General features: G+C 65.1%; 48 protein-coding genes and 2 pseudogenes (1 of these 50 only partly in view). 23 read left to right on the top strand and 27 right to left on the bottom strand.

Going from position 1 to position 57021, the window contains the following annotated elements:
• Positions 1-683: 683 nt before the first annotated feature.
• Positions 684-2057, bottom strand: coding sequence for a diguanylate cyclase (locus tag ACXHGZ_RS18620; protein ID WP_480460897.1), 1374 nt, complete (start codon positions 2055-2057; stop codon positions 684-686).
• A gap of 246 nt (positions 2058-2303) precedes the next feature.
• On the opposite strand from ACXHGZ_RS18620, the gene ACXHGZ_RS18615 reads away from it, so the two are divergent.
• The 4 genes from ACXHGZ_RS18615 to speA all read left to right on the top strand — a co-directional run bounded on the left by ACXHGZ_RS18615 (position 2304) and on the right by speA (position 6633).
• Entirely contained in the window at positions 2304-3371 is a 1068-nt protein-coding gene (locus ACXHGZ_RS18615) for a DUF2333 family protein (RefSeq protein ID WP_224457033.1), read from the top strand.
• Between the two features lie 2 nt (positions 3372-3373).
• Positions 3374-3910 carry an NUDIX hydrolase gene (locus ACXHGZ_RS18610; RefSeq protein WP_480460896.1) on the top strand — a complete coding sequence of 179 codons (537 nt, stop codon included), beginning with the start codon at positions 3374-3376 and terminating at the stop codon, positions 3908-3910.
• A 285-nt stretch (positions 3911-4195) separates the two neighbouring features.
• Positions 4196-4567 (top strand): translation initiation factor Sui1, encoded by a 372-nt coding sequence (locus ACXHGZ_RS18605; RefSeq protein ID WP_480460895.1) that lies wholly within the window; start codon positions 4196-4198, stop codon positions 4565-4567.
• A gap of 152 nt (positions 4568-4719) precedes the next feature.
• Positions 4720-6633: an arginine decarboxylase gene (gene speA, locus ACXHGZ_RS18600; RefSeq protein ID WP_480460893.1), complete on the top strand. Its 1914-nt coding sequence runs from the start codon at positions 4720-4722 to the stop codon at positions 6631-6633.
• 232 nt (positions 6634-6865) lie between these two features.
• On the opposite strand, the gene ACXHGZ_RS18595 is transcribed toward speA, so the two are convergent.
• Positions 6866-8203, bottom strand: a complete 1338-nt coding sequence (locus ACXHGZ_RS18595; RefSeq protein ID WP_480460892.1) for an MATE family efflux transporter — start codon at positions 8201-8203, stop codon at positions 6866-6868.
• 202 nt (positions 8204-8405) lie between these two features.
• Between ACXHGZ_RS18595 and ACXHGZ_RS18590 the strand changes: the two genes are divergently transcribed.
• Positions 8406-13307 (top strand): alpha-2-macroglobulin family protein, encoded by a 4902-nt coding sequence (locus ACXHGZ_RS18590; protein ID WP_480460890.1) that lies wholly within the window; start codon positions 8406-8408, stop codon positions 13305-13307.
• Between the two features lie 282 nt (positions 13308-13589).
• On the opposite strand, the gene ACXHGZ_RS18585 is transcribed toward ACXHGZ_RS18590, so the two are convergent.
• A complete protein-coding gene (locus tag ACXHGZ_RS18585; RefSeq protein ID WP_084858744.1) occupies positions 13590-13883 on the bottom strand; it encodes a hypothetical protein in 294 nt (97 codons plus the stop codon).
• Positions 13884-13966: 83 nt separating this feature from the next.
• On the opposite strand from ACXHGZ_RS18585, the gene pbpC reads away from it, so the two are divergent.
• Both pbpC and ACXHGZ_RS18575 read left to right on the top strand, forming a co-directional pair.
• Positions 13967-16315 (top strand): peptidoglycan glycosyltransferase PbpC, encoded by a 2349-nt coding sequence (pbpC, locus tag ACXHGZ_RS18580; RefSeq protein ID WP_480460888.1) that lies wholly within the window; start codon positions 13967-13969, stop codon positions 16313-16315.
• A 113-nt stretch (positions 16316-16428) separates the two neighbouring features.
• Positions 16429-18078 carry a ShlB/FhaC/HecB family hemolysin secretion/activation protein gene (locus tag ACXHGZ_RS18575; protein ID WP_480460886.1) on the top strand — a complete coding sequence of 550 codons (1650 nt, stop codon included), beginning with the start codon at positions 16429-16431 and terminating at the stop codon, positions 18076-18078.
• Between the two features lie 13 nt (positions 18079-18091).
• Here ACXHGZ_RS18575 and ACXHGZ_RS18570 read toward each other — a convergent pair whose 3' ends face one another.
• From ACXHGZ_RS18570 to ACXHGZ_RS18560, 3 genes are all read right to left on the bottom strand, one after another.
• A complete protein-coding gene (locus tag ACXHGZ_RS18570) occupies positions 18092-18478 on the bottom strand; it encodes a hypothetical protein (RefSeq protein WP_480460884.1) in 387 nt (128 codons plus the stop codon).
• A 101-nt stretch (positions 18479-18579) separates the two neighbouring features.
• Positions 18580-18987, bottom strand: a complete 408-nt coding sequence (locus tag ACXHGZ_RS18565; RefSeq protein ID WP_480460882.1) for a response regulator — start codon at positions 18985-18987, stop codon at positions 18580-18582.
• A gap of 34 nt (positions 18988-19021) precedes the next feature.
• Entirely contained in the window at positions 19022-19210 is a 189-nt protein-coding gene (locus ACXHGZ_RS18560; RefSeq protein WP_416765805.1) for a Flp family type IVb pilin, read from the bottom strand.
• 296 nt (positions 19211-19506) lie between these two features.
• Here ACXHGZ_RS18560 and cpaB point away from each other — a divergent pair, with 296 nt between their 5' ends.
• The 8 genes from cpaB (at position 19507) to ACXHGZ_RS18520 (ending at position 26876) form a co-directional block, all read left to right on the top strand.
• On the top strand, positions 19507-20445 hold the full coding sequence (gene cpaB, locus ACXHGZ_RS18555; RefSeq protein ID WP_480460881.1) for a Flp pilus assembly protein CpaB: 939 nt from the start codon (positions 19507-19509) through the stop codon (positions 20443-20445).
• Between the two features lie 69 nt (positions 20446-20514).
• Positions 20515-21705, top strand: coding sequence for a type II and III secretion system protein family protein (locus ACXHGZ_RS18550; protein ID WP_480464099.1), 1191 nt, complete (start codon positions 20515-20517; stop codon positions 21703-21705).
• Positions 21702-22889 (top strand): CpaE/TadZ family protein, encoded by a 1188-nt coding sequence (locus ACXHGZ_RS18545; protein WP_480460879.1) that lies wholly within the window; start codon positions 21702-21704, stop codon positions 22887-22889. Before ACXHGZ_RS18550 ends, ACXHGZ_RS18545 begins: the two co-directional genes overlap by 4 nt.
• A complete protein-coding gene (locus tag ACXHGZ_RS18540; RefSeq protein ID WP_480460877.1) occupies positions 22886-24142 on the top strand; it encodes a TadA family conjugal transfer-associated ATPase in 1257 nt (418 codons plus the stop codon). Before ACXHGZ_RS18545 ends, ACXHGZ_RS18540 begins: the two co-directional genes overlap by 4 nt.
• On the top strand, positions 24139-25020 hold the full coding sequence (locus tag ACXHGZ_RS18535) for a type II secretion system F family protein (RefSeq protein WP_480460876.1): 882 nt from the start codon (positions 24139-24141) through the stop codon (positions 25018-25020). The genes ACXHGZ_RS18540 and ACXHGZ_RS18535 overlap by 4 nt, the downstream gene beginning before the upstream one ends.
• 2 nt (positions 25021-25022) lie before the next feature.
• Positions 25023-25910 carry a type II secretion system F family protein gene (locus ACXHGZ_RS18530; protein WP_480460875.1) on the top strand — a complete coding sequence of 296 codons (888 nt, stop codon included), beginning with the start codon at positions 25023-25025 and terminating at the stop codon, positions 25908-25910.
• Between the two features lie 15 nt (positions 25911-25925).
• Entirely contained in the window at positions 25926-26597 is a 672-nt protein-coding gene (locus ACXHGZ_RS18525; protein WP_084858732.1) for a tetratricopeptide repeat protein, read from the top strand.
• 18 nt (positions 26598-26615) lie between these two features.
• Positions 26616-26876, top strand: coding sequence for a DUF3613 domain-containing protein (locus ACXHGZ_RS18520; protein WP_480460873.1), 261 nt, complete (start codon positions 26616-26618; stop codon positions 26874-26876).
• Between the two features lie 142 nt (positions 26877-27018).
• Here the strand turns inward: ACXHGZ_RS18520 and ACXHGZ_RS18515 are convergent, their stop codons facing one another.
• Positions 27019-27795, bottom strand: a complete 777-nt coding sequence (locus tag ACXHGZ_RS18515) for a response regulator (RefSeq protein WP_480460871.1) — start codon at positions 27793-27795, stop codon at positions 27019-27021.
• A gap of 113 nt (positions 27796-27908) precedes the next feature.
• The gene (locus tag ACXHGZ_RS18510; RefSeq protein ID WP_480460869.1) at positions 27909-28379 is read right to left on the bottom strand and encodes a prepilin peptidase; all 471 of its coding nucleotides are present in this window, start codon (positions 28377-28379) and stop codon (positions 27909-27911) included.
• 74 nt (positions 28380-28453) lie between these two features.
• Here ACXHGZ_RS18510 and ACXHGZ_RS18505 point away from each other — a divergent pair, with 74 nt between their 5' ends.
• Together ACXHGZ_RS18505 and ACXHGZ_RS18500 are read left to right on the top strand one after the other, a co-directional pair.
• A complete protein-coding gene (locus ACXHGZ_RS18505; RefSeq protein ID WP_084858728.1) occupies positions 28454-28888 on the top strand; it encodes a TadE/TadG family type IV pilus assembly protein in 435 nt (144 codons plus the stop codon).
• Positions 28885-31512 (top strand): PAS domain-containing sensor histidine kinase, encoded by a 2628-nt coding sequence (locus tag ACXHGZ_RS18500; protein ID WP_480460868.1) that lies wholly within the window; start codon positions 28885-28887, stop codon positions 31510-31512. The genes ACXHGZ_RS18505 and ACXHGZ_RS18500 overlap by 4 nt, the downstream gene beginning before the upstream one ends.
• Here ACXHGZ_RS18500 and ACXHGZ_RS18495 read toward each other — a convergent pair.
• The 7 genes from ACXHGZ_RS18495 to ACXHGZ_RS18465 form a co-directional block, all read right to left on the bottom strand.
• Positions 31497-33410, bottom strand: coding sequence for a pilus assembly protein TadG-related protein (locus ACXHGZ_RS18495; protein WP_480460866.1), 1914 nt, complete (start codon positions 33408-33410; stop codon positions 31497-31499). The genes ACXHGZ_RS18500 and ACXHGZ_RS18495 overlap by 16 nt on opposite strands.
• A gap of 216 nt (positions 33411-33626) precedes the next feature.
• Entirely contained in the window at positions 33627-34187 is a 561-nt protein-coding gene (locus tag ACXHGZ_RS18490; RefSeq protein ID WP_324816590.1) for a DUF4136 domain-containing protein, read from the bottom strand.
• 19 nt (positions 34188-34206) lie between these two features.
• Complete coding sequence (locus ACXHGZ_RS18485; RefSeq protein WP_084858725.1) at positions 34207-34842, bottom strand: DUF4136 domain-containing protein; 636 nt, start codon at positions 34840-34842, stop codon at positions 34207-34209.
• A gap of 22 nt (positions 34843-34864) precedes the next feature.
• The gene (locus tag ACXHGZ_RS18480; protein ID WP_084858724.1) at positions 34865-35614 is read right to left on the bottom strand and encodes a methyltransferase domain-containing protein; all 750 of its coding nucleotides are present in this window, start codon (positions 35612-35614) and stop codon (positions 34865-34867) included.
• Positions 35611-35916, bottom strand: coding sequence for a MazG-like family protein (locus tag ACXHGZ_RS18475; protein WP_084858723.1), 306 nt, complete (start codon positions 35914-35916; stop codon positions 35611-35613). The genes ACXHGZ_RS18480 and ACXHGZ_RS18475 overlap by 4 nt, the downstream gene beginning before the upstream one ends.
• Before the next feature lie 97 nt (positions 35917-36013).
• Positions 36014-36874: a MaoC family dehydratase gene (locus tag ACXHGZ_RS18470; protein WP_480460864.1), complete on the bottom strand. Its 861-nt coding sequence runs from the start codon at positions 36872-36874 to the stop codon at positions 36014-36016.
• A 2-nt stretch (positions 36875-36876) separates the two neighbouring features.
• Complete coding sequence (locus ACXHGZ_RS18465) at positions 36877-38229, bottom strand: 3-oxoacyl-ACP reductase (protein ID WP_480460862.1); 1353 nt, start codon at positions 38227-38229, stop codon at positions 36877-36879.
• Positions 38230-38339: 110 nt separating this feature from the next.
• Between ACXHGZ_RS18465 and ACXHGZ_RS18460 the strand changes: the two genes are divergently transcribed.
• Positions 38340-39617, top strand: a complete 1278-nt coding sequence (locus ACXHGZ_RS18460) for an acetyl-CoA C-acetyltransferase (protein WP_480460860.1) — start codon at positions 38340-38342, stop codon at positions 39615-39617.
• Between the two features lie 139 nt (positions 39618-39756).
• On the opposite strand, the pseudogene ACXHGZ_RS18455 reads toward ACXHGZ_RS18460, so the two are convergent.
• The 5 genes and pseudogenes from ACXHGZ_RS18455 to ACXHGZ_RS18435 form a co-directional block, all read right to left on the bottom strand.
• Positions 39757-40356 (bottom strand): annotated as a pseudogene (locus ACXHGZ_RS18455) (methyl-accepting chemotaxis protein); the annotation flags it as partial.
• Positions 40357-40662: 306 nt separating this feature from the next.
• Positions 40663-41544, bottom strand: a pseudogene (locus tag ACXHGZ_RS18450) (cache domain-containing protein); the annotation flags it as partial.
• Between the two features lie 654 nt (positions 41545-42198).
• On the bottom strand, positions 42199-42603 hold the full coding sequence (gene cueR, locus ACXHGZ_RS18445; protein WP_084858718.1) for a Cu(I)-responsive transcriptional regulator: 405 nt from the start codon (positions 42601-42603) through the stop codon (positions 42199-42201).
• Positions 42600-44999, bottom strand: a complete 2400-nt coding sequence (locus ACXHGZ_RS18440; RefSeq protein ID WP_480460859.1) for a heavy metal translocating P-type ATPase — start codon at positions 44997-44999, stop codon at positions 42600-42602. Before ACXHGZ_RS18440 ends, cueR begins: the two co-directional genes overlap by 4 nt.
• Before the next feature lie 53 nt (positions 45000-45052).
• Positions 45053-45439, bottom strand: coding sequence for a hypothetical protein (locus ACXHGZ_RS18435; protein ID WP_084858716.1), 387 nt, complete (start codon positions 45437-45439; stop codon positions 45053-45055).
• Between the two features lie 149 nt (positions 45440-45588).
• Here ACXHGZ_RS18435 and ACXHGZ_RS18430 point away from each other — a divergent pair, with 149 nt between their 5' ends.
• A complete protein-coding gene (locus tag ACXHGZ_RS18430; protein WP_084858715.1) occupies positions 45589-45786 on the top strand; it encodes a heavy-metal-associated domain-containing protein in 198 nt (65 codons plus the stop codon).
• A gap of 129 nt (positions 45787-45915) precedes the next feature.
• Positions 45916-47097, top strand: coding sequence for a multidrug effflux MFS transporter (locus tag ACXHGZ_RS18425; protein WP_480460857.1), 1182 nt, complete (start codon positions 45916-45918; stop codon positions 47095-47097).
• Here the strand turns inward: ACXHGZ_RS18425 and ACXHGZ_RS18420 are convergent.
• The gene (locus ACXHGZ_RS18420; RefSeq protein ID WP_480460855.1) at positions 47048-47245 is read right to left on the bottom strand and encodes a hypothetical protein; all 198 of its coding nucleotides are present in this window, start codon (positions 47243-47245) and stop codon (positions 47048-47050) included. The genes ACXHGZ_RS18425 and ACXHGZ_RS18420 overlap by 50 nt on opposite strands.
• A 577-nt stretch (positions 47246-47822) precedes the next feature.
• Between ACXHGZ_RS18420 and ACXHGZ_RS18415 the strand changes: the two genes are divergently transcribed.
• Positions 47823-48536 carry an ArsR/SmtB family transcription factor gene (locus tag ACXHGZ_RS18415; RefSeq protein WP_084858712.1) on the top strand — a complete coding sequence of 238 codons (714 nt, stop codon included), beginning with the start codon at positions 47823-47825 and terminating at the stop codon, positions 48534-48536.
• Between the two features lie 24 nt (positions 48537-48560).
• Here the strand turns inward: ACXHGZ_RS18415 and ACXHGZ_RS18410 are convergent, their stop codons facing one another.
• The 6 genes from ACXHGZ_RS18410 to ACXHGZ_RS18385 form a co-directional block, all read right to left on the bottom strand.
• Complete coding sequence (locus ACXHGZ_RS18410; protein WP_084858711.1) at positions 48561-49511, bottom strand: adenosine deaminase; 951 nt, start codon at positions 49509-49511, stop codon at positions 48561-48563.
• A 95-nt stretch (positions 49512-49606) separates the two neighbouring features.
• Positions 49607-50962 (bottom strand): 8-oxoguanine deaminase, encoded by a 1356-nt coding sequence (locus tag ACXHGZ_RS18405; RefSeq protein WP_480460853.1) that lies wholly within the window; start codon positions 50960-50962, stop codon positions 49607-49609.
• 121 nt (positions 50963-51083) lie between these two features.
• Positions 51084-51770, bottom strand: a complete 687-nt coding sequence (locus ACXHGZ_RS18400; RefSeq protein ID WP_480460851.1) for an SDR family oxidoreductase — start codon at positions 51768-51770, stop codon at positions 51084-51086.
• A gap of 385 nt (positions 51771-52155) precedes the next feature.
• Positions 52156-52746 (bottom strand): IMPACT family protein, encoded by a 591-nt coding sequence (locus ACXHGZ_RS18395; protein ID WP_084858708.1) that lies wholly within the window; start codon positions 52744-52746, stop codon positions 52156-52158.
• A gap of 9 nt (positions 52747-52755) precedes the next feature.
• Positions 52756-53418, bottom strand: coding sequence for a TetR/AcrR family transcriptional regulator (locus tag ACXHGZ_RS18390; RefSeq protein ID WP_084858707.1), 663 nt, complete (start codon positions 53416-53418; stop codon positions 52756-52758).
• 90 nt (positions 53419-53508) lie between these two features.
• A complete protein-coding gene (locus ACXHGZ_RS18385; RefSeq protein WP_480464097.1) occupies positions 53509-54426 on the bottom strand; it encodes a LysR family transcriptional regulator in 918 nt (305 codons plus the stop codon).
• A 264-nt stretch (positions 54427-54690) separates the two neighbouring features.
• On the opposite strand from ACXHGZ_RS18385, the gene aptA reads away from it, so the two are divergent.
• Both aptA and ACXHGZ_RS18375 read left to right on the top strand, forming a co-directional pair.
• Positions 54691-56037, top strand: coding sequence for an omega-aminotransferase AptA (gene aptA / locus ACXHGZ_RS18380; RefSeq protein WP_368829883.1), 1347 nt, complete (start codon positions 54691-54693; stop codon positions 56035-56037).
• Positions 56038-56106: 69 nt separating this feature from the next.
• Positions 56107-57021 carry the 5' portion of a CoA-acylating methylmalonate-semialdehyde dehydrogenase gene (locus ACXHGZ_RS18375; protein ID WP_224456995.1) on the top strand. Its footprint extends 579 nt past the window's final position, so 915 of the gene's 1494 nt are visible here — the first part of the coding sequence; its start codon is at positions 56107-56109; its stop codon lies beyond the right edge, outside the window.

Raw genomic sequence — 57021 nt, 5'->3', positions numbered from 1 at the left:
GGCCAGTCGGCAAGCGCCACTCGCAGCGCTTGGGTGGCCTCGGTGGCTGCAGCGTGCCGCAGGGCGTCGCCGCTGGCCAGGTAGGCCTGGATGTTGCGTACCGCATCGTTCTGGAACTGCTGGGAAAGGCCCAGGTAGCGTTCCATCAGTTGATAGGGGCGCTCCAGTGCGCGCTGCGACCACCACAGGGTCGCGCCCAGTGCGATGCAGACAGTTACCAGCAGCAGGGTGTTGAAATTGGTCAGCCACTTCAGGCGCATAGCCGTGAACTTCCAGCAATAGAGGTGGAACGGTAGGTGCCTGAAGTTATTTCGGTTTTGTGACCGGGTGATGACCGAGAGCGAAAAAGTGGCGTTTTGCCTGTATTGGCCCAATCGCCGGCAAGCCGGCTCCCACCTGTCCTGCGCTGTTTTCAAAGACACCGCCATACCGGTGGGAGATTACCCAGCCCTTCGGGCTGCGCTGTCGCGCAGAGAACAAGCGGCCGATGCTTGCCCCTGTGGGAGCGGCGGTGCGGCGGTCCGACTTGTCCCGCGAACAAGGGCGAAGCCCTTGCCAGGCGACGGTGATACCGGGCCCGGCCTAATCGCGGGACAAGCCCGCTCCCACAGGGTGCCGCAAATCAAATGGTCATGCGTTGTTCTGTGGGAGCCGGCTTGCCGGCGATTAAAGCTTCACGGAGCTCAGGGTTCTACACGCATCACGCAATTGCGCCCGGCATGCTTGGCCCGGTACAGCGCTTCGTCGGCGGCGCTGGCCATGGTCAGCGCATCGAGCCTGTGGTCCAGTTGCACCACCCCGGCGCTGAAGGTGCAGCGCAGGTCATGGGGTTGGGCCGGGTAGAGGATCTCGGCGAAGCGCTGGCGAATTTCGTCGAGGACCTTGTGCGCGGCCTCAAGCGGCGTGTCGGGCATCACGATGGCGAATTCCTCGCCGCCATAGCGCCCGATGAAGTCGGTCTTGCGCAGGCGCTGCTTGAGGAACAGCGCCAGGCTCTTGATCACCCGGTCGCCCATGGGGTGGCCATGGCGGTCGTTGATCTTCTTGAAGTGGTCGATATCGAGCATAGCGAAGCTCAACGGTTGCATTTCGCGGCGAGCGCGGAAGCTGCAGTCTTCAAGGAGCTGGAGGATATGGGTGTGGTTGTACAGCCCGGTGAGGCTGTCGCGCACCATGCGGGCCTTGAGATGGCGAGCGCGGGCGGCCCGGTTGCGCACCGTGGTGATCAGGTGTCGGGAGCGGATCGGTTTGGTCAGGAAGTCGTCGCCGCCCTCGCTCATGGCGTCCAGCTGCTTGTCCAGGTCATCTTCGGCAGAGAGATAGATGATCGGCACGCTGACGTAGCGGTCGTTGTGGCGGATCACCTTGGCCAGCTCGGTGCCGGTGCAGGCTGGCATGTACATGTCCAGAATCACCAGGTCGGGCTGGAAGTCGGCCAGTTCGGCCATGGTGCGGATCGGGTCGGTGAGGGTGCGGGTGATCATGCCAGCGCCGTTGAGCAGGCGCTCGGTGAACATGGCCTGGGCCCGCGAGTCGTCGACGATCAGCACGCGCAGCGGGTCGTACTCGGTGGCGTTGGTCAACAGTTCGACTTTCTCCAGCAGGCTCGAGGCATCCAGGGGGCCGGTGAGGAATTCCTGGCCGCCGGCGCGCACAGCGGCCAGACGGGTGGGGGTGTCGGCCTCGAGGTGGCTGAAAAACAGCAGCGCAACCTGCGGTTCGCTGCCGAGCAGGGCCTGGGTCGCCAGGTTCAGGCCCTGGCCTTTGCCGGTGAAGTCGACGTCCATGACGATGGCGCACGGCAGGCGGTCGTTCATCGCGGTAGCAAAGGCCTCGGCACTGAAAAGGGCTTGTGCGGGCAGGCCGAAGAATTCCAGTTGCTGGGCCAGCCGCTCGGCGCGGTCATGGTCCTGGAGCAGGATGTACACTGGTTTGCGTAAGGGCGGCAGGGCCATGTGGTCGAGCGGGTCGCCCTTGCGCAGGCCGGTGCGCAGGAGGCGTTGCATCAGGCGGTGCTGCTGGAGGCGCTCATGGCTCGACTCGGCTGGCTGGGTCATGTCCTGGCTGCTTGTTGGAGGGTTATGCAGGTGCGATGCTGGCTCTATGCTAGCACTGCTTCCCGGTGCCCGTGTGTCCTATATCAACAAAGTTCGTAAGGACGAATATTCAGTTGTCGACCCATTGGTCGCTTATGCGTAAGGCAGTGTCTGCTTTATAGTGCTGCCACGCGGGCTTGCCGTGGCACCCTGGCTGGGGCTGGTGGTCCAAGCCCCTGAACTGTCGTGACTGATAAGGACAACGCCATGCTGGACTGGAAAAACCGCGAGGCCAAAGCCGAGCCCCGCGAGCGTGTCGACGCCCGTGGTGCCGCTACCCGTAGCTACCTGGGCGGGCTGTGGAGCCGCGCATTGGGTACCCTGATCGGCCTGTACCTGCTGGTGTGCATCGGCCTGGGCTGGTACTGGAGCCAAGAGCCGGACCTGTTCCCGGTGCAGCAGAGCGCCCAGGCTGCCGCCGAGCAGAGCGGCCAGCAGATGGTGGTCGGCTACACCACCATCGAGACCCTCAAGAGCGTCGCCAATACCCTGCTGACCAAGCCGGGCGGCTACATCTCCAACGACCGCTTCCCACCGGGGTTGTGGATGGACAACATGCCGAGCTGGGAATACGGCGTGCTGGTCCAGGTGCGCGACCTGTCCCGCGCCCTGCGCAAGGATTTCGCCCGTTCCCAGTCGCAGTCCACCGAGGACGCGGACCTGGCCAAGGCCGAGCCGCGCTTCAATTTCGACAACAAGAGCTGGATCCTGCCCTCGAGCGAGTCGGAGTTCGAGGAAGGCATCAAGTCCCTGACCCGTTACCAGAAGCGCTTGGCTGCCGGTGACCAGGGCGCGATCTTCTATACCCGCGCGGACAACCTGAACAACTGGCTGGGTGACGTGGCCACCCGCCTGGGCTCGCTTTCCCAGCGCCTTTCGGCCAGCGTAGGCCGGGTCAAGCTCAACAGCACCCTGAAGACCGAGTCGGTGGTCGCCGGCCAGGCACCACAGGTGGACGAGGAGCTGGTGGAAACGCCATGGCTGCAGATCGATAACGTGTTCTACGAGGCCCGTGGCCAGGCCTGGGCCTTGTCGCACCTGCTGCGTGCCATCGAGGTGGACTTCGCCGATGTACTGGCGAAGAAGAACGCCACGGTCAGCGTGCGCCAGATCATCCGTGAGCTGGAGGCGTCCCAGGAAGCGCTGTGGAGCCCGATGGTGCTCAACGGCAGCGGCTTCGGCATGTGGGCCAACCACTCGCTGGTCATGGCCAACTACATTTCCCGCGCCAACGCCGCCGTCATCGACCTTCGCCAACTGCTGTCGCAGGGCTGACGGTGGCCATCAGCCCCGCGGAGGCCGCGCACCGCGCAGCCTCCGACCGCGAACTGGTGGCCTGGGTCGACGAGGCCGACCAGCTGCTTGGCGCGCTGCCCCGGGCCGAGTTGCGTGAGCGCGGCCTGATCGGTCGCTGTACCTTCATCCTGTTGTTCAACGGTGCCGGTGAGCTGTGCGTACACCGGCGCACGCTGAGCAAGGCCTTGTACCCGGGTTACTGGGACGTGGCCGCCGGCGGTATGGTGGCGGCGGGCGAGAGCTATGCCGAGTCGGCTGCCCGGGAGCTGGCCGAAGAACTCGGTATCGCGGACGTCGAGTTGCGTTTCCACGAGCGGTTTTATTTCGACCAGCCGGACAACCGGTTGTGGTGCGCGGTGTATTCAGCGGTGTCCGATGGACCGCTCAGGTTGCAGCCCGAAGAGGTGAGCGAGGCGCGCTTCATTGGCTTGGAACAGGCGGAACGAGAAAGCCTGAGCGAGCCCTATTGCCCGGATTCGTTGGCGGCGCTGCAGCGCTATAAAGCAAGCCTCAAATAGATGCGTGGGCCATGCTGGCCGCTTCACGGGTAAGCCCATTTCACAGGGCGCGAAACCTGCGCAGTACCTGTGGGAGCGGGTTTACCCGCGAAGGGGTCGCAAAACATTCGCAAAATGCCGCATTCCAGTACTTAGCAACAGCCAGATTTATCGTTACACTGCGCGCCCTTTTCGGGCTGCCGCAGGTCTTGCGGCAGTAGCGCTGCCCCTGCCAGAGTGGGGCTTCGCGGTCGGCCCTGGCCCCAGGCGCCGACCAGTATTTTGTCCTCAGCAAGAGGAACAAAAGTGGCCAAGAAAGCTTCTTCCTTCGCCGCCCTTGGCGGTCTCGTTTATTCCACCGATGCCGGCCGGCACTGCCCGGATTGCGGCAAGCCGGTGGAAGCCTGCATCTGCAAGCAACAGGTCATCCCAGAAGGTGATGGTATTGCCCGCGTGCGCCGCGAAAGTAAAGGCCGTGGCGGCAAGACCGTGACCACCATCAGTGGCGTCCCGCTGCCCCTCGACCAGCTCAAGGAGCTGGCCAGCGCCCTCAAGCGCCGTTGCGGCACCGGGGGCGCGCTGAAGGATGGGGTCATCGAGATCCAGGGCGACCATGTCGAGCTGCTGCTCGGCGAGTTGACCAGGCAGGGTTTCAAGGCGAAGAAATCCGGCGGTTGATCCGGCTCGCGCGATTTTTTGCCCAGTGCTTTCTAAACTCGTTCCCGTGGCAGGGGTCTACCCTGGGCACGGACGAATCGTCATTTTCGGTTTCTACACTGCCTGCGCGCCCATGTGGGGCAGTGTCTTCGACTTATCTACAGGGGACTTGAATGTCCGTACGACGCACACGCAAAGACGATGGCAGCCAATGGACCGTGGCCGACAGCCGCAGTGTTTATGGTATCCGCCATTGGGGCGCTGGTTATTTCGCCATCAATGAGGCCGGGCGCGTCGAAGTGCGCCCCAATGGCCCGGGGAGCGCACCGATCGACCTGTACGAGCAGGTCGACGAACTGCGCCAGAGCGGCTTGTCGCTGCCGCTGCTGGTGCGTTTCCCCGACATCCTGCAAGACCGCGTGCGCCAGCTGACCGGCGCGTTCGACGCCAACATCGCGCGCCTGGAGTACCAGAGCAAGTACACCGCCCTGTACCCGATCAAGGTCAACCAGCAGGAAGCGGTGGTGGAGAACATCATCGCCACCCAGAACGTCTCCATCGGCCTTGAGGCCGGTTCCAAGCCCGAGCTGCTGGCGGTGCTGGCGCTGGCGCCCAAGGGTGGCACCATCGTCTGCAACGGCTACAAGGACCGCGAGTTCATCCGCCTGGCGCTGATGGGCCAGAAGCTTGGCCACAACGTATTCATCGTCATCGAGAAGGAGTCCGAGGTCGCCCTGGTGATCGAGGAAGCCGCGGAGCTCAAGGTCAAGCCGCAGGTCGGCCTGCGCGTGCGCCTGTCGTCGCTGGCCTCGAGCAAGTGGGCCGATACCGGTGGCGAGAAGTCCAAGTTCGGCTTGTCCGCCGCCCAGCTGATCTCGGTGGTGCAGCGCTTCCGCGATGCCGGCCTGGACCAGGGCATCCGCCTGCTGCACTTCCACATGGGCTCGCAGATCGCCAACCTGGCGGACTACCAGCATGGCTTCAAGGAAGCGATCCGCTACTACGGCGAACTGCGCGCCCTGGGCCTGCCGGTCGATCACATCGACGTCGGCGGTGGCCTGGGCGTGGACTACGACGGTACCCACTCGCGCAATGCCAGCTCCATCAACTACGACATGGACGACTATGCCGGCGTGGTGGTGGGCATGCTCAAGGAGTTCTGCGACGCCCAGGGCCTGCCGCACCCGCATATCTTCTCCGAGAGCGGCCGCTCGCTGACCGCGCACCACGCCATGCTGGTGATTCAGGTGACCGACGTCGAGAAGCACAACGACGAAGTGCCGACCATCGAGAACAAGCAAGCGCTGCCTGAAACCGTGCAGTGGCTGGTCGACCTGCTCGGCCCGACCGACATCGAGATGGTCACCGAGACCTACTGGCGCGCCACCCACTACATGGGCGACGTCGCCGCCCAGTACGCCGATGGCAAGATCAGCCTGGCCGAGAAGGCCCTGGCCGAGCAGTGCTACTTCGCCGTGTGCCGCCGCCTGCACAATTCGCTCAAGGCCCGCCAGCGCTCGCACCGGCAGGTGCTGGACGAGCTCAACGACAAATTGGCCGACAAGTACATCTGCAACTTCTCGGTGTTCCAGAGCCTGCCGGACACCTGGGCCATCGGCCAGGTGCTGCCGATCATCCCGCTGCACCGCCTGGACGAGGAGCCGATGCGCCGCGCTGTGCTGCAGGACCTGACCTGCGACTCCGACGGCAAGATCAACCAATACGTCGATGAGCAGAGCATCGAGACCAGCATGCCGGTGCACGCGGTCAAGGAAGGCGAGGACTACCTGCTGGGCGTGTTCCTGGTTGGTGCGTACCAGGAGATCCTGGGCGACATGCACAACCTGTTCGGCGATACCGATTCGGTGAACATCTACCAGAACGCCGATGGCAGCGTGTACCACGCCGGCATCGAGACCCACGACACCATCGAGGACATGCTGCGCTACGTGCACCTGTCGCCGGAAGAGCTGATGACGCATTACCGCGACAAGGTCGCCAGCGCTCGCATCACGGCGCGTGAGCGTACCCAGTTCCTGGATGCGTTGCGCCTGGGGCTGACCCGCTCGTCGTACCTCTCGTCGTAAACCTGGGGCCGCTTCCACAGGGATTTCGCAAATCTTGAGCGTGGCGCAATCTCGGTGGGAGCTGGCGATAGCCTGCGATGGGCTGCAAAGCAGTCCCAAGCCTTCAAACGGTGGAGCCCCGCAAGGCTCATGGGCCGCTTTGCGGCCCATCGCAGGCTGTCGCCAGCTCCCACACGGGCCTGCATAGCTCGCTACATTGCGTATGACTTGGCCGTGTGAAGCGGCCTCAACTTCAGCGAACCCACTGCCCCTTCGATTGCAACCGCCAGCCCACCCACCCCAGCGTCACCGCCCGCAACCCCATGAACCCCAGGAACGCCAGCCACAACCCATGGTTGCCGAGCCCACTCATGAGCACCGCCAAGGGCAGCGCGATCGCCACCGACAGCAACATCGCATTGCGCATCTCCCGGGCTCGGGTCGCGCCGATGAACAGGCCGTCGAGCAGGTAGCTCCACACCGCGACCAGCGGCAGCACCGCCAGGTAGGGCAGGTACGCATACGCTGCCTCGCGCACGCTGGCGATATCGGTCTGCAGGTCGATGAACAGGTGTCCCCCCAGCAGAAACACCACGGCGAAGCCCAGGCTGACGATCAGCGACCAGCCGCAGGCCACCACCAGCGAGCGGCGCAGGGTCTGGTGGTCTCGGGCGCCGATGGCGTGGCCGCACAGGGCTTCGACCGCATGGGCCAGGCCATCCAGAGCGTACGCGGTAAGCATCAGGCCATTGAGCAGCAGGGCGTTGGCTGCCACCGTGGCCTCGCCCAGGCGCGCGCCTTGCACGGTCACCAGCAGGAACACCAGTTGCAGCGCCAGGCTGCGCAGGAAGATGTCGCGGTTGACCGCCAACAGCGGTCGCCAGGACTTCCAGTGGCTGAGCGCGGCCCAGGCGATGTGCCCCGGGTAGGCTCGTAGGGCCGGACGGGTCAGGGCCAGGCCGAGCAGGGCGGCGCTCCACTCGGCGATCACCGAGGCCCGTGCCGAGCCCAGCACGCCCCAGTCCAACCCGAGCACGAACCACAGGTTGAGGACGATGTTCAGCACGTTGGTCGTCAGCAGGATCGCCATTGGCGCCCGGGCGTTCTGGGTGCCCAGGAACCAGCCAACCAGGGCGTAGCTGGCCAGCGCCGCCGGCAGGCCTAGCAGGCGGGTATGAAAGAAATCCTCGGTGGATTGGTGCAACGCCGCACTCGGTTGCATCGCCTGCAACGCCAGCTGGCTGAAAGGAATCGCCAACAGACCGATCAGCAGTGCGAAGGCCAGGGCCAGCAACAAACCCTGCACCAGCACCTGGCGTAACGCCGCGCCATCAGCGCGCCCGGCGGCCTGGGCGGCGAATCCGGTGGAGCCCATGCGCAGGAACCCCATCAGCCCGACCATGAAGGTGAACAAGGTCGCCCCCACCGCCACGGCGCCCAACTGATGGGCATGGGGCAGGTGGCCGATCACGGTGCTGTCGACCAGGGCCACCAGCGGTACCGAGATGTTGGACAGAATCATCGGTGCGGCCAGTGCCCAGACCTTGCGGTGGGTGCGGCGATCGTGCCAGTCGGTGGTCAGTTGCAACATGCGGGCTCCGGGGTTAATGCGGTGGTACAGCTTTGCGGTCTTAGTGGGAGCGGCGATGCGGCGGCCCCACAGGCACCCCGCCAGCTGGCCTGGCATTCTAGCGGCCAGCGTGAGCGAGGTCTCACTTGGCTGCAGGTAGCTCGCCCGCCATTGCGCTATAGTTGCGCCCTTATCGATACGCTGCCCGAGAGTTCCCACTCCCATGTTCAACAAAGGATTGTTGCTGGCCTGCGCGCTGGCGTTGCTCAGTGCTTGTGATTCCTCCTCCAAGGATGCCCCGGCACCAGCCCAGAAGCCCGCCGCGAGCGTACCGGCCGAAACCCCGGCGCCCAAGCGCGAAGACCCCGCCGTGCTGGCCAAGCGCTATGCCGACCGCGAACTGAGCGTGCTGGATGTCTCGGAAGTCCAGCTCGACGGCGCCGCCACCTTGTCGATCAGCTTCTCCGCGCCGCTGGATGCCGAGCAGGACTTTGCCGCCAAGGTGCACCTGGTCGACACGGTAAAAGGCAAGCTCGAGGGTGCCTGGGAGCTCTCCGACAACCAGATGGAGCTGCGCCTGCGTCACCTGGAGCCGCAGCGCAAGCTGGTGCTGACCGTCGACAAGGGCTTGTTGGCGGTCAACGGCAAGCGCCTGGAGGCCGAGTCGGTCAGCCGCCTGGAAACCCGCGACATGCAGCCGACCGTAGGCTTCGCCAGCCGCGGCTCGCTGCTGCCTACCCGCCTGGCCGAAGGCCTGCCGGTGATCGCCCTTAACGTCGACAAGGTCGATGTGGAGTTCTTCCGCATCAAGCCGGACATGCTTTCCAGCTTCCTGGTCAACTGGGGCCGCAACAGCAGCTTGTACTACTACCAGTCCAAGGAAACCCTGGACATGGCCGAGCTGGTCTACAGCGGCCGCTTCGACTTGAACCCGGCGCGCAATACCCGCGAAACCGTCCTGTTGCCGATCGCCGGGATCAAGCCGCTGCAGGAGGCGGGCGTGTACCTGGCGGTGATGCGCGCCTCCGGTACCTACGACTATTCGCAACCGGCAACCCTGTTCACCCTCAGCGACATCGGCGTTTCCGCCCACCGCTACCGCGATCGGGTGGATGTGTTCGCCCAGGCCCTGGAAGGCGGCAAGGCGCTCAAGGGCGTCAACCTCGCGCTGCACGACGACAAGGGCAAGCTGCTGGCCCAGGCCGAAACCGACGGCCAGGGCCATGCGCAGCTGCCGATCACCGCCAAGGCCGACACCCTGATCGCCACCCAGGGCGTGAACACCACTTTGCTGCGCCTGAACACCGCGGCCCTGGACCTGGCGGAGTTCGACATCACCGGCCCCCAGGCCAACCCCCTGCAGTTCTTCATCTTTGGTCCGCGTGACCTGTACCGCCCGGGCGAGACCGTACTGCTCAACGGCCTGTTGCGCGACCAGGACGGCAAGCCGGTCAAGGCCCAGCCGGTGACCGTGGAAGTGCGCCGGCCAGATGAACAGGTCAGCCGCAAGTTCGTTTGGGAGGCCGACCGCAACGGCTTGTTCCAGTACCAGCTGCAACTGGCGAGCGAGGCGCCGACCGGTCGCTGGCAACTGCTGCTCGACCTGGGCGGCGGGCGCAAGCAGGTCTATGAATTCCTGGTCGAGGATTTCCTCCCCGAGCGCCTGGCCCTGGAGCTCAAGGGCAGCAGCACGCCGCTCTCGCCCGAGCAAACCGCGCATATCAAGGTCAATGGTCGCTACCTCTATGGCGCCCCGGCCGCCGGCAACCGCCTCAGTGGCCAGGCCTACCTGCGCCCGCTGCGCGAAGCGGTGCCGGCGTTGCCGGGCTACCAGTTCGGCTCGGTCACCGAGACCGAACTCAGCCAGGACCTGGAGCTGGACGAGGTCGCCCTGGACGACGCCGGCAAGGCCACCCTGGATATCGAGAGCCGCTGGGCCGAGGCCCGTTCGCCGCTGCAACTGACCGTGCAGGCCAGTTTGCAGGAGTCCGGGGGCCGGCCGATCACCCGACGCCTGGAGCAGCCGATCTGGCCTGCCGAGCGCCTGCCTGGGCTGCGTGGCCTGTTCGAGGGCGAGGAAACCGACAGCGACGGCCCGGTGACATTCGAAGTGCTGGTGGCCGACCGCGAAGGCCGCAAGCTGGCCGCCGACGACCTCAAAGTGCGCCTGGTACGCGAGCGTCGCGACTATTACTGGAACTATTCCGACAGCGATGGCTGGAGCTACAACTACAACGAGAAATTCCTCACCCAGAGCGAGGAAACGGTCAGCGTCCAGGCCGGGGGCACGGCCAAGCTGAATTTCCAGGTGGAATGGGGCCCGTATCGTGTCGAGGTGGAAGACCCACAGACCGGGCTCGTGTCCAGCGCGCGCTTCTGGGCCGGCTATCGCGCCCAGGACAATGCCGAGGGCGGCGCGGTGCGCCCGGACCAGGTCAAGCTGGCACTGGACAAACCGGCCTACGCCGACGGTGCCACGGCGAAGGTCACGGTCACCCCGCCCGCGGCAGGCAGCGGTTACCTGATGATCGAATCCAGCGACGGCCCACTGTGGTGGCAGGAGATCGAAGTGCCCGCCGAGGGCAAGACCTTCGACGTGCAGCTGGACGAGCAATGGGCACGCCATGACCTGTACATCAGCGCCCTGGTGATCCGCCCCGGCGAGCGCAAGGCCAATGCCACGCCCAAGCGTGCCGTGGGTGTGCTGCACCTGCCGCTGGACCGCGCCGAACGCAAGCTCGCGGTGACCCTGCAGGCGCCGGAGAAGATGCGTCCCAAGCAGCCATTGACCGTGAAGTTCAAGGCCGCCAACGCCGACGGCAGCGTGCCGAAGCAGGTGCACGTGCTGCTGTCGGCGGTAGACGTGGGTATCCTCAACATCACCGACTTCAAGACCCCGGACCCGTATGCCAGCCTGTTCGGCCGCAAGGCCTACGGCGCCGACCAGCTGGATATCTACGGCCAGCTGATCGAGGCCGGCCAGGGCCGCCTGGCCAGCCTGGCCTTCGGTGGCGACGCGGCCATGGCCAAGGGCGGAAAGCGCCCCAACACCACGGTGACCATCGTTGCCCAGCAAAGCCTGCCGGTGACCTTGAACGAGCAGGGCGAGGGTGAGGCGAGCGTCGACATCCCCGACTTCAACGGGGAGCTACGCTTGATGGCCCAGGCCTGGACCGACGAGCATTTCGGCATGGCCGAAGGCAAGACCGTGGTCGCCGCGCCATTGATCGCCGAGCTCTCGGCTCCGCGTTTCCTGGCCGGTGGCGACCGCACCAGCCTGGCACTTGACCTGGCCAACCTGTCCGGCCGTACCCAGCAACTGAACGTGCAGGTCAGCGCTTCCGGTCAATTGGGCCTGGCCGGTGAGGGGCAGCAGAGCGTCAACTTGGCCGAGGGCCAGCGCAAGACGCTGATGATTCCCGTACAGGCCCAGGGCGGCCTTGGCCAGGGCAAGGTAGTGGTGCGGGTCGACGGCCTGCAGTTACCGGGTGAACCGAACAATGCCTTCGAGCGTGAGTGGACCTTGGGTGTACGCCCCGCCTACCCGGCGATGCTCAAGCACTACCGGGTCGCCTTGAAGGACCAGCCCTGGACCCTGCCGGAAAGCGAGCTGGCCGAGTTCGAGCCAGCAGGCCTGGAAGCCAGCCTGGTGCTCTCGAGCCGGCCACCGCTGAACCTGGCCGAGCAGATCCGTGCGCTCGAAGCCTACCCTTATGGCTGCCTGGAGCAGACCACCAGCGGCCTGTACCCGTCGCTCTATGCCGATGCCGAAAGCCTCAAGCGCCTGGGCATCAAGGGTGAGCCGGCCGAGGTGCGCAAGCGCAAGATCGAGATGGGCATCGAACACCTGCTGGGCATGCAGCGTTACAACGGCAGCTTCGGCCTGTGGAGTTCGGACAGCGAAGAGGAATACTGGCTCACCGCCTATGTCACCGACTTCCTGCTGCGGGCTCGCGAACAAGGCTTCGGCGTGCCCGCCGAGGCGTTGAAGAAGGCCAATGAACGCTTGTTGCGCTATCTGCAGGAACGCAACCTGATCGAGGTGGACTACAGCCAGAACGCCGACCACACCCGTTTCGCCGTGCAGGCCTACGCGGGCCTGGTACTGTCGCGTAACCAGCAGGCGCCGTTGGGCGCGCTGCGCAGCCTGTTCGAGCGTCGCAGTGACGCCCGCTCCGGCCTGCCGCTGGTGCAACTGGCGGTGGCACTGGACAAGATGGGCGACAAGCCGCGTGCCCAGCAGGCCTTGCAAGCCGGCCTGGGTATCGGCCGTGGCGACGGCTGGCTGGCTGACTATGGCAGCGAGGTGCGCGACCAGGCGCTGATCCTGGCATTGCTGCAGGAGAACACGCTGGCCAGCAATCAGGTCGACCAGCGCCTGTTCGCCCTCTCGGATGAGTTGGCGGCCAACCGCTGGTTGTCGACCCAGGAGCGCAATGCCCTGTTCCTGGCGGGCCGTGGCTTGCTGGGCAAGCCAGAAGGCCAATGGCAAGCGCGCCTGGACAGCGCCGGCGAGGTCCGTCAGTTCAGCAATGCCGAGGCGGGCATGAAGCTTACGGGGCCGCTGTTGAGGTCGCCGCTGACCGTGCAGAACCAAGGCAGCGAGACGCTCTACCAACAACTGACGCTCTCCGGTTACCCACGCCAGGCGCCGCCGGCCGGGGGCAACGGCATGCAGGTGCGCCGTGAGTACCTGGGCATGAACGGCCAACCGCTGGATCTGCGCAACCTGCGCAGCGGCGATCTGGTGCTGGTGCACCTGGCGCTGAAGGCCGATACCCAGGTGCCCGATGCCCTGGTGGTGGACCTGTTGCCGGCAGGCCTCGAGCTGGAGAACCAGAACCTGGCCCAGAGTGCGGCCAGCCTGGACAATGCCAGCAGTGCGGTGAAGGCGTGGCGAGAGTCGATGCAGAACGCCAACCTGGTGCATCAGGAGTTCCGCGATGACCGGTACGTGGCGGCGCTCAAGCTCGACGGCTATGGCACCCAGCACCTGCTGTACCTGGCCCGTGCGGTGACGCCAGGCACCTATCGCGTGCCGCCGCCGCAGGTGGAGTCGATGTACCGGCCGAACCTGCAGGCGGTTGGAGAAGGGCAGGGAGAGATGGTGGTGCGCGGGCGTTAGGTCGCCGCAGTAATTTCGGTGCCTGTGAGATCGAGCGCCGCCCGCGCGGCGCATCGCGAGCTGCGCTCGCTCCTACGTTTGTTTCGAGCCAATAACGCCTGCGACAGGCGCGCGCGACCGCCTGGTTCGTACGACACAATCTTGCGTCAGGCCCCAAAGCGTCCGCGCGAAGATCCACAGAATGGATTGGCCCTAAACAAACGTAGGAGCGAGCGCAGCTCGCGATGCGCCGCGCGGGCGGCGCGCGATCTCCAAGCCACTACCGGCCTCAGGACCTGAACGTCAGTGAATCACCCAGCTCAACACCCACAACCCCAGCAGCAACCAGACGATCCCGAGGATGACCGAAGCGCGCATGAAGGCGCGGATCGCCGAGTAGAGCAGCATCAGGCCGACCACCAGGGCCAGGATGCTGACCAGCGAGGTGTCCATGCCCAGGGTGCGTGCCAGACCATCGATGAAATTGCCCCCGGCATTGGCCAGCAGGTTGAACAGGCCACTCAATGCGTCGACGATGAAACGGATCAACGAACCCAGTGCCTGGCCCAGCCACTCGAAAAAACCTTCTACATGCATAGTTGCTTCCTGATGATCGAATCGGCATGGGTGCCGTTCCCTAGCCTTTGGCCATTACCCGGCCAAGTCGGTTCCCGGTGCCCATGTTAGCCTGCCTGCCTACGCGCACCGCAAGGGCCCTGCGCGCTGTCGGCATTGTCTGCCTGCTGGTGGTGGGGGCGTTGTGGCTGGCCGACCGACTGTGGCCACTGCCCATGCCGGACGATGACCTGGCACGGGTGGTGCTGGCCGAGGACGGCACGCCCCTGTGGCGCTTCGCCGATGCCGACGGCGTGTGGCGTTACCCGGTCAACCCGGACGAGGTCTCGCCGCTGTACCTGGAGGCGCTGCTCACCTATGAGGACCGCTGGTTCTACCGCCACCCCGGGGTCAACCCGCTGGCTCTGGCGCGGGCCGCGTGGCTGAACCTGCGCGGCGGGCGGGTGGTGTCGGGTGGTAGTACCCTGTCGATGCAGGTCGCGCGGCTGCTCGATCCACACGCGCGCACCGTACCGGGCAAGCTGCGCCAACTGTGGCGCACAGCGCAGCTGGAATGGCACCTGTCCAAGCGCGAGATTCTCCAGCTCTACCTCAACCGCGCACCGTTCGGTGGCACCCTGCAAGGCGTGGCGGCTGCCAGCTGGGCCTACCTTGGCAAGTCGCCCAGGCACCTCACGCCGGCCGAGGCGGCGCTGCTCGCGGTGCTGCCCCAGGCGCCCAGCCGCTTGCGTCCGGACCGGTACCCCGAGCGTGCCCAGCAGGCACGCGACAAGGTGCTGCAGCGCCTGGCCGACTACCAGACCTGGCCGGCGCAGCGCATCCAGGAGGCACGGGAAGAGGCCTTGCTGCTGGCACCGCGGCAGGAGCCCGCGCTGGCGCCACTGCTCGCCCGTCGCCTGAACCGCGCCGATAGCCCGCCGCTCATTCGCACTACCCTCGACGCCTCACTGCAGCGGCGCCTGGAAGACCTGTTGCTGGGCTGGCGCGCCCGCCTGCCGGAGCGCACCTCGGCAGCGGTGCTGGTGGTGGAGGCACAGAGCATGGCGGTACGCGCTTACCTGGGCTCGATCGACCTGGGCGATGCGCGTCGCTTCGGCCATGTCGACATGGTCCAGGCCCTGCGCTCGCCAGGCTCTACCCTCAAGCCGTTCCTCTACGCCATGGCCATGGACGATGGCCTGATCCACTCCGAGTCGCTGCTGCAGGATGTCCCGCGCCGTTATGGCGATTATCGCCCCGGTAACTTCTCCATGGGTTTCAGCGGCCCTGTATCGGCCAGCGCTGCCCTGGCCTTGTCGCTGAATCTGCCGGCGGTTCAGCTACTGGAAGCCTACGGACCGAAACGTTTCGCCGCGCAGATGCGCATGGGCGGCATGCCGCTGGTGCTGCCGTCGCTTGCCGAGCCGAACCTGTCGTTGATCCTGGGCGGGGCCGGCAGCCGCCTGGAGGACCTGGTCGGCGGCTACGCGGCGTTCGCCCGTGACGGCAAGAGTGCACGGATCCGCCTGCAGCCGACGGACCCACTGGTAGAACGCAGGCTGCTGTCGCCCGGGGCTGCCTGGATCGTGCGGCGTATCCTCAGCGGCCAGGCCCGCCCGGACCGCGACCCCCATGCCGAGCTGGTGCAGCGCCCGCAACTGGCCTGGAAGACCGGCACCAGCTATGGCTTTCGCGATGCCTGGTCGGTGGGCGTCGGGCCGCGCTACCTGATCGGCGTGTGGATCGGCCGCCCGGATGGCACGCCTGTGCCGGGACAGTTCGGCCTGGCCTCGGCGGCGCCATTGATGCTGCAGGTGCATGACCTGTTGAGCAACCGCGACAGCCAGCGAGGCACCAGCGCCCCGGCCGTGCGTGTACCGCAGAGCGTCGGTGTGGCCGCGATCTGCTGGCCCTTGGGCCAACCCATGAGTCGCCAGGACCCCAACTGCCGCCGGCAGCGCTTCGCCTGGACCTTGGACGGCACCACGCCGCCGACGCTACAGGCTGCCGACCAACCGCTGGGGCTGGGCCTGCGCGAGGCCATCTGGGTCAATGACCGGGGCCTGCGCGTGGATGCCGGTTGCCCTGGCGCCAAGGCTCGGGAGGTGGCGCTATGGCCGGCGCCGCTGGAGCCGTGGCTGCCGCGGGCTGAGCGGCGTGCCGCGCGCCTACCTGCGCTGGAGAGTGCCTGCCCGCCGCAGGCACCGGCCAGTGCGCCACCGTTGTCGATCGTTGGCGTGCGCCCCGGTGACCACCTGCGCCGCCCGGCCACCAGCCGCGAGCCGTTGCAGTTGCTTGTGTCGGCGCTGGGCGGGGGCGGGCAGCGCTGGTGGTTCCTCAATGGCCGGCCTGTGGGTGAAACCCGTGGGCAGGAGAACTTGCTGGTGCGCTTCGAGCAGGCCGGGCGCATCGAGCTCAGCGCCTTGGACGAAAGTGGCGAGACGGCGCGGGTGGAGTTTCAGGTCAGTGAATGATTGGAGCGCCCTGGGGGCCGCAAAGCTGTTCGACGACCGACGTACTGGCGCCTAAGCTTGAGCCTGAGGGCGGTGTCGACGCGCCCCGTCTTCGGCGGATCATGGAGCGTCCCATGCGTTCTCTGGCCATCACCCTGCTGATGCTGTCCTTCGCCTGCCATGCCGGCCCCCTGCCGCCAGCCCTCGACAGCAACGAAACTGCACGTCGGCTGCCCACGCCGAACCTTCCATTGGACGCCTACCGCCCCGCCGGCTATGCCGTGCCCCTGCCGGCCCCGTCTATTCCGGCGCATGACGCCATAGCCATGGACACGCCGATCCCCGTGCACAAGGTGCGCTTCGAAGGGGGCACGGTTTACCTGCTGAGCGAACTGCGCGAGCACTACCAGCCGCTGGTGGGGCACGTGGTGACCTTGGCGCAGCTGACGGCGGTGACCGAACGCCTGACCCAACGCTACCAGCGGGATGGCTATATCCTGTCCCGCGCCTACCTGCCACGGCAGGACTTCGCCGACGGGCGTGTGCAGGTGATGCTGGTCGAAGGCTATATCAGCGGCTATCAGCTTGAGGGTGAGATCGGTGCGGCGGCGTACGTGGAGCGCTTGCTGGGCAAGCTCATGGCCGAGCGTCCGCTGACGCGCGCATCCTTCGAGCGCTACATCGGCCTGATCGACCGCATACCGGGTGTGAGTGCCCAGGTCGAGTGGCTACCCGGCACAGGCCGTGAGGGCGCCGTGCCGTTGTTGGTGCGCGTATCACGCAAAGCGTTCGACGCTACCCTGACCCTGAACGATGGCAGCCGTGACGCTGCCCAGGTGGCGATGGGCATCACCCGCAACGCCCAGACCCGCTTCGCCGAGCAATGGGCGGCCCGCGTACTATGGCCTCTGGGCGATGACAAGGCGCATTTCTACGCGCTCGACTACAGCCAGTACCTGGATGACGAAGGCAGTCGGCTGCTGCTTTCTGCCTCGCGCTACCGCAGCCAGCCGCGCACCTACGTGCGCCTGGAGCATGGCGCTGATCTGCGCCAGCGCTGGGAGAGCGAACGTTTCGACGTCGGCATCAGCCAGGCGCTTGTCGCCCGGCCCGGCGAGTGGCTCGATGTGGTCGGGCGTTTCTATACGGCGGCCGACCATGTCCGCGACCAGGTACAACAGGGGAAGCGCGACACCTATATCCGCGCGGTTTCGTTCGAAGGGGACTGGCGTACCCTCGAGGCCGAGCGGCTGCGTATCGTCAGTGCTGGCGTGTACCAAGGCCTGGACTACTTCGGTGCCCGCAGCGACAGCAACCGCGACGTGGACTTCCTGCGCCTGCGCTTGTCGGCCTTGCAGAGCGATCGATGGTTCGGCGATTGGCAGGGCGTGGCGTCGGCAGCCCTCTACTGGAGTGCCAACGACTTGCCCGACAGCGAGCGTGTGCTGTTCGGCGGCCAGCATTTCGGCCGGGGATACCCTGCGGACCAGGCCTCGGGCGACAAGGGCTGGGGGCTGGCGTACGAGGTGAACTACAGCGTCCATGCAAGCAGTACCTGGGCACGCTTGGTGCAACCGTACCTGGCATTCGATGCCGCCCGGACCTGGACCAATGGCCTCGATGTGCAGGATGCACGCATGGCGTCCATGGCCATGGGCGTGCGCCTGGGGGATGGGCGTGGCGCCAGTCTCGCCCTGGAGTTCGCCAAGCCGCTTGCGGATGTCGCGCTGGACAGCCGTGAGCGCAAGGCGCGCTTTACCGTGAGCCTCGACTACGCGCTATGAGCCGGTCGTTCGGTCATGCAAGCTTGCCTTCACTGACGGACGCCACCTCACTCCTGCCACGCTCCACGTGCACTGAGCTGCGCAACGCATGTTGTCGCTCGTCGGCCCCGAGCACCTGCTCAGGCCCTTGCGCCGAAAAATGCCCGCTGCCGCATTCGCGTGCCTGGATTTCGTTGCCGTTGAAAGAGGAAAAGAGGCAGACATCGCCTGGCAGCGGGCCATTGCTGGCCTTGGTAGGGTTGCCTGTCGAGGCCGAGACGCCTTGTGGACGAGCGCCCGTATCCTTGCTTGCCTGCCCATGCTCGACGGCCACGGCCAGGTCGTCGGCGACCGAGACGGTGGTGAACAGGTAGGGGAAGGCAGTGATCAGCGAAATGCCGAGATAGCCCATGTGTTTCATCGTATGTTTCCTTTGCTTGGAACAGGAGCAATGGAGCGTACGAGGGCACGAGCAGAGGGGTAACTCCTACATGTCTCAGGGCGGTGCAGGTCTGCCGGGCTTCAGCCTGCCACCAGCATCCGTGGCTTTGGGAACAGGTTGTCCAGGGTTTCCAGCAAGCGCGCGTGGTAGATCGGCTTGCGAAACAGGTCGAGCACCTGCAGGCGCAGCAGGTCGCTGACGTCGTCCATGTCGGCGTGGCCGGACATGACGATCACCGGCAGGTGTTGCCGGGCGGTGTGGTCGCGCAGGCGCTTGATCAGGCTGATGCCGCTTTCCTCGGGCATGCGCAGGTCGGTGATGACCAGCGCCATGTCCGGGTGGCGGGTGAGTTGGAGCAGGGCGCCCTTGACCGAGGTGGCGGTATGGCAGATGAAGCCTTCGTTTTCCAGCAGTTCGGCGAGTTCGAGCAGCGCCTCTTCCTCGTCGTCCACCAGGAGGATCTGTTGACGCAAGGAAGAGGTTGGCATGGTGAGTTCCTTCCAAGGGAAAACAGGCATGGATTCAAGGAGTGGCAGGGGTGATACCCGTCTTGATGGCTTCCATGATCCGATCGACCTGGGCGGAAATGTCCGTCGTGAACCCTGCCAGCACCACCGCGACCATCGCCGCGATCAGCGCATATTCGATACCGGACGCTCCATCCTTGCGTTGCAGGAAGACTTTGCAGTGGACAAACAGTTTCAGCAGCATGGCAATACTCCTCGCGCAATCAAGCGCCGGTAGCGGGGTTTCGCCTAAGTGATACCCCTTTGCCATCACAGAATCGCCAACCCATGGAAACCTGCAAATGTAAGAAGGTATTAATCCGAAAGTATTGATTTCAAACAGGCGCGCTAACCTGCTGTTTTGCCTATGCGTCAATTTTATGTCCCCAAAAAGTGGCATGAAAAAATGGCGAAACAAACGCCCTCGGCTACCTTCCACTAGCAAGATGGTTACTTTTTGCCATCACTGTTCTTGGCTGTTGGCGCAAGGGGTTGGCGGATATGAGCAGTCGCTTGACCATGGTTCTCGCCGCGCTGTTCCTGGTCGCGGCGATTCTGGCCGGATACTGGGGCCTGGTACTCAGCCGCCCGCCAGCGCCTGTCGTGCAACCGGCACCTGCGCTCGCCCAAGGGCCTGCTCCTGTCGCCGCACCCGTGCCTGCCAAGGCCGAAGAGCCCGCTCGTTCACAGATCGTCGTGGTGCGCCGTGACGTTCCCGCCAATACGCCCCTGACTGCGGACGACCTGTTGCTCGAGCGCCTGCAGGTAGTGCCTGCCGGTGCCTTCCAACGTATCGAACAGGCTGTGGGGCGTAGCAGCAGCCGCCCTTTGGCTGCAGGCAGCTGGCTCGACGAACACAGCTTCCAGGCCGGTGGGCCACTGGCGCGGATGATCCGACGCCACGAGCGTGCGGTGGCCGTGGCGGTCGACGATGTGGCCGGCGCAGCCGGGCAGCTGCGCCCGGGCGATTACGTGGATGTACTGCTGTTCCTGCGTGAAGAGAACAACAACCCGCAATCCTCCGCCCAGGTCGTGCTTCCGGCCCTGCGAGTGCTCAGTGTCGGCGAGCAGACGGGCCTGGCCAACGATGGCCGGCCGGCGCAGACCGCCGATGAACAGAAGGCGCAACGCAACCAGCTAGGTGTCGCCACCAAGACCGTCGCCCTGGCCGTGCCGCAAGCCTTGGCCAGCCGCCTGATGCTGGCGGCGCAGGCCGGTACCTTGCGCCTGGCGGTGCGCAGCGCCGACGAGCAATTGCTGGCGCGTTACTGGTCCGACCCGCAGGGCGCTGCCCAGGTGGAAAGCGCCAACCGCGAACTCTATCGCTTCAGCCAGCTGTCCCAGGTACCCATTGCCAAGGCGGTGGTGCCCGGCAATCGCGCGCCCGGCATGCAGATCATTCGCGGCGCCCAGGCCGACGACACTCCCAAGACTCCATGACCTAGCAAGGACGCCGCCATGCGTAGTATCGAGCGGATACTCTGTCAGTTGTGCCAGGCCCTGCCGTTGATGCTGGCAGTGCCCCTTGCCCAGGCGGCCGACGGCTGCGCGGCGTTCGGCGAGTTGCCCTCGGTGATCGAGATGGACCAGGGCCTGCAGCAGGAGCTGCGCCTGCCGGTGACCATCACCCGGGTTGCCATCGGCGAGCCCAAGGTCGCGGACGTCCAGGCCAGCGGCGAGCGTGCCGTGCTCCTGACTGCGGTGGGGCCGGGCAACACTAGCCTGATGCTGTGGACTGCCTGCGCCCCCGAGCCGCACCGGGCCATGTTGTTCGTCAAGGGGCGGGCCAGTGTGGACATGGCCGAAGGCGCGCTGCTGCCGTCCCAGGACGAACAGTTGCCCAGCCAGGTGCAGGCCGATATCCGCTTCGTCGAGGTGCAGCGTACCAAGTACAAGGAAGCCGGGGCGCGGTTGTTCTTCAAGGGCTCCAACAACAGCCTGATCGGCTCGCCCGGCACCGTGCCGGTCACCGGCGTGAGCCCAGGCGAAGTGCCGATCAACCGCCCGGTGATCCCGCTCGACAACAACGTGTTCAACATCGTCTGGGGCGGAGGCAGCAGCCGCTTCCTGGCCGCGATCAACGCCTTGGAGAACAGTGGCTTCGCCTACACCCTGGCGCGCCCCAGCCTGACCGTGCTCAGCGGCCTGACCGCGAGCTTCCTGGCCGGGGGTGAAATCCCCATCCCGGTACCCAGCAGCGGCAGTGACAACGTCTCGATCGAATACAAGGAGTTCGGTGTGCGCCTGGCACTGACGCCTACGGTGGTCAGCCGCGACCGCATCACCTTGAAGGTGGCGCCGGAGGTCAGCGAGCTGGACTACACCAATGCCGTGAACATTGCCGGCACCTTGGTGCCGGGTCTGAAGGTGCGGCGCACCGACACCAGCATTTCCCTGGCCGATGGCGAGAGCTTCATCATCAGTGGCCTGGTCAGCAGCAACACCCGATCGGCGGTGGACAAGCTGCCTGGCCTTGGCAACCTGCCGATCCTAGGTGCGTTCTTCCGCCAGTCGACGCTCAACCGCGAAGACACCGAGCTGCTGATGATCGTCACGCCGCACCTGGTCCAGCCGCTGGCCGCCAATGCGCGCCTGCCGGAGCTGCCGGGCGAGCGCCTGCGCACCTACGACCCCAGTTGGGGCCAGCTGTTCTTCCTGGAAAACGGCAATTTCGAAGGCCGCAGTGGGTTATCGCGATGAACGAGCTGAACCAGACCTACCTGGCCATCACCCGCAACGAAGAGGACCTGCAGTGGCTGCAAGGTGCCCTGACCTCACTGGGCCAGGTGATCGGCGCCAACAGCGGCAGCCTCGACGAGTTGCTGGCGCTGGTCGATGTGACCTTCAGCAACCTGGTGTTCATCGGCCTGGACCGCGAACAACTGGTCAGCCAGTGCGCCTTGATCGAAGGCGTGCTGGAGGCCAAGCCGATGCTGGCGATCGTCGCCCTGGGCGACGGCATGGACAATCAGTTGGTATTGCACGCCATGCGTGCTGGCGCCCGCGACTTCGTGGCCTACGGCTCGCGCGCCAGCGAAGTGGCCGGGCTGGTGCGCCGGCTGGGCAAGCGGCTGCCGGCGGTGGCCAGCAACCCCAACCTGGGTGGCCTTACGGTGCTCTATGGCGCCCAAGCGGGTGCCGATGGTGCATTGCTCACCTCCCACCTGGCGCGGGTGGTGCAGGAGAGCGGCCAACAGACCCTGCTGCTGGACCTCGGCCTGCCGCGTGGTGACAGCCTGGCCTTGCTCGGGATGGAGGCGTCGTTCTACTTCGGCGACGCCCTGCGCCACCTGCGGCGGCTCGACGCGACACTGATCGACAGCGCGTTCGCCCGCGACAAAGGCGGCCTGCGCATCCTGGCCTATGCCGACAGCGACGAACCGCTGCAACAGACCAGCGCGGCCGAGCTGTACATGCTGCTCAGCGCCTTGCGTCAGCACTTCCAGCACATCGTGATCAGCCTCACCGGGCAAACCGACAGCGAAGCCTTGCGCACCATCGTCAGCCACTGCGACAAGCTGATCGTCTACACCGACCAGAACATCCTCGATTGCCGCCGCACCCTGGACGTGCTCGAACAATGGCGCGATCGCGGCATCAAGCTGGACCATGCGGTGCTGCTGGTGGACCGTTACCTGCGCAATGTGGCCCCCGATGCCGACGCCCTGGCCAAGCGCTATGGCCTGGTGCTGCTCAAGGCGTTGCCCTATAGCCCAGAGGTGCGCCTGAACGCCAAGAACCAGGGCCTGAGCCTGTTCGAGCTGGCCCCGCGCGAAGGCCTGACCCAGGCCCTGCGAGGCCTGGGCGAGCGCCTGGCACGGCGCTCCGAGAAGCTCCCGACACCGACCTTCACCTGGCTGCGTCGCCTGTGGGGTAGCAAATGAGCGCCGACGAACCCTTTGGCGGCCCACGCCATGCCATCGCCGACCCCCAGGCGCTCAAGCGGGCCCTGCACCGTTTCGTCATCGATGCCATGGAAGACAGCGGCCGCAACCTGCTCGAAGGTGCCCGGCCGGTGCTGACTCAGTTCGTCGGGGAGCAGGTAGGCGACTATATTGCGCGCCTGCACTTGGCCCTGTCGCGCTACGAGACCGAGCGCCTGGCCGAGGAGCTGGTGGACGAGCTTACCGGCTTCGGCCCGCTGGAAGTGTTGTTGCGCGATTCCAGCGTCACCGAGATCCTGGTCAACGGCCCCCACCGGGTGTTCGTCGAGCGGGGCGGGCTGCTGCAGCGCACCGACCTGCGCTTCATCGATGCCCACCATGTGGAGCGGGTGATGCAGCGTATCCTCGCACCGCTCGGTCGGCGCCTGGACGAGTCGTCGCCAATGGTCGACGCGCGCCTGCCCGACGGCAGCAGGGTCAATGCGATCATCCCGCCGGTGGCGCTGGACGGGCCCTGCCTGTCGATCCGCAAGTTCCGCCAGGACATGCTCAAGAGTGCCGACCTGCTGGCCACTCGAGCCATCGACCAGGCGATCTTCGATTTCTTCGAAAATGCCGTGGGGCGCCGTTGCAACATCCTGGTCAGTGGCGGCACCGGCACCGGCAAGACCACCTTGCTCAACATCCTCAGCCAGATGATCGCGCCCCATGAGCGGCTGGTGACCATCGAGGACGTGGCGGAACTGCAATTGCATCACCCCCATGTGGTGCGCCTGGAAACCCGCCCGCCGAATGCCGAGGGGCATGGCGAGATCAAGGCCAGCGAGCTGATCCGCAACGCCTTGCGCATGCGCCCGGACCGCATCCTGCTCGGCGAGATCCGCGGCGCCGAGGTGCTCGATGTACTCACGGCGATGAACACCGGACATGACGGCTCGATGAGTACGGTGCACGCCAACACCGCCCAGGATGCCCTGCTGCGCCTGGAAACCCTGGTGGGGCTGACCGGGCGGCAGATTGCCGAGAAGACCTTGCGGCAGATGATCTGCGCGGCGCTCGACGTGGTGGTCCAGCTGACCCGTCTGGCCGATGGGCGCCGCTGTGTCAGCGAGGTGCTCGAAGTGGTCGGGGTGCGCGACGATGTGTATGTCACCAATACGTTGTTCCGCCTCGACCGGCGTGGCGGCGACGGTTTCCTGCGCGAGGCGCCGAACCCGGCGGGCGCCAAGCTGCGCAACGAGGGCCTGTTGTGATGGGCCCGTTGTTGCTGGGGTTGTCGCCGCTGCTGCTGGGCATCGCCCTGTTGCTGTGGCGCCGGGGCCTGCACAAGCGCGGCGAGGAACGCATCCTCCAGCGCCTGGGCCGCGCCTACCAAGTGGTGCGTACGGGCAGTGCACGGCGTGATTGGCTCGACCCACTGCTGCAACGGGCGGGGCTGGCTCCAGGTGAGCTGCGCGTGCGCCCTTGGCTGCTGGGTTGGCTGGCCGTGGTGGCCTTGACCGGATGGTGGGCCGGCTGGGTGGCGGCACTGATGCTGCTGGTGGGTTTGCCGCTGCTTGGCTATCTCTACCTGAGCCTGCGCTACCGTCGCCGGGTGGCGCAGATCATCAACCAATTGCCTGGCCTGCTGGACTACAGCGTGCGCAGCCTCAAGGCCGGGCGCACCCTGAGCGATGCCGTGCTCGGTGGTATCGACGGCACCCGCGAACCCCTGCGCTCGGCCATGGGCCGGGTGCGACGCAACGTGCAGTTGGGCGTGCCTCTGGAAGAGGCGGTGAGTGAACTGGCCGAACTGTACGAGCAGGACGAGTTGCGGTTGTTCGCGTTGGGGCTGCGCATCAACCAGCATTACGGTGGCAATGCCAGTGAGCTGCTGGAGAACCTGATCAAGCTGATCCGCGAACGCGAGCACGGCGCGCGCCAGCTCAAGGCCATGACTGGTGAGACGCGGGTCACCGCGTGGATCCTGGGAGCTTTGCCGCTGGCGATGGTCGCCTATTTCCTGATGGGTAACCCCGGCTACCTGCTGGCCATGTGGCGCGACAGTCACGGGCAGATGATGTTGTTGTTCGCCTTCGTGCTGCAGGCGGTCGGTTGCCTGGTGCTCTGGCGCATGATGAGGAGCCTGTGACCATGGCGTTGTTACTCTGTGCCCTGTGCCTGCTCGTCGCTTCCCTGTTGCTGGGCCTGCAGGCCTTGCGCCAGTTGCGCGCGCGGCAGCTGGTCGCCCGTCGTCTGCAAGGCCAGCTGGCGCGCGAGGAGCGCTTGGAGGACTGGCTGCATTGGCTGGGCAGCACCTCGCTGGGGCAACGGTTGCAGAAGCTGGACGGCGAAACCCAGGCCCTGCTGGACCGCGTGGGCTGGCGCCGCAGCCGTCAGCGCGCCTTGTTCGCCGCCCTGCAACTGGGGTTGCCGGTGGTGGCCTTGGCCATGGCCTTGTTGCTCCAGCATGGCCTGGCAGGTGGCGGGGGCGGCCATTGGTTGGCCTTGCCGTTGTGCGCCCTGTGCATCGGCTATTTGTTGCCCAAGCGCGTGCTGGCGATAGCGGCGTTGCGCCGCCAGCAGCGCATCGCCCTGGAGGTGAGCCTGCTGATTCCGCTGCTGCGCATCCTGTTCGAGACCGGCCTGGCCGTGGAGCAGGCCCTGCGTGTGCTGAGCCATGAAGGCCGTAGCCTGATACCGGAAATCAGTGAGGAGCTACGTCTGGTCCTGCAACGGGTGGACTCGGGCCTGGCCTTGGGCCCGGAACTCGAGAAAACCGCCCAGTTGCTGGCGGTGGATGAGTTCATCGACACCTGCGTGATCCTGCGCCAGTTGCTGGTGCAAGGCAGCGGCGCGATGAAATCGCTGCAGGCACTCAAGGCCTTGCTCGATGACCGGCGCCTGACCCGCTTGCAGGAGCGGGTCTCGAAGATGTCGGCAAAGATGTCGGCCGTGATGATGATGTTCTTGTTCCCGGCCCTGCTCATTGTCCTGGCCGGGCCGGGGTTCACCGCACTGACGCGGGCCTTGGCGTCCTGAGGGGAGGGGAGTTGGATGAAAGCGATCCTGTTGTTCACCGGCCTGTTGCTGCTTGGCGGCTGTGCGGGCCAGCCACCTGAGGGCATCGCCCGGTTGCTGGGCACGCCCGCGTGCGGTAAGCCCGATGCCGATCAGCAACTGGCCTTGAACCTGGCCGACGAGGTGCTCAACGAAGGCCGCCCCCACGCAAGCCTTGCGCACCTGCAGCAACTACCGGACGACCTCGATCAGGTGCGCCTGCGCAAGGCGCGCGTGCTGCGCTTGCTGGGGCGCAGCGAGGCCGAGCCGTTGTACCGCAGCCTGCTCGGCGGCTGCCTGGCGGCAGAAGGTGAGCATGGCCTGGGGCAGCTTGCCTCGGCCCGCGGCGACGATGTACAGGCCCTGCGCAACCTGCAGCGGGCCGTGCGCCTGGCGCCGACCGATGAGAAGGTGCGCAACGACCTGGGCGTGGTGCTGATGAACCTGGGCAATCATGAACAGGCGCGGTTCGAGTTCCTGACGGCCATCGAGCTCAAGGACGACAACCCGCTGCCGGCGGTCAACTTGGTGACCTTGTCGCTGGTCGAGGACAACTGGCAGCAGGCCACCGACCTGGTGGCCCGTCTGCGGCTCAAGCCGGAGCAGTTCGCCGAAGCGCAGGCTCGGGCCAGGCAGTTGAAGGCGACCGGGCGTGGCTCGGTCGGTTGATGGAAAGGAGGGGGTACCATGCGCATGCTGATGATGACCCTGGCCCTGCTGGCCAGCCCTTTTTCGGCCCTGGCCGACGACCCCCTCCGCCAACCACCACCGGATTCGGCTGCCGAAGCCTGGTTGCGTGTGCAGGCGAGCAACCAGCAGGCCTCGCCCAGGCTGCAGGTGCAGACTGCGGCCGAGCGGGATGCCGCCTTGCAGCGATGGCTGGACACCTACAAGTATCCGATCCCCGAGGTGTTCCGCTGGCAGAAGGTGAGTTCGTCCGATGATTGAAAGCCATGCCGGCTTCTGTAGGAGCGGGCTTGCCCCGCGATTAGGCCGGGCCCGATATCACCTTCGCCTGGCAAGGGCTTCGCCCTTGATCGCGGGACAAGCCCGCTCCTACAGGGGGCGGCGCGAGCAGGCGCTTGGAGGCTTAATGGGCGGTAAAGCGCTGGTGCACGGGCGATGTACGTGGCGTTAGCGCCAGGGCCAGCTGCGTGCGGTTGTGCATATGGGTCAGGCGCAGCACCTGGGACACGTACAGCTTCACGGTGTTCTCGGTGATGCCCAGTTCACAGGCGATCTGGTAGTTGGTCTTGCCCTTGCCCACCAGCTTGGCGACTTCCAGCTGGCGCGGCGAGAGCTTCTCGAAGGCCGGCGGTAGCTCGGGCTCGGCTTCCTCGACGTCCGTCGAGCGTCGATGCAACCCCTGCCCACGGGCTTTTTCCAGGTCCTGGTAGAGCCCATCGATGGATTCGGCCAGCTCCTGCAGGCGTTGGTTGAGGTTGCCCAGTTCCCGCACATTGCGGCGTCGCTCGATCAGCGCCTGCTCCTGGTGGCGCACGCCTTCGAGCAACTCCTTCAGGTCGATGGGCTTTTGATAGTAGTCGGCAAAGCCTTCGCGCAACGCGCGGATCACGTCCTGCTTCTCGGCGCGGCCCGTCAGCATGATCGCCTCGAACACACGTTGGCGGCCATTGATTCCTTTCAAGGCATGGACCATTTCGACGCCATCGATGTCGGGCATGTCCAAGTCACAGAGCACCAGGCCGATATGCTCGTCGGCCTGGTAGCGTTCGATGGCCTCGATCGCCGAAAAGGCCGGAATGCAGGTATAGCCATTGCCTTCAAGAAACTCACACAACTCTTCGACAACCAATGGTTCGTCATCGACAACCAGTATTTTCACGGCGCTGGCGTACTTGTTCACGATCAACTCCCTGTTCACTTCGGCCGTTGCATCTGTGCCCTGGCCGCCTAAGAAAGTAGTCGCACTTTGCAATTATGTACAAGGGTTGTACAACCGAAATGACCACTAGGTCACTATTGAATCCATACCGCCGTCAACAGGAAGCCCATCAACACGTACGGAGCGAAGGGTTGTTTGTCCCCGACCTCTTCGGCCAGGGCCTGCAGGCGCTTCTTCACCTTGGGGTTGAGTAGCAGCCAGAGGCGGCGACGGCCCAGCAGCCAGGCCACCACGGTCAGCCCGGCCCCAATGAAGGTGCCCAGGATATAGTGCGGGCTGGTGGCCAGGGCCAGGGCGCCCATCAGCTTGACGTCGCCGGCGCCGAAACGGCCGAGCATGTAGCCGGGCAGGGTGAGCAGCATGACGATGGCCAGCGCCCAGCCCGCCTCGCTGGCATCGGCGCCGATCCAGCTGTGACCGGTGGCGAACAGCCAGGCCAGTGCACAGGCTGCGACACCCAGGGTAAGGGTGTTGGAAAGCTGGCGTTCACGGAGATCTTGTTCGGTGCACAAGGCAAGCCACATCAGGAGAACAATGCTTTGCATTGGCAAATTGCCATCCCTATTCGTTGAACGGTTCTATGCTTTCAGCAAGTGTCATAGTCAGGGTAGACGCGAACATGAAAGCAAGCCTGGCGAGACGGCAAAAAGGCGCGGCAGCCATCGAGTTTGTCGCAGTTTTCATGGTGTTTTTCGCAGTGTTCTACGGGTTGGTCAGCTACGCGCTGCCGATGCTCATGCTGCAGTCGTTCAACCAGGCCACCAGCGAGGCGGTACGCCGCTGCGTGGCGCTGGAGCCGGGCAGTGGCAGCGCTGGCTACGAGACCCTGGCGCGTCAGGTGATCGACCAACAGCTGGCCTGGATGCCTGCGGCGCTGGGTTTCTCGGCCGCCAGCCATGCGCGGGTGGCGTTGGTGGACAACCTGCTGACCGTCTCGATCGACTACCCCCGGGAGCAGTTGACCAATGTGCTGCCGGTCCTGGTGCTGCCGCTGATAGGTGACGTCCCTCGGTTGCCTGAGCATCTGCAGGCCGAAGCGAGCCTGCAACTGTGACGGGCCTGTTCGATCGTTGGCTGGGGGCGCCACCGCCTGCAGCCGAAGCCGAGGTGCCCGTGGCGGTGGGCTTGCAGCTGTGGCTCGACCCGCAGGGCACCGTGCTGCGGTTATCCGGCCCCCTGCGTACGTTGTTGGCATTGCCGCTCAAAGGCGGTGGCCGCGTGCACGACTACCTGCAGCGGCACAGCTGGTTGGTGCTGGAAGGGGAACCGGCGGACTGGCAAGGGCAAGCGCTGGACCTGGATTTCCATACGGTCACCGGTCACCCCCTGCGCACCCGTGGCTGGCTGATGCGCCAGGGTGATGGCTGGTTGCTGCAACTGTTCGATATCGGTGACCTGTTGCGCGAAGGGGCCCATGCCAGGCAGCACCAGGACCTGAGGCAACTGACGCTGGAGACCGGCCGCGCCGTACGCGAATGCAGCGAAGACCACTTGGTGGCTTGCGTCACCGAGCAGCTGCAGCGCCTGGCCGCGTGTTGGCAGGTGCAGGCGGTGCGTGTGCTGCTGCGCGAGGCCGAGGGGTGGAGCAGTTTCGCCGACAACGGCTGCGACTGGCCCTGGCCTGAGGACGTGCGCCTGCAACCTTGGTTGTCGACACAGGCGTTGGACAGCGTTGTGCCTGACGAGCTGCTGGCCTTGTGCGGGGGGGTGTCGCTGTCGCTGCTGCCTTACCGCGAGGGCCCGGATGTCCAGGCCTGGCTGCTGTGCGCCGGCGGCGTCATGCCCGAGGGTGATGGCCCGGGCCAGGCATGGCATGCCTTGGCGCAGGTGCTGCTGGGCCGCTACCGGCATGCCCGGTTGCAGCACCAGGCCCACTACCTGGATGAGTTGCAGCAACAGCTGGGCGCCGGTTGGTGGGCATGGTCGGCTGAACGCGGCCTGCAGCTGGATCATGCTTTGGCCGCACGCTTCGACCTGCCTGGCCAGCGGGGTCTGGAGCAGTGGCTGGCGCGCCTGCACCCGGCCGATCGCGAGCCGGCGCAGTTGGCCCTGGAGCAGGCGCGCAGTGGCGCGGACCTGAGCCTGAGTGTGCGCATGCCGGAAGGCGACGGCCAGACGGTGAGCTGGTTCCATTGGGTGGGCCGTTGGCAGAACCGCCAGTTGCAGGGGTTTTTGCTCGATATCAGCGCGCTCAAGGCCCAGGAGCTGCAGGCGGGCGCGGCCCGGGCACGGCTGGAGAACCTGATCGCCAGCTCGCCCGCGGTGATCTACATCCAGCGCTATGCCGAGGGCGCGCTGCACAGTGAATTCTTCAGCGCCAGCCTGATGCCTTTGCTCGGCTGGGCCATGGACAGTGAACAGGCCCGCCAGCCGGGCCTGGCGGTTCACCCCGAGGATCGCCCGTTGTGGCTCGAGCGTACCCGTACCTTGCTGCGCGATGGCCAGGCCCGTTGCCGCTATCGCCTGCGCGATAACCTGGGCGGGTACCACTGGGTGCTGGATGAGGCGCGCCTGTTGCGTAATGACCTGGGCCTGCCGGTGGAGGTGGTCGGCCTGTGGCTGGATGTCACCGAGGCGACCGAGGCCGCCGAGCGGGTGCGCCAGAGCGAGGAGCGCTATCGCGTGCTGGTGGAGGACTCTCCGGCGATGATCTGTCGCTACCGCCCGGACCTTGGCCTGGTGTTCGGCAATCGGCCCCTGGCCGATTACCTGCAATGCGCACCAGCGGACCTGGTGGGCATGAACCTGGGCCAGTGGCTGTCGGACGAGCAGCGCGAGGCATTCCAGGCACGCCTTGCGGCGCTGACCCCGGAGCAACCCGTGAGCAGCGCAGAGATCTGCCTGCAATTGCCCGGCCGCGAGCATGCCTGGTGGGTCTGGGCCGACCGTGGCCTGTTCGATGAACAGGGGCAGCTGTTGGAGATCCAGGCCGTGGGCCGCGACAATACCGAGGTGCGGCGCAGCCAGCGGCAATTGTTCCAGGGCGCCAAGATGGCCACCCTGGGCGAGTTGACCACCGGCTTGCTGCACGAGATCAACCAACCGCTCAACGTGATGCGCATGGCCGCCGCCAATGCGCTCAAACGCCTGGAAAACGGCACGGCCGAGCCGGCCTACCTGGAAGACAAGCTGCACCGCATCGAGGCGCAAATCGAACGCACTGCGCGCCTGGTGGACCACATGCGCGTGTTTGGCCGCCGCTCGGAAGTCGAACGCCAGCGCTTCGTCGCCTGGGGCGCAGTGGCCGAGGCGGTGGCGCTGCTCGAAGACAACCTGCGCGGCAAGGGCGTGGCCCTGCGCATCGAGGTCCCCGACGAGCAACCTGAGGTGCTGGGGCATCAGGACCAGCTGGAGCAGGTGCTGATCAATCTCATCATCAACGCCCGCGACGCCCTGCTCGAACAGCGCCGGGGCGAGGCGTGGATCACCATCCGCCAGACCCTGCTGCCCGGTGAGCTTTCCCTGTGGGTGGAGGACAACGGCGGCGGTATCGACCCACGCTTGATGGTGCGGATCTTCGAGCCGTTCTTCACCACCAAGCCGGCGGGCGTGGGGACCGGGTTGGGGTTGTCGGTGAGCTATGGAATCGTCGAAGGGATGGGCGGGAGCTTGAGTGTGGCGAATGGGGTGGAAGGGGCTTGTTTCAGGGTTTGCTTGCCGATTCACAGCACCAATTGAGCGTGGCCGCTGGAACAGGTGAGGTTGGCGCCGACTTCGGCTTTCGCCAAGTCAATACCGAGAACTTTTAATAAAGTGTTTACTAAGGGATCTATCAATGGGCTGAGCAGTCCTTTGATGATCGGTTCAACAATGGTTCTGACGGTATCAAGAATCCCTGCTGTCAATGTCAATGCGTCGCCGAGGCCGCTATCAACTGTGGGTTCGAACGCTTGGAGTTGGAGGCCAGTGGTGGTGGTGGAAAGACTGGCAATGGGATCTTTTATAGCTGTAGACAAATAATAGGGTGTGTCACCTATTTTCGGCAGTTGTAGGTTGCCCGTGAACGTCAGGGGGGCTGTTTGGCTTTCTAAAATCGGTGCTTTTAGTTTCAGGCCGATCCCGCCGGCGGCAAACGCTTTACGGGTGCAATTCATACCAAGCGGGCCACAGGTTTTTACGCCAATATCGATTAATGGGAGAGGGGTTAACGTAACGGAACCCTGGTTGAAAAACGCAGCAGGGTCTTTGAACTTGCCTATAGAAACAATGGCGGCTGAGTCGCTCGTTAATGCAGTGAGACTTTTGCTCGGACGGCAGCGATAGTCAGTGACGTTGCTGCTTGCTTTGGCCACCTCTATACCGATATCAAGAGAGACTAAATTTTCAACGATACGAATATCGGTGTACTTGCATTGGCTGAGTATGCAGGTCAACCCTTGCAGAGCATCCAGGAGGTTAAGGTGCAATAAACTGTTGATCGCAGATGTCAATGGTGATGCAAGGCCTGCCACAGCGTTAACCAAGCCGGCGATGGTATTCAGGATCGGCAGGTCCAAGGAAATCAGAGCTCGAGCCTGGGCAGTATGGACTTTGATCTCATCAGTCTCTGGATTGCCCACAGCAGAAAATTGCGGGGGCTCGACAATTTGTACCCGGACGTTTGCATTTATTAAACCAGGAATGCCGCTCGAGAGGTTGAGGACGGCTGCACGAGCGCCATCGCTTGCCATTAGCATGCTCTGTAGAAGTTGCAGTACCTGCACATTGGTATCCAAGCCTGCCTGAGAGGTTCCATTCTGAATCGCGAGAGTGTCACCCAATTTTACATAAAGATGATCGAGGCTTTCGGCCATATCATTCATGTCATCAGTTATGGAGATGAGCTCACCGTTCTGCTGCATGATCTTCACAGCCGCCTTCAGCAGCTTTGACACCTTCGTATTTGTGTTAAGTAACTCCTGAGGAGAGCCAATATTGGAATCAACCTCTAGGATGGCTTGCTTGAAATATTGAAGTAAATTGATCTTGGGGCCTGCGATGTTGTTCCAGCTCAACACATCGAGTTGCACAGTGCTGCCGAGCTCTCGTAGCAATGAATTGAGTAGTATTGACTGGTTCAAATCAACGCTTGCCAATGTGGTCTTGATACTTAGCATGGCTTGCGGCTCGCCGAGTCTAGCGGCTACTGCACTGGCTCCCAAGGTAGTGTTCAGAGACAAATCGCTATTTTTTACGAGGGAATAGACGCCGCCCGCAACACTGGTAGGTACCGTTTTTCTGACTTCAACCTTGATTGCCTCATTCCGCGACGCATCAACCGTAAACGCCCGCAACTGATCGGCACCGGTCTGCACATACCCACAGCTGGCCACCAACGGGTTACCCGCATCATGGCCGTTCCGGGTGGCAGCGGTGCGAGCGATAGTAGTGGCCTGGGGGCCGGTGCCCGTGCACACGGCGTTTTGCCCAGCGGCCTCCAACGCCGCCATATCGGCAATCCGCTGCAACTTGCGTTGTTCCAGATACAACCTGCCGCTGTCCACCACCAACAACATGAAGAGCAGCGCCAAGCCCAGGGTGAGGGCGGCCATCAGGCCGATCGCGCCGCGTTGGTGGATAGCGGAATGAGGAACCACGGAGCACTCCTTTGCTGGCCTTTGACCATGCAGCGCAGTGGCGGTGAAAGGAGTGTAGTAAAGGTGATGGCGAATTGCCTTGGTTCGGTGAAAGGTGGCTTCTGGGTGGGCGGTCTGGGGGGCCGCTTTGCGGCCCTTTCGCGGCGCAAGGCCGCTCCTACAGGAGAGTGCGGTTTCCTGTGGGCGGCTTTGTGCCGCGAAAGGGCAGCCCTAAGCTCAGCGAGGAGGATAGTTGGCCATCACCTGCGCCACGGTCTTCTGGATCGCGGTGTTACGTTCCTGCGGGCTGGGCGGGTAATTGTTCATGATCTGCTCGGCACTGCCGCGCCAGACCAGCTTGCCGTCGCGGCCGTCGAACAGGTCCACCTGGATGGTCGCTACCTTGTAGTCGACGCTGCGGGTTTCGTTGTACATCGGCCCGCCCCAGTAGCCGCCCCAGTAACCCCCCCAGGCGCCGCCATAATTGGTGGTGATCTGCTGCTGGCGATCTTCGACGATCAGGTAGGTGCGCACCCGCACATCCGGCCGCGCAGTGCCTTGCACCGGGCGCAGGCCGCGCTGGTCGAGCTGGCCGGCCACGGCCTGACGGATGCGTTGCTCGGTCAGGTCGCTCTTGATCCGCGGGTCGTCCGGGCGGTACTGCAAGGCCGGCTCCTGCCAGGCCCAGCTGCGGTACGCGGCGAAATCGCGGCTGGCATCGAAGTCCTGGGTGACATTGTTGTTGGCGCAGGCGCCGAGCAGCAACGTGAAAGACAACAGGGCGAGGCGGCGCAACATGATGGTTCTCCGTTGAAAGCTAACTGGGAGGATAGCCGCTGAGCGCCTTGCTCACCGATTCGCGCAAGGCATCTTCACGGTCCCGTGGCGAGTCCTTGCCGCTGCCACTTTCGGCACTGGCGCTCCACACTGGCTGGCCGCTGCGGGCATCGAACAGGTCGATGCGCACCACCATCACTTCCACTTCGTAGGTGCGCACCACTGGCACGCTGCCGTAGGCACCATAGCCATTGTGGTAACCGCCAAAGCCGACACCACCGTAAGGGTACGGGCCGTAGTAGGGGTCGTAGTAATCGTAGTCACGCACCTGGCGCAGGCGTCGCTCCAGGCGCACATCGGCGCTGACCAGCAGGTCGCCGCTGGCACCACGGGCCGGGCGCAGGCCGTGCTGATCGAGCGCGCCGCTGATGGCGTCGGCCAGTTGTGCCGGGTCGGTGCTGGCACTGGCGCGGGGCAATTGGCCGTTGCGCCAGCTCCAGCTGCGATAGCGACCATAGTCGCGTGGCGCGGCGGGGTAGGCGCTGGCATCGAACGTGGTCGCCGCCTGCGGCGGCGCCGGTGGCAGCGGCCGGCTGCTGGCAACATAGGGGTTGCTGCCCTGGCATGCGGCCAGGGTCAGGGTGAACAGTACCAGGCACAGTTGCGGGTACGGCATGTGGTCCTCCCGGCAAGCGGTGTCAATGCGGGCGACAAATCCAGTGCAGGTAGCGGCCCAGGCCAGCGAAGCTGGGGTGGCGGCGGTGCGCCAGTTCCATTTCCAGCAAGTCGAGCAGCTCGGCCTTGGCCTGGAATTCCTTGGGCATGTAGTCGTGGAACACCCGTACGCCACTTTCGCTTTCGACCTGCCACATGGGTTCAAGTTGCGCCTTGAGGGCCCGGGGATCAAGCGGTTTTTGCGGGGTCAGGCTCTGCTTCTCGCCTGCCAGGCGGTTGCTGCGCAGCTTGCGGAAATGGCCCTTGAGCAGGTTGCGGTAGACCAGCGCGTCGCGGTTGTAGAAGGCCAGCGACAACCAGCCGTCGGGGGCAGTCAGCTGGTGCAGCACCGGCAGGATGCTCTCGGGTTCGGCCAGCCATTCGAGCACTGCGTGGCACAGCACCACGTCGAACGGTTCGGTCAGCTGGCCGAGCAACGCCTGCCAGGGGGCCTGGATGAAGGTGGCCGTCTGGCCGGCCTCGGCGAAGCGCGCGCGGGCGCCTTCGAGCATGGGCGCGGCCGGTTCGGCCAGGGTCAGCTGGTGGCCTCGTTCGGCCAACCACAGGGCCATATGGCCCAGGCCCGCGCCGATATCGAGCACGCGCAGGGGGCGGTCGGGTAGCGTTTCGGCGAGGTCGGCCTGGAGCACCGCCAGGCGGATCGCACCCTTGGCCCCGCCGTAGATCTTCTCGGCGAAGCGGGTGGCCAGCTCATCGAAATGACGGTCGTTCATTTGGCAAAGCGCCTCTCGCTGTCGGCCAGCTTGGCACGCACCACTTCGTTCATGTCCAGGCCCAGCTCGCTGCACAGCAGCAACAGGTACAGGACGATATCGCCGATTTCCTGGCCGGCGTGGGCGAGCTCTTCCGGGGGAAGCTGGCGCGACTGGTCTTCGCTCAGCCATTGGAAGATCTCTACCAGTTCGGCCATCTCGACGCTGGCGGCCATGGCCAGGTTCTTCGGGCTGTGAAAGCCGCGCCAGTCGTTGTTGTCGCGGATCTGGTGCAGGCGGTCGGTCAGTTCTTGCAGATTCATGGGGGCTCTCCTGATGGCGTATAGCTTCGGGGGAGCGTGGGGGCAAAGCAAGCGGCGTGGGCCGCATCGCGGCCCGATCGCGGAAGCAGGCCTGCTCTTACAAGGGGGTGAGGGGGCGCCATTGGCCGAGCATGTGCAGCAGGCCGCCATGGCTGTCCAGGCGCAACACGCCTGCCGGGCCGGCCTCACTGGCGCTGAGCACTACCTCCGAGGGCAGGCGCACCGGTTTGCGAAAATCCACGTCGAAGACGTAGCCGCTGGTGGGCAGGTGGCCTTGCAGCGCGGCCATCGCCATGGCCTGGGTCCACAGGCCGTGGGCGATGGCCGTGGGGAAGCCGAACAGCCGAGCGCTGGCCGTGCCGAGGTGGATCGGGTTGTAGTCGCCACAGACCTTGGCGTAGCGCCGGCCGATGTCAGCGTCGGCGTACCAGCGCGTAACTTCGGGCAGGCTGCCGGGCTCGAGGTCCGCTTCTTCCTCGGCCTGCCCTTCAAGATGCAGGCCGCGCACCAGCATACGGCTGGTTTCACGCCACAGGGGGCCGAGCACATCCTGCGCTTCGGTCACCAGGTCGAAGGTGCCGCCCTTGGGGTGCGGGCGCAGGTTGTCGGCATGGACCGAGAAACGCAGGCCATCGACCCCGCCCAGCGGGCGATGGACCTGGGTTTCGTTGTGCAGGTGCACCAGGCCGAGGAGAGGGAAGGGGAAGTCCGGGGCGGTGAGCAACTGCAGTTGCAGGGGGAAGGCCATGACATGGGGATAGGTCGGCGGCAGGCGGCCGTGGTCGGGGTAATGGCACAACCGACGGTAGGCGGACAAATTGTCGGGCTGTACCCGCAGGAAGCAGCGCAGGCCGGCTTCGGGCAGGCGTTCGCCGCTGATCTTGCGCTTGGCCAAAGCCCGCAGGTAGAGGCGGGTGCGCGAATCGGGGCTGTGCAGATCATGCCATGGCCGTGTCATTGTCATGCTCCCATCAGTGCCTGGCCACAGACCCGCAGGACCTGGCCGTTGACCGCGCCGGTGCCGGGCTGGCTGAGCCAGGCCACGGCCTCGGCAACATCCTGCGGCATACCGCCCTGGCCCAGGGAGCTCAGGCGTCGCCCGGCTTCGCGCAGGCCCATGGGCATGGCGGCGGTCATGTGTGTCTCGATGAAGCCAGGCGCCACGGCGTTGATGGTGCCGCCGTGCTCGGCCAGCTTCGGCGCCCAGGCCTGGGCCAGGCCGATCAGGCCGGCCTTGCTGGCAGCGTAGTTGGCCTGGCCGCGGTTGCCGGCGATGCCGCTGACCGAGGCGAGCAGGGTGATGCGGGCGGCGTCGTGCAGCTTGCCGGCTTCGAGCAGGGCCTGGGTCAGAACCTGGGGGGCCTTGAGGTTGACGGCCATGACGGCGTCCCAGTAGTCGGGCGTCATGTTGGGCAAGGTCTTGTCCCGGGTGATGCCGGCGTTGTGTACCACGATGTCGATGCCCTCGGGCAAGGCCTCGAGCAGCTGCGCCGGGGCGTCGGCTGCGCAGATGTCCAGGGCCAGGGCGCGGCCACCGAGGCGGGCGGCGAGGGCATCGAGGTCGTTCTGCGCTGCCGGTACGTCCAGCAGGGTCACCTCGGCACCATCGCGGGCCAGGGTTTCGGCGATGGCCGCACCGATACCGCGGGCGGCGCCGGTGACCAACGCCCGGCGCCCGGCCAGCGGGCGGGTCCAGTCTTGCACCTGGGCAGCGCAGGGCGCCAGGTGCAGCACCTGGCCGGAAATGAATGCGCTGCGGGGCGACAGGAAGAAGCGCAAGGCGCCTTCAAGCTGGTTTTCGGCGCCTTCGTCGACGTACAGCAGCTGCACTGTGGCCCCGTTGCGCAGCTCCTTGCCCAGCGAGCGGCTGAAGCCTTCCAGGGCACGCTGGGCCACGCTGGCCAAGGGGTCGTCGAGGCCTGCCGGGGCATGGCCGAGGATGACGACATGGGCACACGGCGCCAGGCTGCGCAACAACGGCTGGAAGAATTCACGCAACTGGCGCAGCGCGTCGATGTCGGACAGGTGACTGGCGTCGAACACCACGGCTTTCACCTTCGGGCCCAGGCCTGCGACCCAGGGTTGGGCTTGCAGGCCGTCGCCATTGAAGCTGTAGAGGGTGTCGGTCAGGCACGGGGCGATGGCCTCGACCTTGGCCGCCAATGGCCCGCCGCCCAGCACCAGAGCGCCCTCCACCGGCCGCAGGCGGCCTGCCTGCCAGCGCTCCAGCGGCACCGGGCGCGGCAGGCCCAGGGCATCGACGAGACGTCGGCCCAGGTTGGAGTTGGCAAAGCCGAGATAGCGATCGCTCATGTGCGGGTCTCCCTGAAGGCAAGCATGCAGTGTGGACCAACTTTATGTCAGGGTCGTTCGAACGTGGTACTAGGCTGTACGGATCAAATTGTTTCAGGAGGAGGATGGGCATGGCTTCACCTCGGCGGGTCGCGATCCTGGGCGGTAATCGGATCCCTTTCGCACGCTCCAACGGCGCCTACGCCAATACCAGCAACCAGGCGATGCTCACCGCCGCACTCGAAGGCCTCATCGAGCGCTATCGCCTGCATGGCCTGCGCCTGGGCGAGGTGGCCGCCGGCGCGGTGCTCAAGCATGCCCGGGACATGAACCTGACCCGTGAGTGCGTGCTTGGCTCGCGGCTGTCGGCACAAACCCCGGCCTATGATGTCCAGCAGGCCTGCGGCACGGGCCTGGAGGCGGCGCTGTTGGTGGCCAACAAGATTGCCCTCGGGCAGATCGACTCCGGCATCGCCGGGGGCGTAGACACCACGTCCGACGCGCCGATCGCCATCAATGAAGGGCTGCGGCGCATCCTGCTGCGGGCCAACCGTGGCAAGCACCTGATGCAGCGGCTGCAGCCCTTCCTCAAGCTGCGCCCGAAACACCTCAAGCCCGAGCTGCCGCGCAACGAGGAGCCGCGCACGGGGCTGTCGATGGGGGAGCATTGCGAGCGCATGGCCCAGGCCTGGCAGATTGCGCGCATCGAGCAGGACGAGCTGGCCCTGCTGAGCCACCAGCAGCTGCTGGCATCGTTCAATGAAGGCTGGCATGACGACCTGCTCACCCCTTTCCTGGGGTTGACCCGGGACAACAACCTGCGCCCCGACCTGACCCTGGAGCAGTTGGCCAGGCTCAAGCCGGTATTCGACCGTAGCGGCCTGGGGACCCTGACGCCGGGCAATTCCACGCCGCTGACCGATGGCGCCTCGCTGGTGCTGCTCGGCAGCGAGCAGTGGGCCCAGGACCGTGGGTTGCCTGTATTGGCCTACCTGGTCGATGGCGAAACCGCCGCGGTGGATTTCGTCACCGGGCAGGAGGGGTTGCTGATGGCCCCGGTGTACGCCGTGCCACGCCTGTTGGCACGCAACGGCCTGAGCCTGCAGGACTTCGATTACTACGAGATCCATGAGGCCTTTGCCGCCCAGGTGCTGTGCACGCTCAAGGCCTGGGAAGACGAGGCCTATTGCCGTGACCGCCTGGGACTCGATGGGGCGCTGGGCAGCATCGACCGCAGCAGGCTCAATGTGAAAGGCAGCTCGTTGGCCGCGGGACATCCGTTCGCGGCGACCGGCGGGCGGATCCTGGCCAACATGGCCAAGTTGCTGGCCAAGGCAGGCAAGGGGCGGGGACTGATCTCGATCTGCGCAGCGGGAGGGCAGGGGGTTACGGTCATCGTCGAGCGATAGGGGCTGGCTTTATCCGCCGGCCTGTGGGCGTGGGCTTGTCCCGCGATCAAGGGCGTAGCCCTTGCTCTGCAGCCGCGATGGCAGCTCGGTGCCATCGCGGGACAAGCCCGCTCCTACAGAGAGGTGATATCGGATGGGATCAGGTGCGGAACCTGCGCACCAGGGCATCGAGCTCGTTGGACAGCCCCGCCAGGCTCTCGGAGTCCTGGCGCGCGGCCTGGGCCAGTTCGGCCACCAGCTGTGCGTCGCCGTGTATCTGGCTGATATGCCGGTTGATGTCCTCGGCCACCTGGTGCTGTTGCTCGGCTGCAGTGGCGATCTGGGTGTTCATGTCGCGGATGATGTCCACCGACTCGCGGATCTGCCCGAAGCTGTCACGGGCCAACCCGATGCGGCTGACCGACTGTTGTGAGACCTCCAGGCTGGCATGCATCTGCTCGGCAACCTGGGCAGTGCGTGAGGCCAGGTTGCCCAGCAGGCCGTCGATCTCGGCTGTGGAGTCAGCGGTGCGCTTGGCCAGGGCACGCACTTCGTCGGCCACCACCGCGAACCCGCGGCCTTGCTCTCCGGCGCGGGCCGCCTCGATGGCGGCGTTGAGGGCCAGCAGGTTGGTTTGCTCGGCGATCGAGCGGATGGTGCCCAGGATCGATTGGATAGCATTGCTGTCGCGCTCGAGTTGCTGGATCGACAGGGCCGACTGCTCGATTTCCTGGCTCAGGCGGTCGACGCTCTGCACCGCCGCGTCGATCTGCTGCTGGCCTTCGCGGGCCTGCTGCTGGCCGCTGTCGGCTGAGTCGGCCGCCTGGCTGCACGAGCGGGCGACTTCGTTGGCGGTGGCGACCATTTCGTGGAAGGCGGTGGAAACCATGTCCACCGCCTCGCGCTGGCGCCCGGCGGCTTCGGCCATGTCGCCGGAAACGCGGGTCGAGCTGCTGGAGGTATGCAGGATCTGCCCGGCGGCCGTGCCGATGTGCTGGATCAGGCTGCGAATGGCACCGAGGAACTGGTTGAACCAGCTGGCCAGCTGGGCGGTTTCGTCACGCCCGCGGATCTCCAGGCTGCGGGTCAGGTCGCCCTCGCCCTGGGCGATGTCCTCCAGGCCGCTGCTGACGCTGTTGATCGGGCGTACGATGACTTTGGCGAATGCAGCGCCGACCCCTGCGAAGATCACGGTCAGGGCCAGGGCGATGGAGCCGATCAACCAGCTCAGGTGGGTGGTGGTCTGCATGACTTCGTCATGGCGGATCAAACCGATGAAGGTCCAGCCTGATTGGGCGTCGGGGTAGACATTGGCCATGTAACGCTCGCCGCCCAGCTCCACTTCGACCAGCCCCTTTCCAGCCTTGGCCAGTACGGCGTAGCCTTCGCCGAAACTGTCGAGTTGCTTGAAGTTATGCTTGGGCTCGCGAGGGTCGACGATCACGTTGCCGTTGTTTTCCACCAACATCAGGTAGCCGCTTTCGCCCAGCTTTATCTGCTTGAGCAGGTCGGTCAGGCCATTGAGCGACACGTCGATGCTGACCACGCCGGCCAGGCTGCCGAGGCTGTTGTCGACGGCGCGTACGACACTAATCTGCACCACGTCACCGGACGCCCAGTAGTAGGGAGCCGTGCGCAAGGTCTTGCCGGGGTTGGCGACGGCCAGCTGGTACCAGGGGCGCTGGCGTGGGTCATAGTTGGCAAATGTGTCGTCGTTGGGCCAGCCGACATAACCACCATCACTCACGCCGTAGGAAATATAAGCATAGCTGGGGTGGGTTTCTGCCAAGCGGGCCATGAAATCGAACACCTGCTTGTCCTGCTCCCCCAGCTCGCGGGAGGGGCTGGCGGTCAGGTACTTGTTCAGGTTGCTACCGGTGGCAGCGATGATCGGTTGCGCGGCCAGGTAGTCCACGTTCTGTTCGATGCCCTGGAAGAAAAGGTGCATCGCGTTGCTGACCTGGCGGATTTCCCGGCTGCTATTGGCCAGGAAATCGTCACGGGCTTCGCTGCGCAAGTTGAGCATCACCAACGCGGCGACGAGGACAATGGGTAGGCCCGCGATGATGGCGAAGGCCCATGTCAGTTTCTGCTTGATGTTCATCCACGCTCCCGGTCTTGTTCTTGTTCGTTGCTAGAGGCAGGTGATGTGTAGATCGGCAGCGCTTGGTTTTTTTATAGGCCGGGGCTCCGTATTTGTTGCCTGAAGTCGTGTTTGGAGGAGGGCTGGTCGTGTTTGGTGATGCCAGCCATCTGTTCTGTCGCCTGCGCGGACCCTATCGCCGGCAAGCCGGCTCTCATAGAACAATGCATGACCATTTGATTTGCGGCACCCTGTGGGAGCGGGCTTGTCCCGCGATTAGGCCGGGCCCGATATCACCGTCGCCTGGCAAGGGCTTCGCCCTTGATCGCGGGACAAGCCCGCTCCCACAAGGGCAGCATTGGCCGCTTGTTCTCTGCGCGACAGCGCAGCCCGAAGGGCTGGGTGATCTCCCACAGGTATGGCGGTGTCTTTGAAACAGCGCGGGACAGGTGGGAGCCGGCTTGCCGGCGATAGGGCCCGTGCAGCCAACTCAAGGCAGAGGCACAGGTTCACAGTTGCTCAATGGCAACACCCCTTGCCATTGGCCAGGTCCTTGAGGATCGGGCAGTCCGGCCGGTCGTCGCCCTGGCAGTGGGCGACCAGTTCGCCCAGGGTGTCGCGCAGGCTGACCAGTTCCTCGATCCGCCGGTTCAGCTCGTCGATGTGCTGCATGGCCAGCGCCTTCACGTCGGCGCTGGCGCGCTGGCGGTCCTGCCAGAGGGTCAGCAGCCGGGCCACTTCCTCGAGGGAGAAGCCCAGGTCGCGCGAGCGCTTGATGAACGCCAGGGTATGCAAGTCGTCCGCCTGGTACAGGCGGTAGCCGCTGTCGCTGCGCAGAGCCGGCTTGAGCAGGCCGATGGACTCGTAGTAGCGGATCATCTTGGTGCTGAGCCCGCTGCGGCGGGCGGCCTGGCCGATGTTCATGGGTGCTCCTGCCAGTTGTCGGTGGGTTTCCAGGTTTTCAACCACAGGGCATTGCTCACCACGCTGACACTGGACAGGGCCATGGCGGCGCCAGCCAGCACGGGGTTGAGCAGGCCGAAGGCGGCCAGAGGGATGCCTATCAGGTTGTAGATGAAGGCCCAGAACAGGTTCTGGCGGATCTTGGCGTAGGTCTTGCGACTGATCTCCAGCGCCGCTGGTACCAGGCGCGGGTCGCCACGCATCAGGGTGATACCGGCGGCCTGCATGGCCACGTCGGTGCCCGAGCCCATGGCGATGCCGATATCGGCGGCGGCCAGGGCCGGCGCGTCGTTGATACCGTCGCCGACCATGGCCACCACGCCGTCGCGCTTGAGCGCGGCCACTGTGGCAGCCTTGTCGGCGGGGAGCACTTCGGCATGCACATCATCGATGCCCAGGGCCTGGGCTACGACCTGGGCGCTGCCGCGATTGTCGCCGGTCAGCAGGTGGCTGCTGATGTGCTGTGCGTGCAGCGCGGCAATGGCGTGATCGGCACCGGGTTTGAGGCTGTCGCCGAACGCGAACAGGCCCAGCACACGCTGTTGCGGTGCGCGCTCGATCAGCCACGACAAGGTGCGGCCTTCGGCTTCCCAGGTTTGTGCCCAGCGGGCCAGCTCGCCCGGTTGCAGGCCGCTCTCGTCGAGCAGGCGACGGTTGCCCAGGGCCAGTTCACGGCCCTCGACCTGCCCGGCGATGCCTCGGCCGGTGAGGGACTGGCTGTCGGCAACCTGCGGCACCAGCAGGCCCTGCTCTGCGCAAGCATCGAGCACGGCTTTGGCCAAGGGGTGTTCGCTGCCGCGCTGCAAGGCTCCGGCGAGGCGATGCAGGTCGCCCGTGTTCCCGTCTACTGCCTGGCTGTGCACGACCCGCGGGCTGCCGGAGGTGAGGGTGCCGGTCTTGTCGAAGACCACCCGGTTGACGGCGTGGGCACGCTCCAGCGCTTCGGCGTCCTTGATCAGGATGCCGTGGCGGGCAGCGACCCCGGTACCGGCCATGATCGCTGCCGGGGTCGCCAGGCCGAGTGCGCAAGGGCAGGCGATCACCAGCACGGCGACGGCATTGATCAACGCGGTTTCAAGCGGTGCGCCGGCCAGCCACCAGCCGCACAGCGTGGCCAAGGCCAGTACCAAGACCGTCGGGACGAACACCTGGCTGACCCGGTCCACCAGTTTCTGAATGGGCGCCTTGGCCGCCTGGGCGTCCTCGACCAGGCGGATGATACGGGCCAGTACGGTCTCGGTGCCCAGGGCCTGGGTGCGCACCAGCAGGCGACCTTCGCCATTGATGGCGCCGCCGGTGACCGAATCGCCAGGCTGCTTGGGCACAGGCAGGCTTTCCCCGCTGATCAGTGCCTCGTCGGCATGGCTGCTGCCCTCGAGCACTTCACCGTCGACCGGGAAGCGTTCGCCGGGTTTGACCAGCACCAGGTCGCCCAGGCGCAGCTGGCTGATTGCAACGTCTTCCTCGCGGCCGTCGACCATGCGCAGGGCACGCTCGGGGCGCAGTGCCTCGAGGGCACGGATGGCGCTGGCGGTCTGGCGCTTGGCTCGGCTCTCCAGGTACTTGCCCAGCAGCACCAGGGCGATGACCACGGCGGAGGCCTCGAAGTACAGGTGCGGCGCCATGTCCGCCGATGCCCGGGCCCATTCATACAGGCTCAGGCCGTAGCCGGCGCTGGTGCCCAACGCGACCAGCAGATCCATGTTGCCGGTGCCTGCGCGCACGGCTTTCCAGGCGGCGACGTAGAAGCGTGCACCGAGGATGAACTGCACCGGTGTGGCCAGCAGGAACTGCACCCAGGCCGGCAGCATCCAGTGCAAGCCGAACGGCTGGACAATCATCGGCAACACCAGCGGCAAGGCCAGCAGCAGCGCCACGCCTACCGCCAGGCGCTCGTTGCGCAGGCGACGCTGGGCCTCGGCCTGGTCGTCGCGGGCGGCCTTGGGCAGGCTGGCACTGTAGCCGGCTTTTTCCACCGCCGCGATCAGCTGGTTGTCGTCCAGCGCCTTCAGAACGTCGAGGTGGGCACGTTCGCTGGCCAGGTTGACGCTGACCTGCTCGACCCCCGGCAGCTTGCCCAGGGCGCGTTCGACACGGCCCACGCAGCTGGCGCAGGTCATGCCGCCGATCTGCAGTTCGACAGTGCGGGTGGGAACGCCGTAGCCGGCCCCGCGGACGGCATCGACCAGGGCGGGCAGGCTGCCGGCCGGGGCCTGGACCCGGGCCTGTTCAGTGGCGAGGTTGACGCTGACCTGTTCAGCGCCGGTGACCTTGCGCAGGGCGCGCTCGACCCGGCCAGCACAGCTGGCGCAGGTCATGCCGGAGATCGGCAGGTCGAACGTGGTAGGTGCGGACATGGGCTCTCCTCCTTGGACAGGCCTTCAGCATCAACCTTGCCACGTGGGTAAGGTCAATAGCCGAGGCCGGCGCGCTTGAGCTGGAGGCCAGCATGGCCCATGGCGATGCGGTACTTGCTGATTTGCCCGGCTTGCAGGGTCAGGCGGGTGCTGCGTTGGTCCTCGATGCCCGGCGCGCAGCCGGGCATCTGGCCGGGCAGCAAGCGCAGGCGTACGTCCACCGGCCCGGGTGGCAGGTTGAACGAGGTCGTTTGCTCCTGGAACAGGCGACCGGAAAGCTGGTCGTTGAGGTAGATACCGATTTCGCAGCTGGTGGCGACTTCCAGGCGTTCCCGGGAAATGATCAGCACGCTGTAGTCCGAGTTGCCCTCGGCGTTGGCCGGTGGTACCGCGGCCAGCGCGCCCAGCAGCCCAACCAGGCCCAATGCTGCCCTGAACATGAAGAATCTCCTGCTTGCCAGATCGTCAAAGGCGCAGCTTGGCCGAGCGGCGCACAGATTTCCACCCCGGCCGATTCCGCCAATACTTGACCTTGCCATGATGGCAAGCTTGAAACTGCAGGCAATCCCCCTGAATGGAGAAAGACCCGATGCATGTATTCAACGTTCAAGGCATGACCTGCGGCCACTGCGTCAAGGCAGTGACCCGCGCGGTGCAGGAGCAGGACGGCGCTGCCCAGGTGGATGTCGACCTGGCCGCCAAGCAGGTAAGGGTGCACAGCCGCCTGGCGGCCGAGCAGATCCTGGCAGCGATTCGTGACGAGGGCTACCAGGCCGAGGTGGCCTGACGGGGCGGGCTGGCGCTGGTCCAAGGGCGGCGCCAGCGCTTGGGCGGGTAATCGTTACAAAGGTTTTCATCCTGACGCGGTCCGGTGCAGGTAGACTTACCTACTTGCTTAGCCTGCTATGGATTCCCGATGAACCTGCGAATTGTGTTGATCCTGGGCGCCCTCAGTGCGTTCGGGCCCTTGGCGATCGACTTCTACCTGCCTGCCTTCCCTGCCATGGCGCACGCCTTCGCCACGGACGAAAAACACGTCCAGACCACCCTGGCCGCCTATTTCCTCGGCCTGTCCCTGGGCCAACTGGCCTATGGCCCGGTGGCCGATCGTTTCGGTCGGCGCAAGCCCCTGCTGTTCGGCATCACACTTTTCACCCTGGCCTCGCTGGCCTGCGCCTATGCACCCAATCTCGACACGCTGATCCTCGCGCGCTTCGTGCAGGCGTTGGGCGGCTGTGCCGGGATGGTCCTGTCGCGCGCGATCGTCAGCGACAAGTGCGATGCGGTGGCGTCGGCCAAGGTGTTCTCGCAGCTGATGCTGGTGATGGGGCTCGCGCCGATCCTGGCGCCGATGCTGGGTGGGGTGTTGGTCAACCTGGCGGGCTGGCAGTCGATCTTCCTGGCCCTGAGCCTGTTCAGCGCGGCCTGCCTGCTGGCCGTGAGCCTGGGCTTGCCCGAGAGCCTGCCGGCAGATATGCCGCGCCAACCGTTATCCGGTGCCCTGCGCCAGTACCTGCGCTTGCTGGGCGACCGGGTCTTCCTGGGCCATGCGTTGACCGGCGGCGTCGCCATCGCGGGCATGTTCGCCTACATCGCCGGTTCGCCCTTCGTGTTCATCAAGCTGTATGGCGTGCCGGCCGAACACTATGGCTGGTTGTTCGGTACCAACGCCGCCGGCTTCATTCTCATGGCCCAGGTCAATGCGCGTTTGCTGGCCAAGCGTGGCCCGGCGTTCCTGCTGGCTCGGGCGGTGTGGTTGTACTTGGCGGCAGCACTGGTGCTGTTGACGGTGGCGGCGCTACGCCCTGCGCAGCTGTGGCCGCTGCTGCTGCCGCTGTTCGTGTGTATCGCAAGCCTGGGTTGCATCATCCCCAACGCGTCGGCTTGCGCCATGAGCGGGCAGGGCGCTCGCGCCGGGAGCGCCTCGGCATTGATGGGCTGCCTGCAGTTCAGTGTCGCGGCGGGCGCTGCGGCGCTGGTGGGCGTGCTGCACGACGGTAGTGCAGTGCCCATGGCCCTGGTGATCAGCCTGTGCGGTGCACTGGTGGTCAGTGTGGCAATGTTGACTCGGCGTTTGCAGGCCAGCCGCCCGGTGTAAGGGTGTGGGGAGCCTGCAGGCGGCTCTCCAGCGTGGCGACGAACAGCCGTGCCTCCGCTTCGCTGCGAAAACTCACCACATGCTGGTCGAGCCGGACCTGCCAGGGGCAGTTGGGATTGCGGTTCGACGTACTGACGACAATCTTCATCGCGGCATTCCTCCGGTGGGTGGGAGCCGCTGAAGTTTAGCGCTGCCCCCAGCCTGCGCCATGTGCTGGCGCAGCTGTCCGGACTGACGGTCGTACCTTCTGTCTGCCTGAGTCGGCCTGTGGTCAAGCCATGGTGCACGAAGGCGAAACCTTCGCTTTGGGCTGCCGTATTTGAGGAAGGCCGGTGTCGGCATTGTTCTTGGGCGTTTCGCTTGTCGGCGAGCCTCCAGGGGCCTCGCAGCCTCCTTGCGACGAGGCCCCTGGCGATATCGGCGGGGCGACCCCTGGGCTCACTGCCGAGGCAAGGGGCCGCCCACCCCCGGCCTGTCGCGGCCTGTAAGGGCGCGCCAATGCGCAGGCACACGGCCTGGAGCGCCTTATACTGGCTGTCGCGGCCAATGCCAGCGAGAGATACTTCCCTGCCAGGGAATGGCACATGAGAGCTCCTTCGAGCGTGGCTGGAATGCCTCGCCTGTCGCGAACGCCAGCGCCCGAAATCCGCCTACGCCATTCCCGAGGGTGATACCCGCTGCGCCGTTTGGCCACGGAACCAGACGTGATCATCCAGGGAGTTGAAATGAAAGCAGTCAGCAGTATCGCCCAGATCGCCGGCCTGATGGCCGACCCCAAGCGCAGCGCCATGTTGTGGGCGTTGATCGATGGCATACCTCGCCCGGCCGATGAGCTGGCCGTGATGACCGGGCTGACCTCGTCGTCGGCCTGTGCTCATCTATCATTGCTGTCCTCGGCCGGCTTGCTGAGGCTGGAGTCGCGTGGTCGAAAACGTTACTTCCGCCTGGCTACACCGGAAGTCGGAGCGGCGGTGGAGGCCTTGGCCAGTGTGCGGCTCGAGCGTCGAGGCCAGCGCAGCGGCCAAGCAACCCCACTGCAGGTGCCCTTGTCCATGCGCAGGGCTAGACGTTGTGGCGACCACCTCGGTGGGGAGCTGGCCGCCGAGCTTTACCACCGCCTGATCGTGGCCGGTTGGCTGGAGGGTAGCCAGGCGCAACTGCGGGTCACTGCCGAGGGGCGCTCGCAACTGGCTGCCATCGGCGTGTTCATCGAGGCGCTGGCCCCTGGGGACCGACACGGTTGCTCGATCTGCCATTGCAACGAGTGGAGCGACCAGGGGCCGCACCTGGGGGGCAAACTGGGGAATGCACTGTTCAGGCTGTTCATGCAATCCGGTTGGTTGCGTGAACAGGAAGCGTCCCGGGCCTTGCAGATTTCCTCGATGGGTATTCAGCAGATCAACCGCATCGCCCGCACGCCGGCCTTGCAGGTGGGCTAGACCGGGCTGCAAGGCGGGGCGCGATCAGCGCACCAGACGGGCGTCCAGGCTGTTTTGTGCCAGGCGTCGGGCCTGGTCCTGGGTCATGCCCAGGTGGGTGTGCAGGGCATGGAAGTTCTCGGTGACATAGCCGCCGAAATAGGCCGGGTCGTCCGAATTGACGGTGACCTTCACGCCACGTTCGAGCATGTCGAGGATGTTGTGCTGGCCCATGTGCTCGAATACGCACAGCTTGGTGTTCGAGAGCGGGCAGACGGTCAGCGGGATCTGCTCGTCGATGATGCGTTGCATCAGGCGTTCGTCTTCGATAGCACGCACACCATGGTCGATACGCTGGATCTTCAGCAGGTCGATGGCCTCCCAGATGTATTCGGGCGGGCCTTCCTCGCCAGCGTGGGCTACCGCCAGGAAGCCTTCGCTGCGGGCTCGGTCGAAGACGCGCTGGAACTTGCTGGGTGGGTGGCCTTTTTCGGAACTGTCCAGGCCGACAGCGATGAAGGCATCACGGAAGGGCAGGGCCTGGTCGAGGGTCTTTTGCGCCTCTTCTTCGCTCAGATGGCGCAGGAAGCTCAGGATCAGCCCGCTGCCGATGCCCAGTTGCTCGCGACCATCCTTCAAGGCTTGGCGGATGCCGTTGAGTACCACCTCGAAGGGGATGCCCCGGTCGGTGTGGGTCTGTGGGTCGAAGAAGGGTTCGGTATGGATGACGTTCTGCGCTTTGCATCGCTGCAGGTAGGCCCAGGTCAGGTCATAGAAGTCCTGCTCGGTACGCAGGACATCGGCGCCCTGGTAGTAGAGGTCGAGAAACTCCTGCAGGTTGTTGAAGGCGTAGGCGCTGCGCAGGGTTTCAACGTCCGCCCAGGGCAGGGCGATCTTGTTGCGCTCGGCCAGGGTGAACAGCAGCTCGGGCTCCAGGGAGCCTTCCAGGTGCATGTGCAGTTCAGCCTTGGGCAAGGCGTTGAGCCAGTCATACATAGGTGCAATCTCGGTCAGGTACGGTTGCCGTCATTCTACAGGGGCTGGCCGGATGCAGGGGAGAAGGGCTGCCGGGCAGCCCCTTCCGGTTCAGGTCAACCCGCGATCAGCTGGGCCGCGGCCTGGCGGTGATCGGCGATCAGGCCTTGTACGTCCAGGCCTTCGATCTGCCCGTCGATGACACGCCACTGGCCACCGACCATGACCCGGTCGGCACGGTCGGCGCCGCACAGCAGCAAGGCCGAAAGTGGGTCATGGCTGCCGGAGAAGCGCAGCTCGTCGAGCTTGAACAGGGCCAGGTCGGCCTGCTTGCCGACGGCCAGCTCACCGATGTCGCTGCGCCCCAGCAGGCGTGCCGAACCACGGGTGGCCCAGCCCAGGGCGCGTTCAGGCGTGATCTGCTCGGCGCCGTAGCGCAGGCGCTGCAGGTACAGGGCCTGGCGTGCCTCGAGGATCATGTTCGACGCATCGTTGGAAGCCGAGCCGTCGACACCGAGGCCCACGGGCGCGCCTGCCGTTTCCAGTTCCACGGTCGGGCAGATGCCGGACGCCAGGCGCATGTTCGAGCTCGGGCAGTGGCAGATACCGGTACCGGCCTGCCCCAGGCGGGTGATTTCCTCAGGGTTGAAATGAATGCCATGGGCCAGCCAGGTGCGTGGGCCCAGCCAACCCACGCTGTCCAGGTAGTCCACCGTGCGCAGGCCGAAACGCTGCAGGCAGAAGTCCTCTTCGTCGAGGGTCTCGGCCAGGTGGGTATGCAGGCGTACGTCCAACTCCTCGGCCAGGGTGGCACTGGCGCGCATGATCTCGGGTGTGACCGAGAAGGGCGAGCAGGGCGCCAGGGCGATCTGGATGCGGGCGCCGTCGCCGCGTTCGTGGTAGCTGTGGATAAGCCGCTGGCTGTCGGCGAGGATGACCTCGCCCTCCTGCACCGTCTGCTGCGGCGGCAGGCCGCCATCGGCTTCGCCCAGGCTCATGGAACCGCGGGTCAGCATGGCGCGCATGCCCAGCTTGCGCACGGCCTCGACCTGCACGTCGATGGCGTTGTCCAGGCCGGTCGGGAACAGGTAGTGGTGGTCGGCTGCGGTCGTGCAGCCTGACAGCAGCAGCTCCGCCATGGCGACCTGGCTGGCCAGTTCCAGCTTGGCCGGCGTGAGCCGCGCCCAGACGGGGTAGAGGGTCTTGAGCCAGGGGAACAGGGGTTGGTTGACCACCGGCGCCCAGGCGCGGGTGAGGGTCTGGTAGAAATGGTGGTGGGTGTTGATCAGGCCGGGCAGCACCACGTGCTCGCGGGCATCGAAGACCTGGTCGCAAGGTGTGCTGGGGCTTTCGCCAAGGGCGAGCAGTTGGGTGATGCGGCCGTCTTCGATGACCAGGCCACCACGGGCGTCGGCACCGTTGGCGGTGAAGATGGCAAGGGGAGATTTCAACCAAATGCGGGTCGCAGGCATGGTGCCGGCTCCTCTGAAAGTGGGTTCAGGTTAGCCAGCTCAGTGTTGCCCTGTCTGCTGATCCAGGTCCGCCGCGGGCGGCGAGGCGTCCAGTCTACTGCCTCGCCAGGCGGCTTTCAATTCACCAGGTGAGCGGGTCGCCCCGGTAGTTGATGAAATGCAGGCCAGGCTTGCCGCTGTACGCCTTGACCTGCTCGAGCATGCCTTGGGTGCTGGTGAAGACATCGATATCGGCCTGGTCGCTGCCCATGTCGGTGCGCACCCAGCCGGGGTGCATGGCGATCACTGAAAGCCCGGGGTGTTCCAGTTCGGCCACGAAGCTGTTGATCATCGAGTTCAGGGCCGCCTTGCTGGCCTTGTAGAAGCAGATGTGGTTGCTGGTAGGGTTGCCGACGCTTCCCAGCGCCGAACTCATGAATGCCAGCACGCCGGAACCTTCGCGCACTTGCCCGACCAGCCGACGCGCCACGCGAATCGGCGATACCGCATTGGTCATGAACAGTGCACCGATTTCCTGTTCGGTGGCGGTCTCCGGGTCGTGCGGTTCGCGGCCCATGACGCCGGCGTTGAGGAACAGCAGGTCGAATACTTCGCCTTGCAGGCGCTGTTGCAGAGCATCGAGTTGCCCGGCATCGTTCATTTCCAGGGTTTCCACGCGTACGCCGGGGATCGCACGCAGGGCATCGGCCTTCTGGGCGTCGCGCACGGTGGCGACGATGGCCCAGCCGTCTTCGTGCAGGCGTTGCACGAGGCCCAGGCCCAACCCGCGGGAGGCTCCGATGATCAGGGCGGTTCTAGCGTTGGGCATGACGGGCTCCTTGGACATCCGATATCAGGGTACAGAGCATACGCCAAGAGTGGGCCGGTTGCCTGGCCGAGGCTGATCAAAAAATGACCATCCTCCCCAAGCCCTTTGAATACGGGCGTTGCGCTCAAGGGTTCACGGGTTATCCACAGCACACTCCACATTATCTGTGAGCAAGCCTCTACTGTAGAGATCCATGCCGAAGGCAGGTCATGGCATCAGGAGTTGGGGATAACTTACTGATATTCAGGTGCTTGCGACGTTGTCATGAAAATGTGATCAAAATATGATCAATGTCGTGCAGGCCTTGCAGCCCAAGGCCTGGAGATGAATGCCCCAAGCTTATCCACAGGCGGGCCCACAGTTGCTGTGAGCAATCTGGAGGGCTTCAACCTTCGCAGGGCTCCAGGCGGATTCGGCCACGGCTGAGGTCTGCCAACTGTTGTTGCAGCGCTTCGAGATGGGCGTCGCCGAGGGCCACCTGCAAATCCACACCGTTGGCGGTGAACCGTTCGTCCAGCACCAGGCCGTCCACGTCCGCCAAGCGCAGTTTGAGCAGTGCCAACTCACTGAAGCTGCAGCTGCAGCGGTACTCGCTGCGCTGCACCAATAGTCGCTTGGGCGCCTGCTGCAGGCACTTGTTGGCACCGCCGCCGTAGGCGCGGGCCAGGCCGCCGGTGCCCAGCTGGATGCCGCCATACCAGCGGATCACCAGCACCACCACCTGGTCGCAATCCTGGGCCTCGATGGCCGCGAGGATCGGCCGGCCAGCGGTGCCGCCGGGTTCACCGTCGTCGCTGCTGCGGTACTGCGCACCCAGTTTCCAGGCCCAGCAGTTATGGGTGGCGGCCAGGTCGCTGTGGCGTTCGATGAAGCTCATGGCCTCGGCCGGGCTGCTGATCGGGCCGGCGAGGGTGATGAAGCGGCTCTTGCGGATTTCTTCGTGGAATTCGCAGAGGTCGAGCAGGGTAGAAGGCATAGGTCCGGGTCAGGCTGTCGGGGTGATGCCACAGCCTTTGAGAATGATGTGGATAAGGTTGTTGCTGGCGTCTTCCATATCTTGCTTGGTCAGGCGGCTACGGCCGGTGACCTGGCAGATCTGGGTGGCGAAGTCGGCATAGTGCTGGGTACTGCCCCACAGCAGGAAGATCAGGTGCACCGGGTCGACCGGGTCCATCTTGCCAGCATCGATCCAGGCTTGGAATACCGCCGCCCGGCCACGGAACCAGTCGCGGTAGTCGGCACTGAAGTATTCGCTCAGGCACTGGCCGCCGCTGATCACCTCCATGGCGAAGATCCTCGAGGCCTGCGGGTTACGCCGGGAGAACTCCATCTTGGTGCGGATGTAGTGGCTCAGCGCCTGGGCCGGGTCGTCCTCGACGCTCAGGGCGTTGAAGGTGCTGTCCCACAGCTCGATGATGTTGCTCAGCACGGCGATGTACAGGCCAAGCTTGTTGGTGAAGTAGTAATGCAGGTTGGCCTTGGGCAAGCCGGCCTTCAGGGCGATGGTGTTCATGCTGGTGCCCTTGAAGCCATGGCGGGCAAACTCGTCTTCGGCGGCCTGGATGATGGCCTGTTCGTTTTTCTGGCGAATACGGCCGGCAGGTTTGCCCGAGGTGGAAGGTAGATGCGCAGGGACTTCGAGGGTCATGGACGGTTCCGTACGGTTCAGTGGCAACGGATGTCGGACAAGATTACCTTCCTGTGCCGAAGTGACAAGCATTGGCGGCACGCATAGGCATCAGCGTGTCGCAGCCAGGCTTTCGAGGAAGCTTTCCAGTACCAGGTTCGGTCGGCGCCCCTTGCGCGTCACCCAGCTCAGGCTCAGGTCATAGAAGCGCTGGGCCGGCTTCAAGGCGCGCAGGCGGCCCTGTTGGACCCAGAAGGACGCGTAGTGGTCGGGCAGGTAGCCGATGTAGCGCCCGGTGAGGATGAGGAACGCCATGCCCTCGCGGTCCGAGGCGCTGGCCGTGCAATGTAGGGCCTGGTAGTGCGCCTGGATGTCGGCGGGCAGGCGGAAGGTCGGGGCGATCGCGTCCTGGCTATTGAGGCGCTGGTCGTCGACCTGTTGGTCGTCGGCGTAGAACAACGGGTGACCGACGGCGCAATAGAGCAGCGAACGCTCGCTGTACAGGGGCTGGTATTCCAGGCCCGAGAGCGGGCTGGTCTGGGGCACCACGCCCACATGCAGGCTGCCGTCCAGCACGCCCTGCTCGACCTGGCTGGGGGCGATCATGCGGATCTGGATGCGCACATCGGGGCCGCGGTCCTTGAGTTCGGCCAAAGCGTGGGTGATGCGCATGTGTGGCAGGGTGACCAGGTTGTCGGTCAGGCCGATGTTCAGCTCGCCGCGCAGGTGCTGGTGCAGCCCGTTGACCTCGGTGCGGAAGGTTTCCAGGGCGCTGAGCAGTTGCAGGGCCGAGTGGTAGACCTCACGGCCTTCCTCGGTCAACGAAAAACCGGCCCGGCCACGTTGGCACAGGCGCAGGCCCAGGCGCTGCTCCAGGTCGTTCATCTGCTGGCTGATGGCCGAGCGGCCGATGCCGAGCACGTTTTCGGCGGCCGAGAAGCCTCCGCATTCCACCACGCTGCGGTAGATCTTCAGCAGGCGGATGTCGAAGTCGCTGACCTGGGCGAGGGGTTGTGGGCGTTTCACGATGGGCCTTCGTTGGAGTGGGGGCAGGAGCGCAACCTTAAAACCTAACCCTGTGGATAAAACAGTCGACCCCATGCAATCGCGAGGTTGCGCGGGCGCATCTGTGGGCAGCTCATTGATTGGCAAGGTGTTTCCCGCAGGGTGGTCTTAAGTTTAGCGGGTTCATATCCAAAGATTAGAAAAGCAGAGTTTTTCTTACGTTATCCCCATGACAACTTAGCTGCAACAACATCCATCGTTGCCTAATCGTCTTCCGAGGAACCGCCGATGAACATGCCCGAAACCGCCGCCACCGGCATCGCCAGCCAGCTCAAACTGGACGCCCACTGGATGCCCTACACCGCCAACCGCAATTTCCAGCGCGATCCACGCCTGATTGTGGCAGCCGAAGGCAGCTACCTGTACGACGACAAGGGCCGCAAGGTGTTCGACGCCTTGTCGGGCCTGTGGACCTGCGGCGCCGGGCATACTCGCAAGGAGATTTCCGAAGCGGTGGCGCGCCAGGTGGGCGTGCTGGACTATTCCCCGGCGTTCCAGTTCGGCCACCCGCTGGCCTTCCAACTGGCCGAGAAGATCACCGAGCTGACCCCGGGTGACCTGAACCATGTGTTCTTCACCAACTCCGGCTCCGAGTGCTGCGACACTGCGCTGAAGATGGTACGCGCCTACTGGCGCCTGAAAGGCCAGGCGACCAAGACCAAGATCATCGGCCGCGCCCGTGGCTACCACGGGGTGAACATCGCCGGCACCAGCCTCGGCGGTGTCAACGGCAACCGCAAGCTGTTCGGCCAGTTGCTGGACGTCGACCACCTGCCTCACACCCTGCTGCCGGGCAACGCTTTCACCAAAGGGATGCCGGAAGAGGGCGGTATCGCCCTGGCCGATGAGATGCTCAAGTTGATCGAGCTGCATGACGCCTCGAACATCGCGGCCGTCATCGTCGAGCCACTGGCCGGCTCCGCGGGCGTGCTGCCGCCGCCCAAGGGCTACCTCAAGCGCCTGCGCGAGATCTGCACCCAGCACAACATCCTGCTGATCTTCGACGAAGTGATCACCGGCTTCGGCCGCATGGGCGCCATGACCGGCTCCGAAGCCTTCGGCGTGACCCCGGACCTAATGTGCATCGCCAAGCAGGTCACCAACGGTGCCATCCCCATGGGTGCGGTGATCGCTACCAGCGAGATCTACCAGACCTTCATGAACCAGCCGACGCCCGAATACGCCGTGGAGTTCCCCCACGGCTACACCTATTCGGCCCATCCGGTGGCCTGCGCAGCCGGCATCGCCGCGCTGGACCTTCTGCAGAAAGAAAACCTGGTGCAGTCGGCCGCCGAGCTGGCGCCGCACTTCGAGAAGGTGCTGCACGGCATCAAGGGCACCAAGAACGTCATCGACATCCGCAACTATGGCCTGGCCGGTGCCATCCAGATCGCTGCGCGTGACGGCGATGCCATCGTGCGTCCCTACGAGGCGGCGATGAAGCTGTGGAAGGCAGGTTTCTATGTCCGCTTCGGTGGCGACACCTTGCAGTTCGGCCCAACCTTCAACACCCAGCCGCAGGAACTGGACCGCCTGTTCGATGCGGTGGGTGAAGCCCTGAACCAGATCGACTGATCTTTTCCGACTCTGACGACAGGCGCGTTCCTACGCGCCTGCCTCTACCTTCTTTATCTGGAGTATTGCATGAGCATCGTTCAGCACCTGATCAACGGCGAGCTGGTTTCCAAGGGCGAGCGCACCGCCGATGTCTTCAACCCGTCCACAGGCGAGAGCACCCGCAAGGTCGAACTGGCCAGCCGCGCCACCGTCCAGGAAGCCATCGATTCGGCCAAGGCTGCATTCCCGGCCTGGCGCAACATGCCCCCGGCCAAACGCGCCCAGGTAATGTTCCGCTTCAAGCAACTGCTGGAGCAGAATGAAGCACGTATCTCGCAACTGATCAGCGAAGAGCACGGCAAGACCCTGGAAGACGCTGCCGGTGAACTCAAGCGCGGCATCGAGAACGTCGAGTTCGCCTGCGCCGCCCCAGAGCTGCTCAAGGGCGAGTACAGCCGCAACGTTGGCCCGAACATCGATGCCTGGTCCGATTTCCAGCCGCTGGGCATCGTCGCCGGCATCACCCCGTTCAACTTCCCGGCCATGGTGCCGCTGTGGATGTACCCGCTGGCCATTGCCTGCGGCAACGCCTTCATTCTCAAGCCGTCCGAGCGTGACCCGAGCTCGACCCTGTTCATTGCCCAGCTACTGCATGAAGCGGGCTTGCCCAAAGGTATCCTCAATGTCGTGCATGGCGACAAGGAGGCGGTCGATGCACTGATCGAGGCACCAGAAGTCAAGGCCCTGAGCTTCGTGGGGTCGACCCCGATCGCCGAATACATCTATGCCGAAGGCACCAAGCGCGGCAAGCGTGTGCAGGCGCTGGGCGGCGCGAAGAACCATGCCGTGCTGATGCCCGATGCCGACCTGGACAATGCCGTCAGCGCACTGATGGGGGCGGCCTACGGTTCTTGCGGCGAGCGCTGCATGGCTATTTCGGTCGCGGTGTGCGTGGGCGACCAGGTGGCCGATGCACTGATCGCCAAGCTGGAGCCGCAGATC

It is taken from the genome of Pseudomonas shiyinii, assembly GCF_056725765.1.
The sequence above is the reverse complement of the archived record's forward strand: the minus strand, read 5'-3'. Positions and strand labels throughout refer to the sequence as shown.

What these genes read in the sequence shown, in the direction of transcription:
- ACXHGZ_RS18620 (WP_480460897.1), bottom strand. Translation starts at nt 2,057, where the DNA reads ATGACCCAGCCAGCCGAGTCGAGCCATGAGCGCCTCCAGCAGCACCGC.
- ACXHGZ_RS18615 (WP_224457033.1), top strand. Translation starts at nt 2,304, where the DNA reads ATGCTGGACTGGAAAAACCGCGAGGCCAAAGCCGAGCCCCGCGAGCGT.
- speA (WP_480460893.1), top strand. Translation starts at nt 4,720, where the DNA reads ATGTCCGTACGACGCACACGCAAAGACGATGGCAGCCAATGGACCGTG.
- ACXHGZ_RS18595 (WP_480460892.1), bottom strand. Translation starts at nt 8,203, where the DNA reads ATGTTGCAACTGACCACCGACTGGCACGATCGCCGCACCCACCGCAAG.
- ACXHGZ_RS18590 (WP_480460890.1), top strand. Translation starts at nt 8,406, where the DNA reads ATGTTCAACAAAGGATTGTTGCTGGCCTGCGCGCTGGCGTTGCTCAGT.
- ACXHGZ_RS18585 (WP_084858744.1), bottom strand. Translation starts at nt 13,883, where the DNA reads ATGCATGTAGAAGGTTTTTTCGAGTGGCTGGGCCAGGCACTGGGTTCG.
- pbpC (WP_480460888.1), top strand. Translation starts at nt 13,967, where the DNA reads ATGTTAGCCTGCCTGCCTACGCGCACCGCAAGGGCCCTGCGCGCTGTC.
- ACXHGZ_RS18575 (WP_480460886.1), top strand. Translation starts at nt 16,429, where the DNA reads ATGCGTTCTCTGGCCATCACCCTGCTGATGCTGTCCTTCGCCTGCCAT.
- ACXHGZ_RS18570 (WP_480460884.1), bottom strand. Translation starts at nt 18,478, where the DNA reads ATGAAACACATGGGCTATCTCGGCATTTCGCTGATCACTGCCTTCCCC.
- ACXHGZ_RS18565 (WP_480460882.1), bottom strand. Translation starts at nt 18,987, where the DNA reads ATGCCAACCTCTTCCTTGCGTCAACAGATCCTCCTGGTGGACGACGAG.
- ACXHGZ_RS18560 (WP_416765805.1), bottom strand. Translation starts at nt 19,210, where the DNA reads ATGCTGCTGAAACTGTTTGTCCACTGCAAAGTCTTCCTGCAACGCAAG.
- cpaB (WP_480460881.1), top strand. Translation starts at nt 19,507, where the DNA reads ATGAGCAGTCGCTTGACCATGGTTCTCGCCGCGCTGTTCCTGGTCGCG.
- ACXHGZ_RS18550 (WP_480464099.1), top strand. Translation starts at nt 20,515, where the DNA reads ATGCTGGCAGTGCCCCTTGCCCAGGCGGCCGACGGCTGCGCGGCGTTC.
- ACXHGZ_RS18545 (WP_480460879.1), top strand. Translation starts at nt 21,702, where the DNA reads ATGAACGAGCTGAACCAGACCTACCTGGCCATCACCCGCAACGAAGAG.
- ACXHGZ_RS18540 (WP_480460877.1), top strand. Translation starts at nt 22,886, where the DNA reads ATGAGCGCCGACGAACCCTTTGGCGGCCCACGCCATGCCATCGCCGAC.
- ACXHGZ_RS18530 (WP_480460875.1), top strand. Translation starts at nt 25,023, where the DNA reads ATGGCGTTGTTACTCTGTGCCCTGTGCCTGCTCGTCGCTTCCCTGTTG.
- ACXHGZ_RS18525 (WP_084858732.1), top strand. Translation starts at nt 25,926, where the DNA reads ATGAAAGCGATCCTGTTGTTCACCGGCCTGTTGCTGCTTGGCGGCTGT.
- ACXHGZ_RS18520 (WP_480460873.1), top strand. Translation starts at nt 26,616, where the DNA reads ATGCGCATGCTGATGATGACCCTGGCCCTGCTGGCCAGCCCTTTTTCG.
- ACXHGZ_RS18510 (WP_480460869.1), bottom strand. Translation starts at nt 28,379, where the DNA reads ATGCAAAGCATTGTTCTCCTGATGTGGCTTGCCTTGTGCACCGAACAA.
- ACXHGZ_RS18505 (WP_084858728.1), top strand. Translation starts at nt 28,454, where the DNA reads ATGAAAGCAAGCCTGGCGAGACGGCAAAAAGGCGCGGCAGCCATCGAG.
- ACXHGZ_RS18490 (WP_324816590.1), bottom strand. Translation starts at nt 34,187, where the DNA reads ATGTTGCGCCGCCTCGCCCTGTTGTCTTTCACGTTGCTGCTCGGCGCC.
- ACXHGZ_RS18485 (WP_084858725.1), bottom strand. Translation starts at nt 34,842, where the DNA reads ATGCCGTACCCGCAACTGTGCCTGGTACTGTTCACCCTGACCCTGGCC.
- ACXHGZ_RS18480 (WP_084858724.1), bottom strand. Translation starts at nt 35,614, where the DNA reads ATGAACGACCGTCATTTCGATGAGCTGGCCACCCGCTTCGCCGAGAAG.
- ACXHGZ_RS18475 (WP_084858723.1), bottom strand. Translation starts at nt 35,916, where the DNA reads ATGAATCTGCAAGAACTGACCGACCGCCTGCACCAGATCCGCGACAAC.
- ACXHGZ_RS18470 (WP_480460864.1), bottom strand. Translation starts at nt 36,874, where the DNA reads ATGACACGGCCATGGCATGATCTGCACAGCCCCGATTCGCGCACCCGC.
- ACXHGZ_RS18465 (WP_480460862.1), bottom strand. Translation starts at nt 38,229, where the DNA reads ATGAGCGATCGCTATCTCGGCTTTGCCAACTCCAACCTGGGCCGACGT.
- ACXHGZ_RS18460 (WP_480460860.1), top strand. Translation starts at nt 38,340, where the DNA reads ATGGCTTCACCTCGGCGGGTCGCGATCCTGGGCGGTAATCGGATCCCT.
- cueR (WP_084858718.1), bottom strand. Translation starts at nt 42,603, where the DNA reads ATGAACATCGGCCAGGCCGCCCGCCGCAGCGGGCTCAGCACCAAGATG.
- ACXHGZ_RS18440 (WP_480460859.1), bottom strand. Translation starts at nt 44,999, where the DNA reads ATGTCCGCACCTACCACGTTCGACCTGCCGATCTCCGGCATGACCTGC.
- ACXHGZ_RS18435 (WP_084858716.1), bottom strand. Translation starts at nt 45,439, where the DNA reads ATGTTCAGGGCAGCATTGGGCCTGGTTGGGCTGCTGGGCGCGCTGGCC.
- ACXHGZ_RS18430 (WP_084858715.1), top strand. Translation starts at nt 45,589, where the DNA reads ATGCATGTATTCAACGTTCAAGGCATGACCTGCGGCCACTGCGTCAAG.
- ACXHGZ_RS18425 (WP_480460857.1), top strand. Translation starts at nt 45,916, where the DNA reads ATGAACCTGCGAATTGTGTTGATCCTGGGCGCCCTCAGTGCGTTCGGG.
- ACXHGZ_RS18420 (WP_480460855.1), bottom strand. Translation starts at nt 47,245, where the DNA reads ATGAAGATTGTCGTCAGTACGTCGAACCGCAATCCCAACTGCCCCTGG.
- ACXHGZ_RS18415 (WP_084858712.1), top strand. Translation starts at nt 47,823, where the DNA reads ATGAAAGCAGTCAGCAGTATCGCCCAGATCGCCGGCCTGATGGCCGAC.
- ACXHGZ_RS18410 (WP_084858711.1), bottom strand. Translation starts at nt 49,511, where the DNA reads ATGTATGACTGGCTCAACGCCTTGCCCAAGGCTGAACTGCACATGCAC.
- ACXHGZ_RS18405 (WP_480460853.1), bottom strand. Translation starts at nt 50,962, where the DNA reads ATGCCTGCGACCCGCATTTGGTTGAAATCTCCCCTTGCCATCTTCACC.
- ACXHGZ_RS18400 (WP_480460851.1), bottom strand. Translation starts at nt 51,770, where the DNA reads ATGCCCAACGCTAGAACCGCCCTGATCATCGGAGCCTCCCGCGGGTTG.
- ACXHGZ_RS18395 (WP_084858708.1), bottom strand. Translation starts at nt 52,746, where the DNA reads ATGCCTTCTACCCTGCTCGACCTCTGCGAATTCCACGAAGAAATCCGC.
- ACXHGZ_RS18390 (WP_084858707.1), bottom strand. Translation starts at nt 53,418, where the DNA reads ATGACCCTCGAAGTCCCTGCGCATCTACCTTCCACCTCGGGCAAACCT.
- aptA (WP_368829883.1), top strand. Translation starts at nt 54,691, where the DNA reads ATGAACATGCCCGAAACCGCCGCCACCGGCATCGCCAGCCAGCTCAAA.